Source organism: Aeromicrobium sp. Root472D3 (assembly GCF_001426485.1).
Classification (GTDB): domain Bacteria; phylum Actinomycetota; class Actinomycetes; order Propionibacteriales; family Nocardioidaceae; genus Aeromicrobium.
Genome location: NZ_LMET01000001.1, coordinates 2,308,729 through 2,363,522 on the forward strand (window position 1 = coordinate 2,308,729; position 54,794 = coordinate 2,363,522).

Here is a 54,794-nt window from a genome sequence, read left to right on the forward strand (position 1 = left end):
ACACGTCGACCCCGACCAGACCCCCCAACGCCACTCACGCTTCACCCGACAACACCCCCGCGCCGGCTGACACCCACGCCTTCGAGGGTTGCGCACCCCGATGCAAGACCTCACGCGCCTTCAGCGCCAGCGCATCGCGACCATCACGGTCGTGGCATCCCGAACGCAAGGGGCAGCCCAACGACGCGTTCCGTCGTGACTCCCGACAGCTTCGCCCCCTCGACCCGCACGCCCTCCAGCACGGTGCGCCCTTGATCGGTACCGGTGTTGACGTAGGTGAACGTCACCCGCACCCAGTCCTGCAAAGCTCAGGCGCTCGGCCCTGATCATGGCGAGGACGTATCTCGTTCGGCCCAGGCCGGCGAGAGGGTCACCACGTCGCCGATGATCGTGATGGCGGGGGACTCCGCACCGGCCGCCGCCGCGACCTCGGCGAGGGTCGAGAGCGTCGCGACGGTGATCCGCTGCGTCGGGGTGCAACCGCGCTCGACGATCGCGGCGGGGGTGTCGGGGGCGTGGCCACCGGCCACCAGCTCGGCGCACGTGTCGGCCAGGCGCTTGACACCCATCAGCATCACGAGGGTGTGCGACCCCGAGTGGGGGAGGTCGCCGACCTCCTCGTGGCCCGTCACGACGGTGAACCCTCGCGACACCCCGCGGTGCGTGACGGGGATGCCGGCCGCCGCCGCGACGGAGATCGCGCTCGTGACACCGGGCACGACCTCGACGGGGATGCCGGCGTCACGGCAGGCGATGAGCTCCTCGCCGCCGCGGCCGAAGACGTACGGGTCGCCGCCCTTCAGGCGCACGACGATCTTGCCCTGCCGGGCGCGGTCGACCAGGATCGCGTTGATCTCGTGCTGGGGGATCGGGTGGTGGTCGGGCATCTTGCCGACGTCGACGACCTCGACGTCGCTGTCGAGCTCGGCCAGCAGGGCGTGCGGGGCGAGCCGGTCGACCACGACGACGTCCGCCTCGGCCAGCAGGCGTCGTCCGCGCGTCGTCAGCAGACCGGGATCGCCGGGGCCGCCGCCGACCAGCGCGACGAAGCCGTCGGGGTGGTGCGTGCGGTGGCGCATCGGCAGCTCGCCGGCCTGGAGCGCCGCGGCGACCCCGTCACGCAGCGCCGACGCGCGACCGGCGTCCCCGCCGCCGCTGACCGCCACCATGACGTCGTCGACCTGCGCGACCGCCGGCGCCCACGCCGTCGCGTGCTCGGGGTCGCCGCCCTTCAGGCACCAGATCTGTGCCGACTCGGCGTCGGCGGCGACGAGGTCGTCGACGTGCGAGTCGGTCGCGGTCTGCACCAGCCACGCGCCGTGCAGGTCGCCCGGCGCGTAGGTGCGCCGGATCCACTCGACGTCGCCGCGGCCGATCGACGACGCGAGCGAGTCCGAGACCGCAGGGGAGACGACCGTGACCCGGGCGCCGGCATCGACGAGCGACAGCGTGCGGCGGGTCGCGACGTGCCCGCCGCCGACCACCACGACCTTGCGCCCGCCCACGCGGAGCGTCAGGGGGAGGCTGCCTCCACCCGTCATGCAGACGTGGTCGCGGCGTCGACCTCGGCCACGGTGTCGAGCAGCGCGTCGCCGACCATGCCGGCCGCCAGGGTGCCGCCGTCCTGGGCGTCGACGAGCAGGAACGCGCCGGTGCCGCGCGAGTGCAGGTACTCCTCGGCCGGGATCGCGGACGCCAGCCGCAGCGTCACGTGCCCGATGTCGTTCAGGCCGAGCGAGTCGGCCGGGAGGAGCTGCGCGTCGTCGAGGTCGAGCTTGCCGCCGATCGCCTTCACCATCGCCTGGACCGTCCGGGTGCCGTGCTTCAGCAGCACCTTCGTGCCCGGGACGAGCGTGTGGTCGGCGAGCCAGGCGATCGTGCCGTCGATGTCCTGCGTGACGGGCGGGACGCTGCGGGACGTCGCGATCAGGTCGCCGCGCGAGACGTCGATGTCGTCGGCCAGGCGGATCGTCACCGACTGCGGGGCGAACGCCTCGTCGAGCGAGCGTCCCGCGAAGTCGATGCCCGTGACGGTGCTGGTGCGGCCGCTCGGCTGCACCGTGACGGCGTCGCCGACCCGCACGAGACCCGACGTGATCTGACCTGCGTAGCCCCGGTAGTCGCGGAACTCGTCGCCGGCCGCCTGCTGCGGACGGATGACCAGCTGCACCGGGAACCGCAGCGGCTCGGACTGCGGGCTGCCGACGGGGGAGAGCTGCTCCAGGAACGTCAGGAGGCTCGGCCCGTCGTACCACGGCGTCCGCTCGGACCGCTCGACGACGTTGTCGCCGGCCAGTGCCGAGACCGGGATCGTCGCGACGTCGTACAGCCCCAGGCTGCGCGCCGACGCGAGGACCTCGTCCGAGACCCGCGTGTAGGTGTCCTCGTCGAAGTCGACGAGGTCGATCTTGTTGACGACCACGACGACGTGCGGCACCCGCAGCAACGACGCGACGGCCAGGTGCCGGCGGGTCTGCTCCTGGATGCCGTGGCGGACGTCGACCAGCAGCACCACGACGTCGGCGGTGCTCGCGCCCGTCACGGTGTTGCGGGTGTACTGCACGTGGCCGGGGCAGTCGGCCAGGATGAACGACCGCTCGGCGGTCGCGAAGTAGCGGTAGGCCACGTCGATCGTGATGCCCTGCTCGCGCTCCGAGCGCAGACCGTCGGTCAGCAGCGCCAGGTCGGCCGACTCCAGGCCGCGGTCGCGGCTGACCCGCTCGACGGCGTCGAACTGGTCGGCCAGCACCGACTTGGAGTCGTACAGGAGCCGGCCCACGAGGGTCGACTTGCCGTCGTCGACTGATCCGGCCGTGGCGAGACGAAGCAGCGTCCGCATCAGAAGTAGCCCTCTTTCTTGCGATCTTCCATGGCGGCCTCGGAGGCGCGATCGTCGGCTCGTGTCGCCCCCCGCTCGGTCAGGCGGGTGCCGGCGACCTCGGCGATGACGGCCTCGACGGTCGTCGCGTCGCTCTCGACGGCGCCCGTGCAGGACGCGTCGCCGACCGTGCGGTAGCGGACCTGGCGCTTCTCGACGGTCTCGCCGTCGCGCGGCTGCGACACGTCGCTGACGCTGATCAGCATGCCGTCGCGCTCGAACACCTCGCGCTGGTGGGCGTAGTACAGCTCGGGCAGGGCGATGTCCTCGGCGGCGATGTACTGCCAGACGTCGAGCTCGGTCCAGTTGCTGAGCGGGAAGACGCGGACGTGCTCGCCGGGCCGGTGGCGGCCGTTGTACAGGTTCCACAGCTCGGGACGCTGGTTGCGCGGGTCCCACTGGCCGAACTCGTCGCGCAGGCTGAAGACGCGCTCCTTGGCGCGGGCCTTCTCCTCGTCGCGGCGCCCACCGCCGAACACGGCGTCGAACTTGTGGTCGGTGATGCCGTCGAGCAGCGGCTGCGTCTGCAGCTGGTTGCGGGTGCCGTCACTGCGCTCGCGCAGGCGTCCGTCGTCGATGTAGTCCTGCACCGAGGCGACGACGAGCCGCAGGCCCAGGCGCTCGACCGTGGCGTCGCGGAACGCCAGCACCTCGGGGAAGTTGTGCCCCGTGTCGACGTGCATCACCGGGAACGGCACGGGGGCCGGCCAGAAGGCCTTCGTCGCGAGGTGCAGCATCACGACGGAGTCCTTGCCGCCCGAGAACAGCAGGACGGGACGCTCGAACTCCGCTGCGACCTCGCGGATGATGTGGATCGCCTCCGACTCCAGCCACTGCAGCTGGGTGAGACGTCGTTCGTCGGTCAGGGTCATCGGAGCCTTGTCGTGGGTCGTGAGGTCGGTGGCGGTCATCAGGTGTGCAGGCCGCACTCGGTCTTGTCGAGCCCGGCCCAGCGGCCGGCGCGCGGGTCCTCGCCGGGAGCGACGCGGCGCGTGCACGTCGCGCAGCCGATCGACGGGTAGCCGTCGTTGACCAGCGGGTTGACGATGACGCCGTTGTCGTCGGCGTAGGCCAGCAGCTCGTCGAACGTCCACGCCGCCAGGGGGTTGACCTTGACGAGGCCGTTCTTCTCGTCCCACGTGACGAACGGCGTGTCGGCGCGGGTGGGGCCCTCGTCGCGGCGGACTCCCGTGATCCACACCTCGTAGCCCTGCAGCGTCCGGTGCAGGGGCTCGACCTTGCGCATGTCGCAGCACAGGGCGGGATCGCGCTGGTAGAGCTTCTCGCCGAACTCGGCGTCCTGCTCGGCGACGGAGCGCAGGGGGGTGACGTCGACGATGGACAGCCTCATGGACGCCTCGACGGCGTCACGGGTGCCGATCGTCTCGGCGAAGTGGTAGCCGGTCTCGAGGAACAGCGTGTCGACCCACGGGAGGTGCTGCGCGACGACGTGGGGCAGCACCGCATCGGCCATCGAGCAGGCGACGGCGGTGCGGTAGCCGAACTCCTCGGCGACCCAGGCCAGGACCGTGTCGCCGTCGGCGTCGGCGAGCCGGGACTGCGCGGACTCGGCGATCGCCTTGAGCTCGGCGTTCGGGCGCCGCGGCGCCAGACGCTCCTCGCGCTCGGCCAGGTGCGTCGAGCGCTCCTGGTCGTGGGCGATCTGCTGCTGACGGCGCTCCGCGAGCGTCAGGACGGCCTCGGTCATGTCGTCACACCTCTCCGTGCCCGTGGAACCTCATGGGCATCGTTCGCCTCTCAGGATAGGTCGGCGGCACGCGACACCGCGGCGTGCCGGTCCGGCGTCCGGATGGCGGAACGCGAACACGTGACCGGCGTCACACCCGAGACGCGGGTGCCCTCCGGTCCTATGCTCGGACCATGGTCCGCTTCATCGACATCCACCCCGAGAACCCGCAGCAGCGTGCCGTCGACCAGGCGACCGCGATCATCGCCGACGGCGGTCTCATCGCCTACCCGACCGACTCGGGGTACGCGCTCGGCGCGCAGATCGGCAACAAGGACGCCCTCGACCGCATCCGCGCGATCCGTGCGCTCGACGCCAAGCACCACTTCACGCTCGTGTGCAAGGACTTCTCGCAGCTCGGGCAGTTCGTGCACGTCGACAACGCGATCTTCCGCGCCGTCAAGAACGCGACGCCCGGGCCGTACACGTTCATCCTGCCCGCGACCCGCGAGGTGCCGCGACGTCTGCTGCACGAGAAGAAGAAGACCGTCGGCGTGCGCATCCCCGAAAGCAAGGTCGTCGCGGCGCTGCTCGAGACGCTGGGCGAGCCGATCCTGTCGACGACCCTGATCATGCCCGGCAGCTCCGAGGCCATGACGACGGCGTGGGAGATCTCCGAGGAGCTCGACGGGCGCATCGAGGCCGTCATCGAGTCCGGCGAGGACGTCGTTCCCGAGCCGACGACCGTCATCGACTTCTCCGACGGCTCGGCCGAGGTGATCCGCGTCGGTGCGGGGGACCCTACGCCGTTCGAGTGACCCGGGCCGCCAGCGCCACGGGGATCGTCACGAGCGCGACCGCGGCACCGATCACCATCAGGCCGGTGGGGGAGACGGACCGCAGCGCGAGCGTGCTCAGCAGGGGGGCGGCGAAGCCCAGGTACGTCAGGCTGTAGAACACCGCGTTGAGCGACGCCAGGTCGTCGCGGTGGGCGACCTGCTCGATCGTCGTGAGGCCGCCCACCAGCACGAGCCCGTAGGCCGTGCCCAGCAGCAGTGCGGCGACGGGGAGCAGCAGCTCCTGCCCGGTGCGGGCGATCACGACGCCGACCGCGAGGCCCAGCGCAGCGGCGAGCAGGCCCGTCGCGATGATGCGTCGCGGGTCGCCGAGCCGCTTGCCGAAGGGCTGCACCAGCACGCCGGTCCACAGCGTGAGGCCGCACAGCGCGCCGGTCACGGCGATCGGGGCGACACCGATCTCGACGAACGTCGGGACCGTCGCGAAGCTCGTGGAGGCCGCTCCGAAGACCCAGGGGGCCGTGAACAGGATGCCGAGCAGGAACGGACGGCTCCGCAGCACGGACGCCACCTCGCGTCCCTGACGGGAGTGGTCGACGGGGCGTGCCGGGGGCTCGGGAGCGTGCCAGGCGATCGCCACGACGACGACCATCAGCACCAGGTGGGGGAGGTAGGGCAGCAGGGTCGGCACGGGCAGCCACTGCGCGACGACACCCGCGACCAGGGGGCCCGACCCGAACCCGGCCGACAGCGCCAGCGCGGCCCGCCGGGCACCCGTGCCGCCGGGGCGGTCGGCCGACAGCTCCTTGATCCAGGCCGAGCCCGGGGCGAAGGCGGCCCCCGACGCGACGCCGGCCATGAGGCGTCCGAGCAGCAGGACCGCGAGGCTGTGACCGCCGACGATCAGCACGATCGTCGCGGCGACCGACAGGACCAGCACGGGACGCATGACGCGCCGTCGCCCGATGCGGTCGGAGATCGGGCCGACGATCAGCAGCGCCGGGATCAGGCCGATCGCGTAGGCGCCGAACAGGCCCGTGACGGCCTCGCCCGAGAAGCCGTCCTCGTCGCGGTAGACCAGCAGCATCGCCGCGAACTGGTTGGCGCCCCAGCCCACCGCGAACATCGCCGCGGCGACGCGGAACCAAGGGGCGGGAGCGAGGCGCGACGACACCGGGACAGCGTAGGGGCCCCGCGTCACGCGGGGCGGCGCAGGTCGAGCCCGTACAGCGCCTTGTCGCCGTCGATGTCGGCGGCGACGACCTGCCAGCCGCGTCCCTCGTAGAGCCGCGGCGCGGCGCGGTCGCCGGGGACGGTGGCCAGCAGGGCCCGCTCGTGGGGCAGCCCCGCCACGAGCTCGTCGTGCAGCAGGCCCGCGACCCCCTGACCCCGGAACGCGGGGTCGACGACCATGTCGACGAGCTCGAAGTGGTCGCCGACCCACGTCTCGACGATGTCGGAGGGGACCGTCGTGGCGAGCCAGTCGCTCCAGAACTGCCCGCGCCGCCCCGTGAAGCCGTACCCGTAGCCCGACACCTGCCCGTCGGTCGTGGACAGCACGAGCTTGAAGCCGGCGCGGCCCGCGTGACGCGTGAGGGTGACGTCGGCGAAGTCGTCGGCGTCGAGACGGCTCTCGGGCAGGTCCGGGTCGCCGTAGGCCGCCAGGTAGACCGCGGCCATGGCATCGCGGGTCGCGCGGTCGATCGGCTGGTCCGGGTGGGTCTGCACGGTCGTCGTCATGACGAGGTCAACGCGCGGGTGCCCACGGATTCTTCCCGATCAGATGCGCCGGTGGTCGACCCGGGCCATCCGCGGACCACGCCGGTCGGTGCCGACCAAGGGGCTCAGGCCGACGAGCCGGACGACCCTGAAGCGGTGCCCCCGCCACGGCTCGAGCACCTCGGCGAGCTCGACGTCGTCGATGCGCCGCCCGAGCAGGGCCACCCCCACGTCCTTCGCGACGTGGTAGTCGCCGAACGGCACGGCGTCCGCGTCGCCGAGGGCGCGACTGCCGACCTCGGCCGCCGTCCACACGCCGATGCCGGGGATGCTGCGGAGCCCGCGGTGCACGGCGGCGTGGTCGTCGGGGTGGCGCTCGGCGAGCCGCTCGAGCTGCGGTCCGAGCCGGGCGGCCGCCTGGGCCGCGCGGGCCCGGCTGGGGTCGACGCCGGCGAGGTGCCACTCCCACGACGGGACGGCGGCCCACTGCTCGGCGGTGGGCGGCACCCGCAGGCCGTCTGGGGCGGGCCCCGGAGGAGCCTCGCCGAACCGGTGCAGCAGTCGCCGCTGCGCGGCGAAGGCGTCGATGCCGAGCACCTTCTGCTCGATGATGGCCGGGATGAGCGCCTCCATGACCCGTCCCGTGCGCGGCACGCGGAGCCCGGGGAACCGGCGCGCACCGTCGGCCAGGACGGGGTGCGACGGCACGAAGCCCGAGGGGTCGTCGGTCATGCCGACGAGGCGCTCGAGCCCGTCGAGCAGCTCGGTCCGTCCGGGGCCCCACGCCGTGGCCCTGACGCGACGCGGACCGAGCTGCTCGATCGCGTAGGTGACGGGACCCGTGGGCATGCGGCTGGTGCGCCAGATGCGCGAGCCGATGCGCCGGAACGTCGGATCGGCCGAACCGCGGCGCAGCAGCGCAAGCGTCAAGGCGACATTGACGTCCGTGTCGGACGACACCTCGCGGGTCGACTCGGGAGCACTCACCGGGACGGACGACCCCGCCGTCGCCATCGCCGCCACCGGGGCGGGGGAGCGGCAGCGGCCTCCGCGGCGCGGATCTCGGCCAGGCGCGCCTTCTGCTCGGCGACCCGGCGGGTGCGGCGCTCGTGCCAGGCGTCGACCTCGTCGTCGGCGTCGAGCAGCGGGGTGACGACCGGGGGACCGCCCTGCAGCTGGCGGCGTGCCTCGACCACGCGGGCGTTGAAGTCGGCGACGGCGGTGCGCACGCCGTCGGGGGTCGTGATGCGGTCGAGCGTCGTGGCGATCTCGGCGTGCTCCGTGCGCAGGGCCAGGGCAGGTGGCAGGACGCCCGTGATGCGCTCGCGCTCGATCAGCCGCTTGAGCCACCAGTCGGGGTCGTGGGGCCGATCGATGCCCGCGATCGGCTTGCCCGCGCCGGGCAGGTCGTCGAAGTCGCCGCGGCGGATGGCCTGCTGGATCTGCATGTCGACCCACTGGGCCTGGTGCTGCATGCGGTGCGCGCGGGCGGCGGCCTCGTCGGGGGCCTCTTCGTCGTCGTCGTGTCCCTGCTGCGCCGCGGCGGCCTCGGCCGCCAGCCGCTGCCGGTACTCGAACCTCTTGCGATCGCTGGCACTCATCGCGGCACCTCCTCGGCCGTCGCTCCAGTCTACGAAGCGCCCGGTGATGTGTCAGGGGAGAGCACTAGCGTTCGGAGCGTCACGGATGAGGGCCCGACGAAGGAGATCCCATGAGCAGCTGGTCAGATCGTCCGCACACCGCCCTGGTCGTCGACGTGCAGAACGACGTCGTCGCGCGGGCCCACGACCGCGACGGGGTGGTCGGCCGCATCGCGTCGCTGGTCGACCGGGCGCGCTCGAACGACGTGCCGGTCGTGTGGGTGCAGCACCACGACGACGACCTGGTGCAGGGGAGCGAGGCGTGGCGGTACGTGCCCGAGCTGACGCAGCGCGAGTCCGAGCCCGTCGTGCACAAGCAGTACGGCGGCTCCTTCGAGGGCACCGACCTCGAGCAGGTCCTGGCGGCCCGGCGGGTCGGCTCGCTGGTGGTCGCGGGTGCGCAGACCGACGCGTGCATCCGGTCCACGGTCCACGGCGCGTTCACCCGCGGCTACGACGTCACGCTGGTCGGCGACGCCCACACGACCGACGACCTCAGCGCCTGGGGAGCGCCCGGTCCGGCGGAGGTCGTCGCACACACCAACCTGTACTGGAGTCACCAGGGTGCACCCGGTCGCACCGCCGCCGTCGTCGACACGGCAGACGTCGACTTCGGCACCAGCGGGAAGTCGTCACAACCCGTCGCATAAACTCGGACCTCTCCTCAGGACGGGAACTCCATGTCATGTGACGGCTGCTCCCCGGCGTCGGCTCTCGACCTCGACGTCAGCATGGCCTTCCAGCCCATCTACGACGCGGTCGACGAGCGGGTGTGGGGCTACGAGGCGCTGGTCAGGGGAGTCGGTGGCGAAGGGGCCGCCGAGGTGCTGGCGCAGGTCCGACCCGACCAGCGGTACCGGTTCGACCAGGACTGCCGCGTGACGGCGATCGAGCTGGCGTCCCGTCTCTTCCCCGATCCGGAGCAGCTGAAGCTGTCGATCAACTTCATGCCCAACGCCGTGTACGAGCCGTCGGCGTGCCTGCGGGCGACGCTGCGGGCCGCCGACCGCCACGGCTTCCCGCTGACGTCGATCATGTTCGAGTTCACCGAGGACGAGCAGGTCGCCGACACCGAGCACCTGACCGGCATCATCGCGGAGTACCGCAAGCGGGGGTTCACCACGGCGATCGACGACTTCGGCGCGGGTCACGCGGGCCTGAGCCTGCTGGTGGACTTCCAGCCCGACCTGATCAAGATCGACATGCTGGTCATCCGCGGCGTCGACACCGATCCGGCGCGGCAGGCCGTCGTCGCCGGCGTCGTCCACATGGCCGATGCCCTCGGCATCACCGTGCTGGCCGAGGGCATCGAGACCGAGGCGGAGTACCTGACGCTCAGGGGAGCGGGCATCCGGCTGTTCCAGGGGTACTGGTTCGCGCGCCCGGCCTTCGAGGCCCTGCCCCCGCCCCAGAACCCCCGCTAGTTGACATAATGTGCATTATCGGACAAACGGGACGAGGCTGAGGAGCGGGTCTCAGGACTCGGTTCCGCGGCCCGTCTTCTCCTGCAGCCGGTCGATGTGCTCGGACGCCTCGGCCTTGGTGAGATCGGCCGTCAGCGTCTCGCCGGCGTCGCGCGCCAGGGTGTCGAGGTAGCTGCGCTGGGCGCCGGTCATCGGCTCGTCGCCGGTGACCCAGTCGTTCGGATCCTTCTCGGTCGTGTTGGCGGCGTCGGCCCCCAGCACCTCGCCCTCGGGCTGGTCGGTCGGCGCGGCGGTCGGCTGGTCGTCGGGCGTCGAATGCATGTTCGATTCAGTCATGGTTCGACTGTAGGTCGACCGGGCGGTCGGCGCACGTCCAGCGCTGCTCGGCGGATGACACTGGCGGGCGCTAGCGTCTGGCCATGAGCCAGCACGCCGCCGAGCCGACGACCGCCGATGACCGTTCCGCCTTCGACCGGTTCGTCGAGGCCGCCTACCAGCGCGTCAGCAGGGCGCCGTTCTTCGTCGTCTGCGCCGGCATCGTGGTCGCGTGGTTCGTCAGCGTGCCGCTGTGGCCCGACCTGAAGTCGTGGCAGGTCGCGATCCACACGGTCGCGTCGGTCATCTCGCTGCTGCTGCTGGTGCTGCTCGAGAACGCCAGCCGGCGGGCCGAGGAGGCCGCGCAGGAGAAGCTCAACGTCATCGCCGAGGCCCTCTCCGACCTGATGCTGTCGCGCGCTCAGGACGATCCCGGCCTCGACGACTCGGCCCGCAAGCTGCGCCGGGCGATCGGTCTGGAGGACCGGCACTAGTCCCCGACGCGGCGAGGCGTCACGAGCCACGCGGCGAGCGCGCCGGCCGCGGCGCCGAACAGGTGGCCCTCCCACGAGATGCCGGGCCGTCCCGGCAGCACGCCCCACAGGAGCCCGCCGTACACCAGGAACACCACCACGCCCAGCGCGATCTGACCGACGTGACGGCTGAAGACCCCCCTGACGACGAGGTACGACAGCCAGCCGAACACCAGACCGGACGCGCCGAGGTGCACCGTGCCGGGGTCCCCGACGAGCCACACCGCTGCTCCCCCGACGATCCACACGATCGCGGTGACCTGCGCCCACGTGCGCAGGCCCGACAGCCCGACCAGGAACCCGAGCACCAGCAGGGGCACGGTGTTGCCGAGCAGGTGCGCCCATCCCCCGTGCAGCAGAGGCCCGAGGGCGACGCCCTCCAGCCCGTCGACGCTGCGGGGCCTGACGCCGTTGCCGTCGAGGGTTCCCGGCACGACGACGTCGACCAGCTCGACGACGTAGAGCAGCGCCACGAACCCGACGGCGAGGGCGCCCGCCCGCGCCGGTCCCGACATCTCGCGCGGCTCGGCCTGCTGATCGGTCATGGGTCGATGGTAGGCAGGTGCGCCGCCCGCACCAGGGCCGCGAGGTGGTCCAGCTCCCGTCGCGCCTGCTCGGGGTCGTCGCCGTCGAGGAAGTAGTGGTCGCGACCCGGTACGACGCGGTGCTCGAACAGCAGGCCCTCCTGGGCGAGCCGCTGCGCGTAGGCGTCGCCCTCGGCCCTCAGCAGGTCGTGCTCGGCCGTGACGACGACGGTGGGAGGCAGACCCGCCACGGTGTCGGCGAGCAGGGGCGACGCGTACGGCTCGGCCCGCCGGGAGACGTCCTTGAAGTACGTCGCCCGCACGGTCGTCAACAGGCCCGGCCCGATCATGGGGTGCGGGATGGTCGCGTGCTTGTCGTGCACGTCGCCGGCGACCTCGAGCGACGGGACCGCGAGCAGCTGCAGGCGGGGCGACGCGGTGCCGAGGTCGCGGGCCTGCAGGCACGCGGACGCCGCGAGGCCTCCGCCTCCGCTGAAGCCGCCGACCGAGATGCTCTTCTCGTCCAGGTCCCACTCCCCTGCGTGCCCGGCGAGCCACGCGACGACGTCGTGGGCCTGCTCGTGCGCGACGGGGTACCGCACGCGCGGCGCCACCAGGTAGTCGACGTTGACGACCGCGACGCCGGCCTCGGCGACCAGGAAGCGGCAGTAGAAGTCGTCCATCCGCGGGAACCGCATCATGAACGCGCCGCCGTGGAAGTGGACGTGCACGGGCGGTGCCGTCACGCCGGGCGGCCGGTAGACCTCGACCCTGACCCGGCCGTGACGCGTCGGCACGGACCGTCTCGTCGGACGGGGCAGGTCCTGGCCCGCGAAGCGCAACGACCGTCCGTACCGGACCGTCAGGGGTGCGAGGAGTCCGGACATCAGGGCGTACGCGTCGTGGTTCAGGGCCATGCCACCAGTTCGGAGCCGACGGGCCGCCGGTTGGCCCGGTGCGGCGAGGGGTGCACGATGGGACGCATGCAGATCACCCGCTTCGGACATGCCGCCGTCCTCGTCGAGGTGGCCGGCGCCCGCATCCTGGTCGACCCGGGCACGTTCAGCGTCGACGAGACGTTCGCCCTGACGGGCCTCGACGCGATCGTCGTGACGCACCAGCACCCCGACCACCTCGACCAGGAGCGCCTGCCGCCCCTGCTCGCCGGCAACCCCGACGCCGTCCTCGTCTGCGACCCGGAGACCGCGGCGTCGGTCTCGGTCGGCGAGTGGATCCGGAACGCCGAGGGGCTCGAGACCGCGATCGGCGCGGCGTCGGTGCGCGGTGTCGGCGCGCAGCACGCCGTGATCCTCCCCACGCTCCCCCGCATCGCGAACGTCGGCGTGCTGGTCAGCGCCCCGGGCGAGCCGACCCTGTTCCACCCCGGTGACAGCTACGAGCACGCGCCGGACGGCGTCGACGTGCTGGCACTCCCCCTCGCCGCGCCGTGGGCCAAGACCAGCGAGACCGTCGACTTCGCCCAGCGCGTCGCCCCCGCGACCCTGTTCCCGGTGCACGACCGCACGATCTCCGATCTCGCCTACGGCACGTACTGGGGCCAGGTGTCGGGCCACGCGGGCGTCGACGACTGCCGCCTCGTGGACCAGACCGGGACGTTTGAGTTATCTCACAACTGAGATAACGTGGTCGGCATGAGCGTTCGTGACGACTACCTTTCCCGCATCGGAGCCCTCATCAGGGACGCCCGCCAGCACAGCGGCCTGACGCAGGCCGAGCTCGCCTCCGAGCTGCGCACCAGCCAGAGCGCGATCAACCGCATCGAGAAGGGCCAGCAGAACCTGACCCTCGACATGCTCGCCCGCATCGGCAGCGCGCTCGACTCCGAGCTCGTCAGCGTCGGCACGTCCGGCCCCAGCCACCTGCGCGTGGCCGGCGGCACCAAGCTGTCGGGCTCGATCGACGTCAAGTCGAGCAAGAACGCGGGGGTCGCCCTGCTGTGCGCCTCGCTGCTCAACGCCGGCACGACGGTGCTGCGCAAGGTCGCGCGCATCGAGGAGGTCAACCGTCTCCTCGAGGTGCTGACCTCGATCGGCGTCAAGGCCACGTGGCTCAACGACGAGAACGACCTCGAGCTCGTCGTGCCCGCGACGCTCGACCTGGCGGCGATGGACGCCGACGCGGCCCGCCGCACCCGCAGCATCATCATGTTCCTCGGCCCGTTGATGCACCGCTACGACGACTTCGAGCTGCCCTACGCCGGCGGCTGCGACCTCGGCACCCGCACCGTCGAGCCGCACATGACGGCCCTTCGGCCGTTCGGCCTCAAGGTCGTCGCGACCGAGGGCAGCTACCACGCGACCGCCGCCGAGGGCGTGGGCCCCGAGCGGCCCATCGTGCTGACCGAGCGCGGCGACACCGTCACCGAGAACGCGCTGCTCGCGGCGGCCCGGTACGACGGCGTCACGGTCATCCGCAACGCCAGCCCGAACTACATGGTGCAGGACCTGTGCTTCTTCCTCGTCAAGCTCGGCGTGGGCATCGAGGGCATCGGCACGACGACGCTGCGCGTCACGGGCAAGCCCGTCATCAACTGCGACGTCGAGTACGCCCCGAGCGAGGACCCGATCGAGGCCATGAGCCTGATCGCGGCGGCGATCGTCACGCGGTCGAGCATCACGGTGCGCCGCGTGCCGATCGAGTTCATGGAGATCGAGCTCGCGCTGCTCGAGGAGATGGGCTTCCAGTACGACCGCAGCGACGAGTACCCCGCCGAGAACGGCGAGACGCGGCTGGTCGACATCACGACGCACGAGTCGTCGCTGCACGCGCCGATCGACAAGATCCACCCCATGCCGTTCCCGGGCCTCAACATCGACAACCTGCCGTTCTTCGCGGTCATCGCCGCGACGGCCGAGGGCCAGACGATGCTGCACGACTGGGTCTACGAGAACCGCGCGATCTACCTGACCGAGCTCAACAAGCTCGGTGCGCAGGTCAAGCTGCTCGACCCGCACCGCGTCCTGATCGAGGGGCCGACGCACTGGAGCGGCACCGAGCTCGTGTGCCCGCCCGCACTGCGTCCCGCCGTGGTGATCCTGCTGGCGATGCTGGCCGCGAAGGGCACCTCGGTGCTGCGCAGCGTGTACGTCATCAACCGCGGCTACGAGGATCTCGCCGAGCGCCTCAACGCCCTCGGTGCGCAGATCGAGACCTTCCGCGACATCTGAGCCGGGCTGCACCCGCGAGGGCTTAGCGTGGGGGCGTGTCCGGCTACCTCGATCTGCCGCCCCTGGCCCTCGCCCACCGCGGCGGCTCGGGCGTCCCCGGCAACGTCGGCGTCGAGAACTCGCTCGCGGCGTTCTCGCACGCGCACGCGCTGGGCTTCCGGTACTTCGAGACAGACGTGCGGGCGTCGTCGGACGGGGTCGTGTACGCGATCCACGACGCGGCGCTCGACCGGCTGACCGGCAGCGCCGACACCGTCGCGGGCCTGACCGCCGAGGCGCTCGACCTGCTGCGGCTCGACGGTCGCGAGCCGTTCGNGCCACGTTCCCCGACGCCCGGCTCAACATCGACCTGAAGTCCGACGACGTCGTCGGACCGGCCGTCGACCTGCTGACCGGGCTGGGGGTCGTCGACCGGACCCTGCTGGCGTCGTTCTCGCACCGCCGGCTGCGCCGGGTCCGTCGGCTGCTGCCGGACGTCGCGACGTCCGCGTCGAGCCTCGAGGCCGCCCTCGTCAAGCTGCTGCCGACGGTCGTCCTGCGGCGCCTGCGCCTCGCACCGGTGTGCCTGCAGGTGCCCGCGCGTCGCGGTCGTCTGCGGGTCGTGACCGACGGATTCGTGCGCAAGTCCCACGCCCTCGGCCTGCAGGTGCACGTCTGGACGATCGACGAGCCCGACGAGATGCACGCGCTGCTCGACCTCGGCGTCGACGGGCTCGTGACCGACCGCACCGACGTCCTCAAGGACGTCCTCACCGCCCGAGGCGTCTGGAAGGACCCACGATGACCCCCTCCTCCCCCGCGCCCGCCCGCGCCGTCGCCGACGCCACCCGCCGTGGTCCGGTCATCGCGTGGAGCCTGTGGGACTGGGGGTCGGCCGCCTTCAACGCCGTCATCGTGACGTTCGTCTTCTCGGTGTACCTGACCGACGCCGTCGGCGAGGACCTCTCGGGCCCGGTGTCGGCCAGCTCGTGGCTGGGCTGGGCCGTCGGGGCCGCGAGCCTCGTGATCGCGGTGCTGGCGCCCGTCATGGGGCAGCGCTCGGACGCGTCGGGCCACCGCAAGCGGTCGCTCGCGCTGCTCACGACGTCGGTCGTCGTGGTCACGGCCCTGATGTTCCTGGTCGAGGACAGCCCCGACTTCCTGTGGCTCGGGCTCGTGCTGATCGCGGTCGGCACGGTGCTGTTCGAGCTCGCGCAGGTGCCGTACTTCGCGATGCTGCGCCAGGTCTCGACGCCCGCGACGGTCGGACGCGTGTCGGGCGTCGGCTGGGCGTTCGGCTACCTCGGCGGCATCGTGCTGCTCATCATCGTCTACGTCGGGCTGATCTCCGGCGACGGTGGCCTGCTCGGCGTCTCGACCGACAACGGGCTCAACATCCGCTGGGTCGCGGTCGTCGCGGCGGTGTGGTTCCTGGCGTTCTCGATCCCCGTCCTGCTGATGGTGCCCGAGCTGCCGCCCACTGCTCTTCTCCACGGGGAGAGCCCCGTGCCCGACGTCGGCTTCCGCGAGTCGTACCGCGTGCTGTTCGCCGAGATCCGCACGATGTGGCGCGAGGACCGCCACACCCTGCAGTTCCTGATCGCCAGCGCCCTGTTCCGCGACGGGCTCGCCGGCGTCTTCACGTTCGGGGCCGTCATCGCCGTGAGCGTCTACGGCTTCACCGACGACACCGTGATCCCGTTCGGCATCGCCGCCAACGTCGCGGCCGCGGCGGGCGCCCTCGTGGCCGGACGGCTCGACGACCGCCTCGGCCCGCGGCGCGTCATCGTGTTCTCGCTGGTCGCGATGCTGGTGGCCGGCGTGGTGCTGCTGTTCGTGCAGGGCATGGCGGGCTTCTGGGTCTTCGGGCTGGTGCTGTGCCTGTTCGTCGGCCCCGCGCAGTCGGCGTCGCGCACCTACCTCGTGCGCCTGACGCCCCCGGGCAAGGAGGGCCAGCACTTCGGCCTCTACGCCATGACGGGCCGCGCGGCGTCGTTCCTGGCGCCGACGCTGTTCGGGCTGTTCGCCTTCGTCTTCGGCGACGACCGCTGGGGCATCGTCGGCATCATGCTGGTGCTGCTCGTCGGCCTGCTGGCCCTGCTGAGGGTGCCCGCGCTGACCCGCGACCGGGCGGACGCCTGACCCGGCTCCGAAGAGATTCCCGTTCAGGGGAATCTCATGTGTGTCCCCTACGTTGATAGAGGTAAGGCACACGAAAGGGGACGCACATGGCTGAACGTGCACTGCGAGGAGCTCGACTCGGAACTCAGAGCTTCGAGGACGAGCGCGGGGTCGAGATGGCTCCCCGGCAGCAGGTCGAGTACGTCTGCGCCGACGGGCACACCTTCACGGTGGTCATGGCCGACGAGGCCGAGATCCCGTTCGAGTGGGAGGACCCGAAGACGGGCGCGATCGGACAGCTCGCCGACGGTGTCAAGCCCGAGGGCAAGGCCGAGAAGCCCGTCCGCACCCACTGGGACATGCTGCTCGAGCGTCGCTCGGTCGACGAGCTGGAAGAGATCCTGACGGAGCGGCTCGAGCTGCTCCGCGGCGGCGAGATCGGTCCGCCGCACCTGCACCGCCCGGCGAAGAAGTCGGCGGCGAAGAAGAAGACCGCCTAGGTCACGCACCAGGGCGCGACGCAAGGGACTCCGGCTCCGGCTGGGGTCCCTTTCGCAGTCGCCGGGGCACCAGCCGCGCGGCGCCCCACACCGTCACGCGCCACAGGGCCTCGCGGACGATCGCGCCGCTCATCTTGGACTCGCCCCGCTCGCGCTCGACGAACGTGATGGGCACCTCGACGACGTCCATGCCGGCGGCCGCGACCCGGCGGGTCATGTCGATCTGGAAGCAGTAGCCCTGCGAGGCGACCTGCTCGAGCGGCAGGCGCTCGAGCGTCTCGCGGCGGAACGCGCGGAAGCCGCCCGTCGCGTCCTTGACGTCGAGGCCGAGCAGCAGGCGCGCGTACAGCGTGCCCCCACGGGAGATGAGACGCCGGTGCCACGGCCAGTTGACGACGCCGCCGCCGGGGACCCACCGCGACCCCAGCACGAGATCGGCGCCCGTCGCGCTGGCGGCGAGGATCTGGGCGAGGTCCTCGGGACGGTGCGAGCCGTCGGCGTCCATCTCGAGCAGCGTGTCGTAGCCACGCTCGAGGCCCCAGGCGAAACCGGCCCGGTACGCCGAGCCGAGACCCTGTTTCGACACCCGGTGCAGCACGTGCACCCGCTCGTCGGCGGCTGCCAGCGCGTCGGCGATGTCGCCCGTGCCGTCGGGCGACCCGTCGTCGGCGACGAGGACGTGCAGCTGCGGCTGGGCCGAGAGGACGCGCTCCACGATCCAGGCGAGGTTGGCGGCCTCGTCGTACGTCGGGATGATGACGAGCGCTGTCATGGGGTTCCGTTCTGCTGGCGCGGGCGGGTGCCGAGGAACCATGCTCCCAGACCCGTCGCGACCAGCAACCACTCGAGGTAGCGGCCGATGACCAGCGCGGGCGTGCGCCCCGATGCGAGGGTGACCTCGGCGCTGATCGTGGCGGGCTCGTGCAGCGGCGCACGCTCGACGCTGCGCCCCGTCGGGTCGACGACGCCCGAGATGCCGTTGGTCGACGGGACGACGACCCAGCGGCCCGTCTCGATCGCCCGCAGGCGCGAGATGTCCCACTGCTGCTCGGGCTGCGACGTGCCGGTGAACGCGGCGTTGCTGGTCTGGACGACCATGAGCTGCGCTCCCCCGTCGACGGCGCGGCGCGTGACGCCGTCGTAGGCGATGTCGTAGCAGATCGTGTCGCCGATGCGGGTGTCGCCGATCGTCATGGCGCCCGGCTGGTCGCCGGCCAGCATGTCGCGGGGGATGTCGCGCGCGAGCCGGTTGACGACGAACCCGGCCTGCTTGCGGAACGGCACGTACTCACCGAACGGCACGGGCTTGAGCTTGTCGTAACGGTCTCCGGGCCCCTCGGCGGTCCACACGACGCCGGAGTTGCGCGCCGTCTCGACCGTCGGGCCGTCGAAGATGCCGCCGACGAGGATCGGCGCCTTCAGCAGCGCCGAGAGGTCCTCGATCTGCTGCCGCACGAGGGCGTCGTGGTACGGGTCGATGTCGGTGGCGTTCTCGGGCCACAGCACCATGTCGGGCTGCGGCACGTCGCCGGCGCGGATCTTCTCGACCAGCCGGGACGTCTCGGCGACGTGCAGGTCGAAGATCTCGCCGCGCGGCCACGTCAGGAAGACCCCTGGCACGTCGCCCTGCACGAGCGCGACCTGGCGGGTGCCGTCGGCGCCCGCGATGCCGGTGGGCAGCAGCGCCCCGACCCCCACGACCGCCACGACGCCGGCGGCGGCGCCGATGCGGGCCCGGCGGCCCGGCCCCGTCACCACGACCAGCACGAGCGCCGCCGCGACGAACAGCACGGCGCTGGTGCCGGGCATCGCCACGAGGCGCGCGTAGGAGGCGAACGGCGTGTCGATCGAGGTGTGGGCGAGCCGTCCCCACGGGAAGCCCGTGAAGGGGAACCGGCCCCGCGCCCACTCCCCCAGGACCCACACGCCCGCACCCCACAGCGGCCACGCCCGCAGGCGCGTCGCGGCGCGCAGCGCCAGCATGATCGGGATGAAGAACAGCGCCTGGGCGATGACGAGCGCGACGTACGCGCCCGCGCTGACGGCGTTCATCCACCAGATCAGCGGCGCCATGAAGCCCAGCCCGAACAGCAGGCCCGTGACGGCCACGGTGCGCTTGCGCGCGTGCGACAGACGACGCGCGAGCCAGATCAGGCCGGCCACGCCCGCGATCATCGCGAACGGCAGCCCGACGGGCTCGAAGTCGAGCGAGCACAGGGCCCCGAGGACGGCCGCGGCCGGCCAGGCGACCTTCCAGGTCACAGGGAGACGAGTCCGCGCGGGGTGTTGTTGAGCACCTCGAGGCCGTCGGCCGAGCACACGACGATGTCCTCGATGCGGGCCCCGAACCGTCCCTCGTGGTAGATGCCCGGCTCGATCGAGAAGGCCATGCCCTCCTCGAGCACCAGGTCGTTGCCCTCGATGATGTAGGGCTCCTCGTGCGTCTCCTGGCCGATCCCGTGACCCGTGCGGTGGATGAACAGGTCGCCGAACCCGGCGTCGGCGATGATCTGCCGGCCGATCGCGTCGACCGACTCGGCCGTGACACCCGGGCGCGCGTGGTCGAGCTGCGCGCGCTGGGCGGCCTCGAGCACCGCGTACGCCTCGGCGTACAGGGGGTCGACGGTGCCGCCGGCCAGGTAGTTGCGGGTCGAGTCCGAGCAGTAGCCCGACGGCATCGTGCCGCCGATGTCGACGACGACGGGGTCGCCGGCCTCGATGACCCGGTCGGACAGCTCGTGGTGCGGCGAGGCGCCGTTGGGGCCCGATCCGACGATCACGAAGTCGACGGTCTCGTGGCCCTCGTCGATGATCGCGCGCGCGATGTCGGCTCCGACCTCGCGCTCGGTGCGCCCGGGGCGCAGCCACTCGTGGACGCGTCCGTGCACGCGGTCGATCGCGAGCCCCGCCTGACGCAGCGCCTCGACCTCGTCGGCGTCCTTGCGGATGCGCAGCTGCTGCACGAGGGAGCCGGCCAGCACCTGGTCGGCCGTCGGGATGGCCTCGCCGAGCGCGAAGACGCGCGACGCCCACATGTGGTCGTCGAGGCCGATCGTCGTCGCGTCGCCGACCAGGCTCGCGACCAGCGCGAACGGGTCGTCGCGCTCGTCCCACGTGGCGATCTCGACGTCGACGCCCGATGCGACCGCGGCCTGGCGCTCGAGGGCCGGCACGACGAGCGTCGGCGGGCCGGCGGCGGGCAGGACCAGGCACGTCAGTCGCTCGAGCGGGAGCGCGACGTAGCCGGTGAGGTACCGCAGATCGGCCCCCGGGGTCACGAGCAGGGCGTCGATGCCCTGCGAAGCCGCCAGTTGCTGTGCCTTGCGCCATGTGCTCACGCCACGACGATACCCGTGGGATCATCGTCGGCGTTCGGCTGCACGCGACCCCCCGCGGCTGACAGGATGTCGTGACGTCCGACGAACAGGGAGCCACGACGTGCTGTACATGAACGGGTTGCTGAGCCTGATGGTCCTCGCGCTGTGGATCTTCTGCCTCATCGACGTCATCACGACCGACGAGGGCGCGTGCCGCAACCTGTCCAAGACCTTCTGGCTCGTGCTCGTGGTGTTCCTGCCGGCCGTCGGCTCGCTGGCCTGGCTGGTCGCCGGACGTCCGCAGGCTCCCGCCGACCTGCCGTACAAGGGCAACCGCGGATCGTCCGTCCCGGCCGTGCACGACCGTGAGCGACCCGTGCGCCACGTCGACCCCGATCCCGAGCGCGAGGCCGCGTACCAGCGCGCGCTGCGAGCCCGGGCCGAGGAGCAGCGGCAGGCCTATCGCGCGCGCCAGCAGCGGCGAGAGCTCGACGAGGGGTAGGCAGGCGCGACTCGCTGACCTACCGTGTGGGGACACATCGAGGATCGGGGGGTCCACCCATGCGCAGAGCGCTGTCCACCACCGCCGCCGTCGTCCTGACGAGCAGCCTTCTCGCCGCCGCACCCGCGGTGGCCGGTTCGTCACACGTCGACACCACGCGGCTGACCAAGGCCGTCACGGTCAACGGCCAGCTGAAGACGCTGCGTCAGCTGCAGGTCGTCGCCGACCGCAACGGCGGCAACCGTGCATCGGGGCTGCCGGGCTACGACGCATCGGCCGACTACGTCGCCGCGGAGCTCGAGAAGGCCGGGTACAAGGTCACCCGGCAGACGTTCACGTTCCCGTTCAGCCGCGACCTCGAGCCCGCCACGCTGACGCAGACGGCACCCGCGGCCCGGACGATCGAGACCGCGGCCTTCGACTACTCCGGTTCGGGCGACGTCACGGGCGCCGTCACCCCGATCGCCGTCGCGATCCCGCCGGGCGACGCCGGCAGCACGACGTCCGGGTGCTCCGCGGACGACTTCCCGGCCGCCGGGTCCGCGCCCGCCGTCGCGCTGGTGCAGCGCGGCACGTGCGACTTCGGCCTCAAGGCCGCGAACGCCGAGGCGGCCGGCTACGACGCCGTGATCATCTTCAACGAGGGCCAGGACGGACGGCAGGAGCTGCTGACCGGCACGCTCGGCGCGCCCGCGGGCATCCCCGTGGCCGGTGTGTCGTACGCCGACGGCAAGGCCCTGGCCGAGACGGCCGGCGCGACGGTCCGGGTCACCGCGAGGACCGAGGTCGACCTGCAGCGGCAGACCAGCAACATCATCGCCGACCTGCCGGGCCGCACGAAGAACCCTGACCAGGTCGTCGTGGTCGGAGCGCACCTCGACAGCGTCGCCGAGGGCCCCGGCATCAACGACAACGGCACGGGGACAGCCGGCACGCTCGAGATCGCCAAGCAGCTCGCCAAGACCGGTCTGGCCAAGAAGGCGCAGCGTCCGGTGCGCTTCGCGTTCTGGGGCGCCGAGGAGAAAGGGCTGCTGGGCGCGTACCACTACGTCGAGGCCCTCTCGGACGCCCAGCGCGCGAAGATCTACGCCAACCTGAACTTCGACATGATCGGCTCGCCCAACTTCGCGCGGTTCGTCTACGACGGCGACGGCTCGTCCGACGGCAACGCCGGACCGGCCGGATCGGCCGAGATCGAGAAGGTCTTCACCGACTACTTCGGTGCCAAGAGGCTCGCGACGGCGCCCACGGCGTTCGACGGCCGATCCGACTACGGGCCGTTCATCGAGGTCGGCATCCCCGCCGGCGGCCTGTTCAGCGGTGCGGAGGGCGTCAAGACCGCCGAGGAGGCGGCGCTGTTCGGCGGCACCGCCGGCGAGGCGTACGACTCCTGCTACCACCAGGCGTGCGACGACATCACCAACCTCAGCACGACGTCGATCGACCAGCTCGGCGACGCGGCGGCCCACGCCGTCGCGACGCTGGTGCTGTCGAAGAAGGGGCTGTACGGCGACCAGGCCCGTCGGACGTCGGCGGGCGCGGCGAAGAAGCTGTCGGCGCCCACCAGCACGGGCCACGCGCTGACGCGGTGACGCGGTGACGTCTAGGCTCGGGGCATGCCCACGTCCCGTGACCGCCTCCTCCTGCTCGACAGCGCGAGCCTGTACTTCCGAGCCTTCTTCGGCATCCCGAAGACGCTGACGGCGCCCGACGGCACCGCGGTCAACGCCCTGCGCGGCATCCTCGACTTCACGTCGAGCCTCACGACGCAGTACGAGCCCGGTGCCGTCGTGGCGTGCTGGGACGACGACTGGCGTCCGCAGTGGCGGGTCGACCTGATCGACACCTACAAGACGCAGCGCCTGGGCGACGACGGCGGCGAGGCCGACACGACCGACGGCCTCCTAGGGCCCCAGGTGCCGCTGATCTCCGAGGCGTTCGGGCTGCTCGGCATCCCCGTCGTCGGCGCCGCCGACCACGAGGCCGACGACGTCATCGGCACGCTCGCGGCACGGTGGGACGGACCCGTCGACGTCGTCACGGGCGACCGCGACCTCTTCCAGGTCGTCGACGACGACCGCGACGTCCGGGTGCTGTACGTCGCGAAGGGCGTGTCGAAGCACGACGTCGTCGACGAGGCCTGGCTCCGGGCGAGGTACTCGATCGGTGCGGCCGACTACGTCGACTTCGCGGTCATGCGCGGCGACCCGTCCGACGGCCTGCCCGGTGTGGCCGGGATCGGCGACAAGACGGCCGCGGTGCTGCTCGACCGGTTCGGCGACCTCGACGGGATCCTGACGGCAGCGGGCGACCCCTCGTCCTCCATCACGCCGAAGGTGCGACGGTCGCTGCTCGACTCGGTCGACTACATCCGCGCTGCACGCGAGGTCGTGGCGGTGCGCACCGACGTCTGCGACGTGCCCGACCTGTCGGCGACGCCCGACCGCGAGAAGTTCGAGGCCTTCGGCGAGACCTGGGGCCTCGGTGGCGTGACGGAGCGCGCCCTCGAGGCCGTCACGCGCTGATGCTGGTGTAGCTGACGACGCCGTGGCGCAGCAGGTCGAGCGACTCGCGGGCCGTGGAGCGCAGGGGCCCCGGCCCAGCCGCGTCGGCGATCTGCGCCACGACGTCGATGAGCTGCTTCATGGCCCGCACGAAGTCGCCGGCTGCGAGCTCCATCTCGCCGAGGACGTCGTCGAGGCTCGCGTCGTTGCACCACTGCCAGACCGCCTGCGCGAAGCCGAAGTCGGGCTGGTGCAGGAACTTGACCCGGTGCTCGCGCTCGAGCTGCTGCAGGTCGGCGCACAGCTGGGACATGGTCGCCGCCGTCTCGCGGACGGCCTGCGACGGGAAGCGCGGGGCGGGCAGCTCGTCGGAGCTGCGTGACTGGTAGGTCAGGCCGCTCACGACGGACGCCAGCTCGGCCGCGTCGAGGCCGTCCCACGCCTGCTGGCGCAGGCACTCGCTCACGAGCAGGTCGAGGTCGCTGTAGAGCCGCGTGAGCTTCTTGCCGTCGGCGGTGACCTCGTCGCCGTCGAGGTAGCCCAGCACGTCGAGCACCTCGCACACGCGGTCGAACTGGCGGGCCACGGTGTTGGTGCGCTGCTCGATGCGTCCGCGCTGGTTCTTCGTGTCGCGCTCGAGCTTGAGGTAGCGCTCGGCCCAGCGCGCGTGCTTCTCGCGGTCGGGGCACTGGTGGCACGGGTGGTCGCGCAGCTTCTCGCGGATCGCGCCGATGCGCGGGTCCTCGCGCGAGGAGTGGTCGCGCCGCTGCTTCTCCTGGCCCCACGCGACACCGTCGGCGCGGCTGCGCAGTGCTGCGGCGAGGTCGCGCCGCGCCTGCGGGTTGCGCGCGTTGAACGACTTGGGGATGCGCATCGTGGTCAGCGCGGTGACGGGAGCCGTGAAGTCGATCATCGCGAGCCGGCGCGCATGGCGGCTCGCGGTCAGCACCATGGGTCGCGGACCGTCGCCGTCGGTGGCCCGGCCCGGGTCGAGCACCACCGCGATGCCGGCGAACTTGCCGACCGGCACGTGGATGACGTCGCCCGGTCGCAGCCGCGTCAGCGACTCGGCGATCTCGGCGCGCTCGGCCTGGCGGCGGGCCTTGGACCCGGACGCCTCGATGTCGGTCAGCTCGCGCCGCAGCGACGCGTACTCCATGAAGTCGCCCCGGTCGCAGTGGATGTTGTCGCGGTAGCCGTCGAGGGCGTCGTCGGCCTTGCGGATCTGCCGTGCCAGCCCGACGACCGCGCGATCGGCCTGGAACTGGGCGAACGACTGCTCGAGGAGCTCGCGGGCCACGCCGCGCCCGACCTGGCCGACGAGGTTGACCGCCATGTTGTACGACGGGTGGAACGACGAGTTGAGCGGGTAGGTGCGCGTGCTGGCCAGGCCGGCGACCTGCTTGGGGTCGAGGCCGGGCTGCCACAGGACCACGCCGTGCCCCTCGACGTCGATGCCGCGGCGGCCCGCGCGCCCCGTCAGCTGCGTGTACTCCCCCGGCGTGATGTTGGCGTGCGTCTCGCCGTTCCACTTGGAGAGCTTCTCGATCACGACGGACCGCGCCGGCATGTTGATGCCCAGCGCGAGGGTCTCGGTCGCGAAGATGACCTTGACGAAGCCCGCGCTGAAGAGGTCCTCGACGCACTCCTTGAACGTCGGCAGCATGCCCGCGTGATGGGCCGCGATGCCGCGCGCGAGGCCGTCGCGGAACTCGTAGTAGCCCAGGACGTGCAGATCGGCCTCGGGCAGGTGCGCGCACGCCGCGTCGACGAACGCCGTGATCTCGGCCTGCTCCTCGGGGGTCGTCAGCGTGATGCGGGCGTCGAGGCACTGCTGCACCGCCGCGGCGCAGCCGGCCCGGCTGAAGACGAACGTGATGGCCGGCAGCAGGCCCTCGGCGTCGAGCCGCTCGACGACGTCGACCCGGCTGGGTGTCCGGTTGCGGCTGCGGGGTCGCTTGCCGCCCTTGGGGCGGTGGCCGCGCATCGACCGGGTGAGCTGCCAGTCCTCGCGGGCGAGCCGCTCGAGGGCCTTGTTGACCTCGACGCCCCGGTCGTCGGGGCTGGGCTCGAACAGCGGGAACATCTTCCGGCCCACCAGGACGTGCTGGTGCAGCGGGATCGGCCGGCGTTCCTCGACGATCGTCACGGTGTCGCCCCGCACCGCGGTGAGCCAGTCACCGAACTCCTCGGCGTTGGACACGGTCGCCGACAGCGCGATGACCGCCACCGACTCGGCGAGGTGGATGATGACCTCCTCCCACACGGCACCACGGGTGCGGTCGGCGAGGTAGTGCACCTCGTCCATCACGACGTAGCCGAGGGTGTCGAGCGTCCGCGAGCCCGCGTAGAGCATGTTGCGCAGCACCTCGGTCGTCATGACGACGATCGGCGCCTCGCCGTTGATCGTGTTGTCGCCCGTCAGCAGGCCCACGTTGTCGGCGCCGTAGCGCTCGACGAGGTCGGAGAACTTCTGGTTCGACAGGGCCTTGATGGGGGTCGTGTAGAAGCACTTGCGCCCCGTCTGCAGCGCCAGATGGACGGCGAACTCGCCGACGAGCGTCTTGCCCGAGCCGGTGGGCGCTGCGACGAGCACGCCGTGACCGTCCTCGACGACCTTGCACGCCTCGACCTGGAACCCGTCGAGCCCGAAGTCGTACAGGCCGCGGAACTCCGCGAGCCGCGGGTACTGCCTGCTCGTGCGGGACTGTGCGTACTTCTCCGCCGGGCTGCTCATGGCTCCAGCCTACGTGGGGGCGGGTGGGGCCAGGACGCGCAACGCGCCCGGCCGCACCGTGGCGGTCAGCGGCAGCGCGCCGAGCCGCTCGCCGTCGCCGTACGCCACGATGCCGGGCGACGAGAGCGTCACCTCGGTCACGAGGTGCCGCTCGAACTCGGGCAGGTCGACGTGCGTGCCGCGGTACAGCTGCGGGAAGACCCGCAGCAGCGTGGCCTTGCTGACGGGGTTGATGACCACGACGTCGAGCAGGCCGTCGTCGATCACGGCGCCCTCGCAGATGCGCAGTCCCCCGCCGAAGGACGGCCCGTTGCCGACCGCGACGAGCATGGCCTCGCGCTCGACCGGCGTGCCGTCGAGCGTCAGGGTGAACGGGAGCGGCTCGAAGGAGCGCAGCTCGGCGAGGATCGCCAGGTTGTAGCGCATGTTCCCCCGCGGCCACCGCATCGCGTTGGCCCGCTCGTTGACCTTGGAGTCGAAGCCGGACGCGATGACGGTCGCGACGTGGGAGTCGCCCGTGCGGGCCAGGTCGACGGTGCGGACGTGTCCTGCCAGCAGCACGTCGATCGCGGCGTCGACGTCGTGGGTGGGGATGCCGAGCGAGCGCGCGGTGTCGTTGCCGGTGCCGGCCGGGAGCAGCCCGAACAGCACCTCGCCGCCGGCGACGAGGTCGAGCGCGCCGTGCAGCGCGCCGTCGCCGCCGACCACGACGAGCGCGTCCGCACCGGTCGCCACGGCCTCGGCCGCGAGGCGCCGCGACGACGCACCGTCGGCGCCCTCGACCAGGTGCGCCGTGTGGCCGGCGGCGCGCAGGCGCACGGCCGCGCGCTCGGCGATCGACGCGGCGCGGTGGCGCCCCGAGGCCGGGTTCACCACGAGCGCGAGGTGCATCGTCAGTCGCGCAGGTCGGACGGGCCGTCGAGCTCGGAGGGTCCGCCGATCGGCGCGGCCTCGTCGTCGTCCACCTCGGTGCCGATGAGCCGGGCGCGCCTGCGGTCCGTCAGCTTCGCAATGAGCTCGGAGACCAGGTAGAGCACGACCATCGGCGCGGCCAGGAACAGCATCGTCAGGGGATCGGTCGTGGGCGTCGCGACCGCCGCGAAGACGAAGATGCCGATGATCGTCCAGGGGCGGGCGTTGGCGAGCTGCTTCGCGCTCACGGCGCCGATGCGGTTGAGCACGACCACGACCAGCGGGATCTCGGCCGCGACGCCGAACACCAGCAGCATCTTGACGATGAAGTCGAAGTACTCGGCTCCCGTGACGAGCGAGCCGAAGCCGTCGGGCACGAAGCCGATCAGCACCTCCATGGCCTTGGGCAGGACGACGTACGCCAGCGCCGCACCGCCGACGAACAGCGGTGCGCCGGTGCCGGCGAGCAGCAGCGCCCAGCGCTTCTCGTTGCGGTGCATCGCGGGCAGCACGAACGCCCACAGCTGCCACAGCCAGAAGGGGCTCGACGCCAGCAGGCCGAACACCAGCGAGATCTTGAGCTGGAACTGGAAGGCGCCGCCGATGCCCGTGATGACCAGCTCGGTGTCGATGCCCTCGGCCGTCAGCAACGGACGCATGTCCTCGTACGGCTGCGTGAGGAAGTTCAGGATCGGCTCGTAGAACACGAAGCCGAGGATCGTGCCGATCGCGATCGCGAGAACGGCCCTGGTCAGTCGCGTGCGCAGCTCACGCAGGTGGTCCATGAGCGGCATCGAGCCGCCCGGCGACGGGGTCGGCCCGCCGCGTGTCAGCGCCAAGCGTCAGGCCTGTTCGCGCTTCTCGTCCAGCTCGGCGGCCTCGACGGTCTGCAGCGACGCGGGCTTGACGGGCTTGGCCTCGTCGTCGTCGTCGTTCATGGCCTTGACCTCGGACTTGAAGATGCGCAGGGCCTTGCCCGATCCGCGGGCCAGCTCGGGGAGCTTCTTGCCCCCGAACAGCAGGAGGACGACTCCCAGGATGATCAGGATCTCGGTGGGACCGATCTGACGGAACATCATGACTCCTTATGGACGACGGCTTCATCGTACGCCTCGAGGGCCAGCCGGGCGTCGTCAACCACCCGCTCGCGCAGCGCGGCGGGCTCGATGACGGTGACCGACCCCGCGTTGCGCAGCACGAGGCGTCGCAGCCACGACCAGTCGGCGCCGTAGAGCTTGGCGCGCCAGACGCCGTCCTCGCCCTGCGACACCAGGTCCACCTGGTAGTACTCGGTCAGCCAGTGCGCCCGCGGGTGCAGGTCGACGACCGCGAACGGCGTCTGCTCGCCGACCGTGAAGAATCCCTCGGACAGGTCACGTGGTGTCGCGTCGTGCGGCTCGGCGTCGATCGCGAGCACGTCGGCCGCGACGATGCGGTCGAGCCGGAAGAAGCGCAGGTCCTCGGCCTTGAGGCACCACGCCTCGAGGTACAGCTTGCCCTGCTCGGTGAACAGGCGGCGCGGGTCGACGTCGCGATCGGTCTGCTCGTCGCGCGAGACCGTCGCGTACGTCAGGGCGAGCCGCTTGCCGCCCGTCAGCGCCTCGACGACCGCGCCGTGGATCGTGGGGTCGACGTCGTCGAGCACGACGTCGACCGATGTCGACGCGGTGTCGCCGACGGCGCTCTCGAGCTTGGCCAGCGCGCTGTCGATGACGGTCAGCTCGAGACCGCTGGCGGACGCGCGCAGCGTCCGCAGCGCGACGATCAGGGCAGCGCCCTCGCGGGTGCTGATGCGCAGCGGCCGGGTCATGAACTCGGCGTCGCGGATGTGCACGACGCCGTCGCGCTCGAGCGCCGTCAGGTCGAAGTCGATCAGCTCGCCGGCGTACTCCCCCGTGCCGGTGTACATCAGCAGCTTGAGGTCGTCGCGGATCGTCTTGGGGCTCACGCCGAACTCGGCGGCCACCTCGTTGACCGGCACCCCGTCGTTGCCCTGCAGGTACGGGACGAGCGCCAGCATGCGCACGACCTGCTGGCGCGACCGGCTCATGCGCCGACCTCGAGGGAGCCCGTGACGGCGGCCGTCAGGCGCTGCACGACGGCCGCGCGGACGTCGGGGGGCGAGACCACCACGACGTCGGGACCGTACGACGCGACCTCGGACGCCAGCTCCCAGCGCGACGAGTAGCGGATCTCGACCTCGTCGAGGTCGTCGCCCAGCGGGGTGACCTTCTCGGCGAGCCGGCGCAGGGACTGCCCGCGGTCGCGGCGGATGCGCAGCACGGCGGCCTCCTCGGGCTCGGGCGGGAACAGCTCGCGGGCGACGTCCTTCATGACGGTGCCCTCGGGGATCTCGTAGGAGCCGGGGGCGCCCTCGGTCGTGACCTCGCCGATGACGCGTGACAGGCGGAAGATCCGCGACTCGCCGCGGTCGAGGTCGAAGCCGCCGACGTACCAGCGGTCGTGCCACGAGATGATGCCCCACGGCTGCAGGTGCCTCAGCATCGGCTCGCGCCCGGGACGCGCGTACGCGAACGCGATCGGGACGCGCCGGGTGACGGCGTCCCACATCGCGTCGAACGACGGCTCGTCGGTCGACAGGCGGGGCTCGGCCATGCGCAGCACGCTCGTGTCGACGTCGACACCGATCGCCTTGAGCTTGACCAGGGCGGTGGTCGACTCGCTCGCCAGGCCCGCGTGCTCCCACACCTGCGTGGCCAGGCCGATCACGGCGGCCTCCTCGCGGGTCAGCTCGAGGTCGGGCAGCTCGGCCTCGTCACGACGGATGCGGTAGCCCGGCTCGTCGTTGAAGTACTTGTCGTTCTGCCCCATCTCGACCGTGATGCCGAGCTCGCGCAGCTCCTCCTTGTCGCGCTCGAACTTGCGGTCGAACGCCTGCGGCGTCGACTCGCGGTAGTCGGCGATGGACTCGCGGATCTGGTCCTTCGTCAGGTACTGGCGACTGACCAGCAACGCGAAGATGAGGTTCATCAACCTCTCGGTCTTGCGCTCGGCCATAGGAGGAGGATGTCAGGAAGCGTCGAGCAAGTCGACCGAGAACAGCAGCGTGTCGCCCTTCTTGATCGGGCTGCCCTCCGGCTCGGCGTCCGCGCCCTGGCCGACGTCCGCCGGGCACACGATGATGACGCGGCTGCCGAGCTTCTTGCCGACCAGCTCGTCCTGCCAGCACTTGTAGAGGCTCGTCAGCGGCTGCGTGAAGACCTCCTTGGAGTACGACTCGTCGAACGTCGTGCCTCCGGGGTAGATCTGGCCGAAGTACTGGACGCTGATCGTCTGGTCGGCGGTGACCTCGGCCCCGGTCCCCTGGATGACGGTGAACGAGCTCTCGACGGCGTCCTTCTTGGCGTCGGTCGTGCTCTTCTTGACGAACGCGGTCGGGATGTTCTTGTCGTCGACCTCGAGCTTGGGGTAGTTCTTGGGCGTCGAGCGGGCCTCGCCCACGACCGACGTCGGCACCTTCGAGACGATGTCGAACAGGAACACCAGGGTGTCGTCCTTCTTGACGTCGAGCTGGGCCTGCGCCTGGCCGAAACCGTCCTGCGGCGACATCGCGACCAGGACGCGGCTGCCGACGGTGCGGTCCTCGAGGCCCTTGATGAAGCCGGGCAGGATCTTGTCCTGCGTCAGGTTGACGGTGTAGGGGGTGCCGGTCTTGAACGAGCTGTCGAACTGCTTGCCGGTGCGCCCGTTGACCGCGACGTAGTTGACCTTGACCGAGTCGCCGGCCACGACCGTCTCGCCCGTGCCCTTCGTCAGGACCTTGGACTCGGTCTTGTCGACCGAGAAGTCCTTCGCGACGGTCACGTCGGGGCTGGCGCCCTTGGAGACCTTGACCTCGTCGAGGTTGCCGGACGAGGTGCCGGTGTCGCTGCTGCCACATCCGGACAGGAACAGGACGGCAGCGGCGGAGACGAGCAGGATGCGACGCACGTGTACGACCTTCGGGGTGGAGGGCACAGAACGCCGATCAGCGTATCGACACCGCCCAAGAGGTCGTGCTCACATGCCGTCGATGAGCCGCTGGACGCGCTCGTCCTGCGACCTGAACGGGTCCTTGCACAGCACGGTGCGCTGGGCCTGGTCGTTGAGCTTGAGGTGCACCCAGTCGACCGTGAAGTCACGGCGGCGCTCCTGCGCCCTCTTGATGAAGTCGCCGCGCAGACGGGCCCGGGTGGTCTGTGGCGGGATCGACTTGGCCGTGAAGACGTCGAGGTCGTTGGTGACCCGGGCGACGGCGCCCTTGTTCTCGAGCAGGTAGAAGATGCCGCGGTCGCGCCGGATGTCGTGGTACGCCAGGTCGAGCTGCGCGATGCGCGGATCGCTCCAGCTCAGGTCATTCCTGCTGCGGTAGCGGTCGAGCAGCTTGTACTTGATGACCCAGTCGATCTCGCGCTCGACGAGCGACAGGTCGTCGGACTCGACGGCCTTCAGCGTGCGCTCCCACAGGTCGAGCGCCCGTGTGATCGTGGGGGTGTGCAGCCCGTTCTTGTCGACGAACTCGGCGGCCTTGCCGAAGTACTCGGCCTGGATCTCCAGGGCCGACAGCTCGCGGCCGTTGGCCAGCTGCACCGTGCGACGTCCGGTCATGTCGTGCGAGATCTCGCGGATCGCCCGGATGGGGTTGTCGAGCGTCAGGTCGCGCATGGGCACGCCGGCCTCGATCATGCGCAGCACCAGGTCGGTCGTGGCGACCTTGAGCAGCGTCGTGGTCTCGCTCATGTTGGAGTCGCCCACGATGACGTGCAGGCGGCGGAACCGCTCGGCGTCGGCGTGGGGCTCGTCGCGGGTGTTGATGATTGGGCGGGAGCGCGTCGTGGCGCTCGAGACGCCCTCCCAGATGTGCTCGGCCCGCTGACTGACGCTGAAGACCGGGCCGCGCGGCGTCTGCTGGATCTTGCCCGCGCCGCAGATGATCTGGCGGGTCACGAGGAACGGGATCAGCACGTCGGCGAGCTTGCTGAACTCCCCCTGGCGGCTGACGAGGTAGTTCTCGTGGCACCCGTAGGAGTTGCCGGCCGAGTCGGTGTTGTTCTTGAACAGGTAGATGTCGCCCTCGACGCCGTCGTCGGCCAGCCGCTTCTGGGCGTCGATCATCAGGCCCTCGAGGATCCGCTCGCCGGCGCGGTCGTGCGTCACGAGGTCGACGAGGTCGTCGCACTCGGGCGTCGCGTACTCGGGGTGGCTGCCGACGTCGAGGTACAGCCGCGCCCCGTTGCGCAGGAACACGTTGCTGCTGCGGCCCCACGAGACGACGCGGCGGAACAGGTACCGGGCGACCTCGTCGGGCGACAGACGACGCTGACCCTTGAACGAGCAGGTGACGCCGTACTCGTTCTCGATGCCGAAGATCCGTCGGTCCATGCACGTCAGCCTAGTCGCGCACGGACAAACCCGCGGTGCGGCGCGCGAACGTCATCGGGTGAAGGCGCGCCGCGGCAGGGGCACCGGCCGGGGCACGCCCTACTGGCTGAGCGCGGCTGCCACGTCGGCGTCGCTCATCCGCTTGAACTTGCGGGGCTGCGGACGGGCGCGCGACAGCGTCGCGACCTCGAGGGCCGACGCCTCGACGGTGCGGGCGGGCTCGACGTCCTGGCCCAGGGCCGTGACCGCGACCCTGACGGCGGCCGCCAGGTCGAGACCCGGGGTGTAGTGCTCCCCGAGGTAGGCCTCGACCTGCTCGCTCTGGCCGCCCATCACGCCGAAGCCCCGCACGTCGGAGACCGAGCCGTCGTACATCAGGCGGTACACCTGGTCGTGCGAGGCGTCGTCGCCGAGCTCGCCGACGAAGATCTCGACCTCGTACGGCTTCTCGCCACCCGACGAGAAGATCGTGCCGAGCGTCTGCGCGTAGGCGTTGGCCAGGCCGCGCGCCGTGACGTCGCGCCGGTCGTACGCGTAGCCGCGCATGTCGGCCAGGCGCACGCCCGCGATGCGCAGGTTCTCGAACTCGTTGTACCGGCCGACGGCCGCGAAGCCGATGCGGTCGTAGATCTCGCTGATCTTGTGCAGCGCCCGCGACGGGTTCTCGGCGACGAACAGGATGCCGTCGGCGTAGTGGACGACCGCGACGCTGCGCCCCCGCGTGATGCCCTTGCGGGCGAAGTCGGCCCGGTCCTTCATCAGCTGCTCGGGCGAGACGTAGAACTGCTGGCTCATGCGTGACTCTCTCTCAGCTCAGGGGGGCCGACGGGCCGTCGGGACGCTCGAGGCGTCCGCCGATGACGTCGTCGGCGATCGCGCCGACCTCGTCGTCGGCGAGCCGGCGGTAGCCGTCGGCCGTCACGACCGACACGACCGGGAAGATGCGGCGGGTCAGGTCGGGCCCGCCGGTCGCGGAGTCGTCGTCGGCGGCGTCGTACAGCGCCTGGATCGCCGCGGTGACGCAGTCGCCCTCGGTGAGGCCCCGGCTGTAGAGCTTCTTGAGCGAGCCGCGCGCGAAGACCGATCCCGAGCCGACGGTGTGGAAGCCGCTGTGCTCCTCGTAGCGGCCGCCCGTGACGTCGTACGAGAAGATGCGTCCCTGCTGCGTCTCGAGGTCGAAGCTCGCGAACAGCGGGACGACCGCGAGGCCCTGCATCGCGAGGCCGAGGTTGCCGCGGATCAGTGCCGCGAGGCGGTTGGCCTTGCCGTCGGCCGACAGGACCGTGCCCTCGATCTTCTCGTAGTGCTCGAGCTCGACCTGGAACAGGCGCACCATCTCGATCGCGAGGCCCGCGCTGCCGGCGATGCCGATGCACGAGTACTCGTCGGCCGGGAAGACCTTCTCGATGTCGCGCTGGGCGATGACGTTGCCCATCGTGGCGCGGCGGTCGCCGGCCATGATGACGCCGCCGTCGAACGTCGCCGAGACGATCGTCGTCGCGTGCGGGGCCAGGTCGCCGTGCGCTCCCCCGGCGCGCGAGGCGGCACCGGGCATCAGCTCGGGCGCCGCCGTGGCGAGGTAGTCGGCGAAGGACGACGATCCGGTCAGGCGGGTGCCCTCCGGGAGCATCACTGCCCGCCCTTCTGCACGAAGCTGCGGACGAACTCCTCGGCGTTCTCCTCGAGGACGTCGTCGATCTCGTCGAGGATCGAGTCGACGTCGTCGTCGAGCTTGGCCTTGGCCTCGACGTCGACCTCGGTCGCGTCGGCCTGTGCCTCGTCGGCCTCGGCGGGCTTGCGGGTGCTCTTGTGCTGCTGCTCGGACATGACCCAACCCTAGCCCTTAGCGGCCAGTGATCGCGGTGAACAGCTGCTCGGCGGTCGTGCTGGTCTCGAACAGGGCGCCGACGTGCTCGGCGGTGCCGCGCAGCGGCTCCATCGTGGGGATGCGCTGCAGCGAGTCGCGCCCGGGCAGGTCGAAGATGACCGAGTCCCACGACGCCGCGGCGATGTCGGGGCTGAACCGGGCCAGGCACATGCCGCGGAAGTAGGCACGGGTGTCGCGCGGCGGGTCGGTCACGGCGGCCGCGACCTGCTCGTCGGTGAACAGCCGGTCCATCCGCCCCGTGCGCACGAGCTGGTGGTAGAGCCCCTTGTGCAGGCGGACGTCGTGGTACTGCAGGTCGACGAGGTGCAGCTTGGCGTGGTCCCAGCCGAGCGAGTCGCGCTCGCGGTACCGCTCCAGCAGTGCGAGCTTGGCGACCCAGTCGAGCTCGCGGACGCACTCCATCGGGTCGCGTGCCAGGCGCTCGAGCACGCTCTCCCACCGGGCGATGACGTCGTCGGTCTGCTCGTCGGACCCGTGCTGCGCGACGAAGGCCTTCGCGAGCCCCAGGTACTCCCCCTGCACCTCGAGCGCCGTCAGGCGCCGCCCGTCGGCCAGCTCGACGCGATGCGTCAGCGAGGGGTCGTGCGAGATGTCGTGGACGGCCCGCACCGGGGCGACCAGCGCCAGGCTGCGGGTCAGGAAGCCGGCCTCGATCATCGCCAGCACCAGCGACGTCGTGCCGTGCTTGAGGTAGATCGCGGTCTCGGAGCAGTTCGCGTCGCCGATGATGACGTGCAGGCGCCGGTACTTCTTGGGGTCGGCGTGCGGCTCGTCGCGGGTGTTGATGATCGGACGCTTGAGGGTCGTCTCGAGCCCCACCCCGACCTCGAAGTAGTCGGCCCGCTGGCTGATCTGGAAGGCGTGGACGCTGCCGTCCTGCTGCTGGCCGACCCGCCCGGCGCCCGTGAACACCTGACGGGTCGCGAAGAACGGCGTCAGGTGCTCGACGATCTGGTCGAACGGCACGTCGCGCCGCATGAGGTAGTTCTCGTGGGCGCCGTACGACGCGCCCTTGTTGTCGACGTTGTTCTTGTAGAGCACGATCGGCTGCGTGCCGGGGATCTGCGCCGCGAGCTCGGCGCCGAGGCGCATGACGTTCTCGCCGGCCTTCTCCCAGAGCACGACGTCGAGCGGGTTCGTGACCTCGGGGCTGGAGTACTCGGGGTGCGCGTGGTCGACGTAGAGGCGCGCGCCGTTGGTGAGGATGATGTTGGCCAGGCCCATGTCCTCGTCGGTCAGCTGGCTCGGGTCGGCCACCTCGCGGCTGAGGTCGAAGCCCCTCGCGTCGCGCAGGGGGCTCTCCTCCTCGAAGTCCCACCGGGCGCGCCGGGTCAGCCCGTGGGCCGCGGCGTAGGAGTTGACGACGTGGGTCGAGGCCACCATCGGATTGGCGTTGGGCTGTCCCTGCACGGCGATGCCGTACTCGACCTCGCTGCCCTGCACGCGGCGGACTGTCATGCGTCCGACCCTACGGCCCTGGTCCCGACGTGCCACAGCTCGTCGGTCTGCAGCAGCCAGAACACCGCGAACAGGCCGATCGCGGTGGCCTCCGCGAGGAGCAGCCACAGCGCGACGCCGAACCACTGCGAGGCCAGCAGCGCGCCGCCGAGGACGACCATCAGCACGAGGATCACGAGGTAGCGCCGGGCCGGGGCGCCGCGCCGGTGGCAGTCGCGGGCGTTGAGACCGACCACGCCGACGATGCACGCGAACAGGCCGATCGCGGCGACGGCGTGTGCGTGGGCGACGAAACCGTCGCGACGGGCGACGAACCACACGAGGCCGACGACGAGCAGCACCGTCGAGACCGCGATGCCGGCGAGGTTGCGCCGGGTCATGAGGTCGGCCCGGCGCAGGTCACCCTGGCGCAGGGCGACCGCGACCGTCACGGCCAGGCCGACCGCTCCGGCCACCAGCGCCGCGCCGACGTTGTTGGCGACCTGCTCGGGCACGAGCTGCATCGGGATCGGCGTCGCCGTGCAGGTCGCCGGGTCGGGCGTCGGCACGAGACCCACGACGACCGCCAGGCACCCGCCGACGTTGAGCACGACGTCCTCGGCGTCGCTGGAGCCCTTGATCACGATCATGCAGACGCCGAGCGCGACGAGGCTCGCGACGAAGACGCCCTGCGCCGGGGTGTGGACGTAGGCGCTGACCGACGCCTCGAAGCAGCCCGTGCCGGACGCGAGCCGCTCCCGCACCACCGAGGCCAGGAGCATCACGACGAGCACGACCATCGCGAGCCGCAGGTAGCGGTACGTCCTGACCGCGGAGCTCACGGCAGGAGCGGCTTGCCCAGGTGGACGCTGTCGTCGTACCCCGCGTAGAAGCCGAACGCGGGGACGGGCCCGTAGCCGGACGACGTGTAGAGCGCGATGGCCTCGGGCTGCGCCGTGCCGGTCTCGAGCACCAGCCGGGTGATCCCGGCGGACCGGGCCGTCCGCTCGAGCTCGGCCAGCACGGCACGGGCCAGGCCGCGGCGGGCGAACGCCGGACGGACGTACATCCGCTTGATCTCGCCGTCGGTCGCGCCCTCGGGCCCGCCGCGGCGCCACCCGCCCATCGCGGCCGGCTCGTCGCCGACGTACGCCATCACGAAGTGGCCGTCGGGTGCGTCGAACTGGTGGACGTCGATCGGCGAGACGTCGCCGTCACCGCCGTACCGGCGTCCGTACTCGGCCTGCACCTCGGCCGTCAGCAGCTGGGCGTCGTCCGAGCCGTACGAGACGACCCGCAGGTCGACGGTGTGCATCTACAGGGCCGCGCTCGTCACAGGTACTGCCCGGTGTTGGCGACGGTGTCGATCGAGCGGCCCGGCTCGTTGCCGCTCTTGCCCGAGATGAGGGTGCGGATGAACACGATGCGCTCGCCCTTCTTGCCCGAGATCCGCGCCCAGTCGTCGGGGTTGGTCGTGTTGGGGAGGTCCTCGTTCTCCTTGAACTCGTCGAGGCACGCCTGCAGCATGTGCTGGATGCGCAGACCGCGCTGCTGGTGCTCGAGGAGGTCCTTGATCGCCATCTTCTTGGCCCGGTCGACGATGTTCTGGATCATCGCGCCGGAGTTGAAGTCCTTGAAGTACAGGACCTCCTTGTCGCCGTTGGCGTACGTGACCTCGAGGAACTGGTTGTCCTCGGACTCGGTGTACATCCGCTCGACCGTGCGCTGGATCATGCCGCTGACGCACGCCTGCCGGTCGCCGTCCCACTCCCCCAGGTCGTCGGGGTGCAGCGGCAGGTTGGCCGTCAGGTACTTGCTGAAGATGTCGCGCGCCGACTCGGCGTCGGGGCGCTCGATCTTGATCTTGACGTCGAGGCGGCCGGGCCGCAGGATCGCGGGGTCGATCATGTCCTCGCGGTTGGAGGCACCGATGACCAGGACGTTCTCGAGCCCCTCGACGCCGTCGATCTCGCTCAGCAGCTGCGGGACGATGGTGTTCTCGACGTCGGACGACACGCCCGACCCGCGGGTGCGGAACAGCGAGTCCATCTCGTCGAAGAACACGATGACGGGGGTGCCCTCGCTGGCCTTCTCGCGGGCGCGCTGGAACACCAGGCGGATGTGCCGCTCGGTCTCGCCGACGTACTTGTTGAGCAGCTCGGGGCCCTTGATGTTGAGGAAGAACGAGCGCCCCTCCTCGCCGGTGCGCTCGGAGACCTTCTTGGCCAGCGATGCCGCGACGGCCTTGGCGATCATGGTCTTGCCGCAGCCGGGAGGGCCGTACAGCAGCACGCCCTTGGGCGGCTTGAGCTCGTGCTCGATGAAGATCTCGGGGTGCAGGTAGGGCAGCTCGACGGCGTCGCGGATCGACTCGATCTGCTGGCGCAGGCCGCCGATCGACTCGTAGTCGATGTCGGGGACCTCCTCGAGGACGAGCTCCTCGACCTCGGACTTCGGGACGCGCTCGTAGACGTAGCCCGACCGGCCGTCGAGCAGCAGGGAGTCGCCGGGGCGGATCTTGAGCCCGATCAGGGGCTCGGCCAGCCGGACGACGCGCTCCTCGTCGGCGTTGCCCATCACGAGGGCGCGCTCGCCGTCGGCCAGGATCTCCTTGAGCGAGACGACCTCGCCGGTCTGCTCGAACTCGAGCGCGAGGACGACGTTCATCGCCTCGTTGAGGATGACCTCCTGGCCGCGACGCAGGGTGTCCTTGTCGACCGCGGGGCTGACGTTGACGCGCAGCTTGCGTCCGCCGGTGAAGACGTCGACGGTGTCGTCGTCGTTGCGCTGCAGGAACGTTCCGAAGCCCGTCGGCGGCTGCGCCAGACGGTCGACCTCCTCCTTGAGCGTCACGATCTGGTCGCGCGCCTCGCGCAGCGTCGAGGTGAGCCGCTCGTTCTGGCTGCTCGTGGCCGAGAGCCTGGCCTCGAGCTCGTCGAGGCGCGCATCGCCCGACCGCTCGGTGCCGAGCCGGCGCCGCAGGTGCTCCACCTCCGCGCGCAAGTAGGCGATCTCCTGGTCCGATCCGCTGGTCTGACCACTCATGCCCGTGGGCTCGTTGCCGCTCATCAGCCACCTCCTGCTCGTAGCCACGACCCTACCCGACCGATCGTCAGGAGGCCTCGTGCCCGAACGGGCGTGGACCCGTGTAGTCGGGACCGTACGCACCGGGGGCCGGACGGCGCGACGTGCCCATCGAGTGGTGGCCGGGCGCCATGCGCCGCGCCGTGACGAGGAACGCGGTGTGCCCGTTCATCGAGTGCTGGGGGCGCACCGCCAGGCCCTCGAGGTGCCACTCGCGCTCGAGGGTCTCCCACGCGCGCGGCTCCGTGAAGCCGCCGTGCTCGCGGACCGTCTCGACGAAGCGCGACAGCTGCGTCGTGGTCGCGACGTAGGCGCACACGATGCCGCCGGGCGTCAGCCGCTCGGCGGCCAGCGGGATGCAGCTCCACGGATCGACCATGTCGAGGATCAGGCGGTCGATCTCGGTCTCGGTGACACACGAGCGGACGTCGCCGACCGTCAGCGTCCAGCCGGGCAGGTCGGTGCCGGACACCTCGTGGACGTTGCGCAGGACGTTGTCGGCGAACTCCTCGCGCACCTCGTACGAGCCGAGCGTGCCGGTCGGGCCGATCGCGCGCAGCAGGTACGACGTCAGCGCGCCCGACCCGGCGCCGGCCTCGACGACCCGCGCCCCGGGGTAGACGTCGGCCTGCACGATGATCTGCGCGGCGTCCTTGGGGTAGATGATCGCGGCGCCGCGCGGCATCGACACGACGTACTCGAACAGCAGGGGCCGGAACACCTGGTACGGGTGGTCCATCGAGGAGTGGATGACGATCCCCTCGGGCTGGCCCAGCATGTCGTCGTGACGCAGCTGGCCCTTCTTGGTCGAGAACTCCTTGCCGGGCACGAGCTGCACGTTGTGGCGGCGCCCCTTGGGATCGGTCAGGCGGACCCACTCGCCCTCGACGAGGGGTCCACTGCGGGTGTAGGAGGTCATCGGCGGCTCGCTCGGTAGGTCTCGTCGACGGCGCGGGACGTGAGCACGCCGAACGTGAAGCCGTCGGGCTCCACGAGGGCGTACGCCTCCGCCGGGTGCGCCGCCATGGCCCGGAGGAGGTCGGCGCCACGCAGGTCGGCCGACAGGGTCGGCGCTCCCGGTGGCGGGACGGCGCCGGCGAACCCGATCTCACGGGCCACCAGCAGGTCGATGCGGGCCGCGCGCCCCGCGGTGCGCAGGGCCTCGGTCGCGCCCTCCCAGAGGAACCACGCGACGAGCAGGGCGATCAGCAGGTTGATGACGGTGTCGCGGGAGTCGCCGCGGAACAGCAGGGAGACCGCCACGACGACGACCGCCGTGCCGCGCCCGATCCACGCCGCGATGCGCACGCCGGTCTCCTCGCGGCCCGTGACCTGCCAGACGATCGCGCGGAACACGCGACCACCGTCGAGCGGCAGGCCGGGGAGCATGTTGAAGCCGGCCACGAGCAGGTTGACCCACGCGATCGACCACACGACGTCGGACGTCGTGCCGTAGCCCATCGCGTCGACCGCCGCGAAGGCGCCGAGGGCGATCGCGAGCGACGCCAGCGGGCCGACGATCGAGGTCACGAGCTCCTGGACGGGGGTGCGGCTCTCGCCCTCGATGACGGTCTCGCCGCCCAGCAGGTGCAGGGTCACCGAGTCGACGCGCATCCGGTACGCCCGGGCGGCGAGCACGTGAGCGATCTCGTGCACCAGCACCGAGACGTACAGCGACACGACGAACACGGTCGCCAGCAGGTAGGGGCTGGCGTCGGAGCGGTCCTCCCACCGGGGGGCGAACAGGAGCACGAGCGCGACGCCCATCAGCAGCAGCGACGGCTTGATCAGGACGTCGACCCCGACGACCCGACCGATCCGCCACGTGCCGGGGCGCTGGGAGCTGCTCACCGCGCCAACCTATCGGGTCGCCCCGGACGCGGATGCGGGGCAGACTGGCCGGCATGAGCGAGATGCCGTCCGAGGACCCCCGGGTCGCCAAGGACCCCGACGACGACCACAAGCACAAGACGACCGATCCGAACCTCGACAGCGCACCGGACGACCCGGACGCGCCGGCGCCGTTCACCGGTCCGTACTCCTGACGGAGGCTGTCCGCCGCCGCAACTAGAGTCGTCGCATGACCGACTCGACCGAAGCCCCGACGTACCGCCGGTCGCTGTCCCCCAGTCGCGCGGGCGACTTCCAGAACTGTCCGCTGCTCTACCGGTTCCGGACGATCGACCGCCTGCCCGAGCCCGCGAGCCCCGCCATGGTGCGGGGCACCCTCGTCCATGCCGTGCTGGAGGACCTGTTCGCCGAGCCGGCGCCCGTCCGCACCCTCGAGCGGGCCGTCGACCTGCTGCCGAGCGAGTGGGAGCAGCTGCGCCAGTCCGATCCCCGCACGGCCGAGCTGTTCACCGCCGAGCAGGCCGCCGAGGAGACCGCGTGGCTCGCCTCGGCGATCGACCTGCTGACGACGTACTTCACGATGGAGGACCCGCGCTACCTCGAGCCCGCCGCCCGCGAGCAGCGCGTCTCGTACGAGCCGGAGCCGGGGCTGTCGTTCGGCGGCATCGTCGACCGCATCGACGTGGCCCCCGACGGACGCATCCGGGTGGTGGACTACAAGTCGGGGGCGTCCCCGAACCCGGCCTTCGAGGGCAAGGCCATCTTCCAGATGCGCTTCTACGCGCTCGTCATCTGGCGCACCCGCGGGGTCGTCCCGTCCCTGCTGCAGCTCATGTACTTCGGCGACGGCCAGTTCCTGCGGTACGAGCCCACCGAGTCCGACCTCGTGCACACCGAGGCCAAGCTGCTGGCGCTGTGGTCGGCGATCGAGCGGGCGATCGAGCTGCGTGACTTCCCGCCGCGCAAGAGCGGCCTGTGCCGCTTCTGCGCGCACCAGGCCCTGTGCCCCGCGTGGGGCGGAACGCCGCCCGAGCTGCCCCTGCTGCAGATAGCCTCGCCGTCATGACCACCGCGATCCCCGACCTGCTGGCAGCCGTCCCCGCCCTCGACGACCCGCAGGAGCCGTTCGTCTTCGCGGTCGAGGGCGAGCAGATCGTCGGCCGGTGGGACATCGTCAAGGCGACGACGCTGTATCCCGCGGCGCTCGAGGTCGAGCACGTCGACGAGGACTACCGGATCGTCGTCGAGCTCGACGCCGGGACGGGCACCTACGACGTCACCGAGCACCGCACGTCGACGACCGGCTCGGCCGACGTCGACGGCGACACCCTGAGGCTCGGTGGCGAGAAGCGGTTCTTCCGGGGCACGAGCACGAGCAAGCAGTTCAACTTCTCGTTCGGCGGCGTCACCAAGAAGGACGACGAGCCGCTGACCGTGGCACCGCTGGTCTACGCCTTCGAGACCAGCCGCATCAAGGAGCCGCTGCTGGGCTTCCTCGCGCAGCACGGGTGGAAGCGCAGGAAGGGCTTCCTCGGAGGCCTCTTCGACCGCTGAGGTCAGTCCCCCTCGCTCCGCTCACGGTCGTCGCAGAGCTCCTCCCTGGGGGACGGGGTCAGGCGAAGAGGGCGTCCAGGTCGGCGGGGCGGAGGCCGGCGAGGGTCGGGACGAGCACGCGACGCTCCTGCTCCGGCACCTCGACGAAGTGCGGGACGACCAGCACGTGGCAGCCCGCGGCGTTGGCCGAGGCCGCGCCGGTGCGGGAGTCCTCGATGGCCAGGCACTGCGACGCGTCGACGCCGAGCCGCTCGGCGGCGAGCAGGTAGGGATCGGGGTGCGGCTTGGGCCGCGACACGGCGTCGCCGGTCACGACGGCCCCGAACGGCAGGACAGCGGCGATCGGCTCGGCGATCGCGGTGTACGACATCGTGACGAGCGCCTGGGGCACCCCGAGGTCGTCGAGGGCCGCGATGAGCTCACGGGCCCCGGGCCGCCACTCGACGTGCTCGCGCAACGATCCCGCCAGCGAGGCGACCAGGTGGTCCACGATCTGCTCGGCGGTCATCGCGAGCTCGAGGCGCTCGCGGATGTACTCCCCCGACGCCATCAGGGAGTTGCCGACGAGCTGCAGGGCGTCCTCGTCGGTCCAGACCTTGCCGTGCGCGGCGGCGAGCCGGTGCTCGGCGGCCATCCACAGGGGTTCGGTGTCGACGATCGTGCCGTCGAGGTCCCAGAGCACGGCGGCATACGACGTCACGCCCAGAACCGTAGTCGACCGTAACGCGCCAGTCGTCACCGCGTTGTCCATGCCGTGGCCGAGGTCCCACGGCGGCTGGTGCCCCGTGAGAGAATGGTCGTACCAGTTCGGGAACCCACGAAAGCCCAGGCGAGCCCGCCGCCGGCCGGCGTTCCCCAGCACTCCTTACCGATTCGTCCCTCGAGGAATGCTTGTGCCTGACACCACCCTCCGTCCCGACGCCACCGCCGAGCTGACCGAGCTGCTGCGCAGCCGCATCATGGTGCTCGACGGCGCGATGGGAACCGCGATCCAGCGCGACCGGCCCGACGAGGCCGGCTACCGCGGCGAGCGGTTCAAGGACTGGCCGTCGGACGTCCAGGGCAACAACGACCTCCTGACGCTGACGCAGCCCGAGATCATCGCCGGCATCCACCGCGAGTACCTCGAGGCCGGCGCCGACATGATCGAGACCAACACGTTCAACGCGACGACGATCTCGTTGAGCGACTACGGCATGGAGGAGCTCGCGTACGAGCTGAACTTCGAGTCCGCCCGGCTGGCCCGTCGCGAGTGCGACGCGGTCGCCGAGGCCACGGGCCGTCCGCGCTACGTCGCCGGCACGCTCGGCCCCACCAGCCGCACCGCGTCGATCTCGCCCGACGTCAACGACCCCGGCGCGCGCAACGTCACGTACGACGAGCTCGTCGAGGCGTACCGCGAGGCGACCAGGGGCCTGCTCGAGGGCGGCTCCGACGTCATCTTCATCGAGACGATCTTCGACACGCTGAACGCCAAGGCCGCGATCTTCGCGGTCGAGTCGGTGTTCGAGGACCTCGGCCAGCGCTGGCCCATCGTCATCTCGGGCACCATCACGGACGCCTCGGGTCGCACCCTGTCGGGCCAGGTCACCGAGGCGTTCTGGCACTCGGTGCGGCACGCCAAGCCGCTGCTGGTCGGCCTGAACTGCGCCCTGGGCGCCAAGGAGATGCGCCCCTACATCGCCGAGATGGCGCGCGTCGCCGACACGTTCGTGTCGTGCTACCCCAACGCGGGCCTGCCCAACGCCTTCGGCGAGTACGACGAGGAGCCCGACCAGACGTCCGCGATCGTCAGCGAGTTCGCCGAGGCCGGCTTCGTCAACATGGTCGGTGGCTGCTGCGGCACGACGCCGGCGCACATCGCCTCGATCGCGCGCGACGTCGAGGGCCGGGCGCCCCGCGACGTCCCCGAGGCGTCGCCCGCCCTGCGGCTGTCGGGTCTCGAGCCCGTCACGGTCGTCGACGACACGCTGTTCGTCAACGTCGGCGAGCGCACCAACATCACGGGGTCGGCGCGCTTCCGCAACCTCATTAAGGCCGGCGACTACACGACGGCCCTGGCGGTCGCCCGCCAGCAGGTCGAGGCCGGCGCCCAGGTCATCGACGTCAACATGGACGAGGGCATGATCGACGGCGTCGAGGCGATGGAGCGCTTCATGAAGCTCGTCGCCACCGAGCCCGACATCTGCCGCGTGCCGACCATGATCGACTCCTCCAAGTGGGAGGTCATCGAGGCCGGTCTCAAGTGCGTCCAGGGCAAGGCGATCGTCAACTCGATCTCGATGAAGGAGGGCGAGGAGAAGTTCGTCCGCGAGGCCGAGCTGTGCCGCAAGTACGGGGCCGCCGTCGTCGTGATGGCCTTCGACGAGGACGGCCAGGCCGACAACCTCGAGCGTCGACAGCAGATCTGCGAGCGGGCGTACCGCATCCTGGTCGACCAGGTCGGCTTCCCGGCCGAGGACATCATCTTCGACCCCAACGTCTTCGCGGTCGCGACGGGCATCGAGGAGCACGCCAACTACGGCGTCGACTTCATCGAGGCGACCCGCTGGATCAAGCAGAACCTGCCCGGTGCGCTCGTCTCGGGCGGTGTCTCGAACGTCTCGTTCTCGTTCCGCGGCAACAACCCCGTGCGCGAGGCGATCCACGCCGTGTTCCTGTACCACGCGATCAACGCGGGCATGGACATGGGAATCGTCAACGCCGGAGCCCTCGAGGTCTACGACGAGGTGCCCGAGCTGCTGCGCGAGCGCATCGAGGACGTCATCCTCAACCGTCGTCCCGACAGCACCGAGCGCCTGCTCGAGATCGCCAACGACTTCGCCGGCGACGGCTCGGTCAAGGAGGTCGCGACCGAGGAGTGGCGCTCGCTGCCGGTCGGCGCGCGCATCACCCACGCGCTCGTCAAGGGCATCGACGAGTTCGCCGAGTCCGACACCGAGGAGCTGCGGGCCGAGATCAGCGCCCGCGGCGGACGTCCGATCGAGGTCATCGAGGGGCCCCTCATGGCGGGCATGAACGTCGTGGGCGACCTGTTCGGCGAGGGCAAGATGTTCCTGCCGCAGGTCGTGAAGTCGGCGCGCGTCATGAAGCGTGCCGTCGCGTACCTGATCCCGTTCATCGAGGCCGAGAAGCAGCCCGGCGACGTCGAGCGCAGCATCGGCAAGGTCGTCATGGCGACGGTCAAGGGCGACGTGCACGACATCGGCAAGAACATCGTCGGCGTCGTCCTGCAGTGCAACAACTACGACGTCGTCGACCTGGGCGTCATGGTGCCCGCGCAGAAGATCCTCGATGCCGCCAAGGAGGAGGGCGCCGACGTCATCGGCCTGTCGGGCCTCATCACGCCCTCGCTCGACGAGATGGTCAACTTCGCCGCCGAGATGGAGCGCCAGGGCTTCGACATCCCGCTGATGATCGGCGGGGCGACGACGTCGCGCGCGCACACCGCCGTCAAGGTCGCGCAGAAGTACCACGGTCCCGTCATCTGGGTGAAGGACGCCTCGCGGTCGGTGCCGGTCGTGGCGGCCCTGCTGTCGGACGAGCAGCGCCCGAAGCTGCTGGCCGACACGAACGCCGAGTACGAGACGCTGCGCGAGCGGCACGCGGCCCGCCAGGACACGCGTTCGCTGCTGTCGATCGCCGCGGCCCGCGCGAAGGCCACGCCGATCGACTGGAGCGACTACCAGCCGCCGCGTCCGCGGATGCTCGCGCAGCAGGCGCGCGACGTGTGCACGGGCCCGGGGTGCGACCACCGCCACGGTGCGGCGTCGCAGTTCGTCAAGACGTTCACGGACTACTCGCTCGAGGAGCTGCGCGACTACATCGACTGGCAGCCGTTCTTCAACGCCTGGGAGATGAAGGGTCGCTTCCCCGACATCCTGAACAACCCCGCGACGGGCGAGACCGCCCGCAAGCTGTACGACGACGCGCAGGCCATGCTCGACCGGCTGGTCGAGGAGAAGTGGATCCGCGCGAACGGCGTGTTCGGCCTGTTCCCCGCGAGCCAGGTGCCCGGCGACGACATCGAGCTCTACACCGACGAGTCGCGCTCGACGGTCCTGACGACCCTGCACCAGCTGCGCCAGCAGGGCGAGGGACGTGAGGGGTCTGCCCGCAAGTCGCTCGCCGACTTCGTGGCGCCCAAGGAGACGGGGCTGCGCGACTACGTCGGCGCCTTCGCGGTCACCGCGGGGGTGCACATCGGCGAGAAGATCGCCGAGTTCAAGAAGGACCTCGACGACTACAACGCGATCCTGCTGGAGTCGCTGGCCGACCGCCTGGCCGAGGCGTTCGCCGAGCGCATGCACGAGCGGGTCCGCAAGGAGTTCTGGGCGTACGTGCCGAACGAGTCGCTCAGCAACGCCGACCTGATCGGCGAGAAGTACGCCGGCATCCGTCCGGCCCCCGGCTACCCGGCGTGCCCCGAGCACACCGAGAAGCAGACGATCTGGGAGCTGCTCGACGTCGAGGCCAACACCGGCATCGAGCTGACCGAGAGCATGGCGATGTGGCCCGGCGCATCGGTCAGCGGCCTGTACTTCTCGCACCCCGACTCGCAGTACTTCGTGCTGGGGCGGGTCGGACGCGACCAGGTCGAGGACTACGCGCAGCGCAAGGGGTGGACCCTCGACGAGGCCGAGAAGTGGCTGTCGCCCAACCTGGGCTACCGCACCGAGAACGAATAGCCTGTCGCCACTAGACTCGTCGTGTGAAGAGGCCCCGAAGACCCCGTACCGGTGAGCGCTGATGGATCAGCAGACGCTCCTCAACTTCGGCCTGGTGCTGGTGTTCGTCCTGGTGGGCGGCGTGTTCGCCGCCACCGAGATGGCACTGGTGTCGCTGCGTCCGAGCCAGCTCGACCGGCTCGAGCAGCAGGGCGGTCGCGGTGCCAAGGTGGCCTCGCTCGCCCGCGACCCCAACCGGTTCCTGGCGGCCGTGCAGATCGGCGTCACGGTCGCCGGGTTCCTGTCGGCCGCTTACGGCGCCTCGACCCTGGCGCCCGACGTCGCTCCCGTGTTCACGGGGCTCGGCATGCCCGAGGGCGCTGCCGACAACGTCGCGCTGGTGGTCATGACGCTCGTGATCGCGTACCTGTCGCTCGTGCTGGGCGAGCTCGTCCCGAAACGCTTCGCGCTGCAGAAGTCGGCCGGGCTGGCGACGGCCGTCGCTCCCCCGCTGTCGCGCTTCGCGACGCTGATGCGCCCCGTGATCTGGTTCCTGTCGCTGTCGACCAACGCGGTCGTCCGCCTGCTGGGCGGTGACCCGAACGCGACGAACGAGGAGATGAGCGAGGACGAGCTGCGCGACCTGGTCGGCGGGCACGAGGGATTCGACATCGACGAGCGCCGCATCGTGCAGGACGTGTTCTCGGCGACCCAGCGCACCGTCAAGGAGGTCATGCAGCCCCGGCACAGCGTCGACTTCCTCTCGGCCTCGACCCGTCTCGCCGAGGCCGCGTCGACCGTGCGCGACATGCCGCACTCGCGCTACCCCGTCACGGGCACGTCGGTCGACGACGTGCTGGGGTTCGTGCACGTGCGCGACCTGCTGCAGGCCGACGTCGACCCCACCGCGACGGTCGGCTCGCTGGCCCGTGACATCCCCGTCCTGCCGGGCACCAACCGCATCCTGCCCGCGATGGCGCAGATGCGTCACGACGGCGTCCACATCGCTCTGGTGATCGACGAGTACGGCGGCACCGACGGCATCGTGACGCTCGAGGACCTCGTCGAGGAGCTCGTCGGCGAGATCCGCGACGAGTACGACCTGCCCGGCGAGACCGAGGAGGCCCACGACGTGCGCCGCGACGGCCTGTTCGACGGCGGCCTCAACATCGAGGACTTCTCCGAGGTGACCGGGATCGAGCTGACCGACGGCTCCTACGAGACCGTCGCGGGCTTCATCATCGACCAGCTCGGCCGCATGCCCGAGGTGGGCGACACGATCGAGGTCGGTGACGCGACGCTGTCGGTCGCCGAGCTCGACGGACGCCGCATCTCGCAGGTCATGGTCGAGCGTCAGGACGTCCCCGAGGCCGGGGATAGGCTGGACGCGTGACCTCGACTCCCGACATCCGTCCCCTGCGCGACCCGTGGATGGTGGCCGCGTTCGAGGGGTGGAACGACGCCGCCGACGCGGCCTCCGGCACGGTCGACCACCTGATCGAGGAGTGGGACGCCGAGCTGCTGATCGAGCTCGACCCCGAGGAGTTCTACGACTTCCAGGTGCACCGGCCGCAGGTCCACACGACCGACGAGGGCGAGCGCCGGATCACGTGGCCGGCTCCGCAGATCTACCACGCGCGACCGCCACGCCTCGACCGCGACGTGCTGCTGCTGCGCGCGCCCGAGCCGAACTTCCGCTGGAAGGCGTTCTGCTCGACCGTGATCGGCGTGGCCAAGCTGGCCGGCGTCACCGAGCTCGTCACGCTCGGCGCGCTGCTGGCCGACTCGCCGCACACGCGACCCGTGCCCGTCAGCGGGTCGACGTCCGACTCGGCGCTGATGGAGCGCATGTCGCTGATGCCGTCGACCTACAACGGGCCCGTGGGCATCACGTCGGTGCTCAACGAGATAGCGTCGGACGAGGGCATCGCCTCGGCCTCGCTGTGGGCCGCGGTGCCGCACTACCTCGCCGAGCCGCCGTGCCCCAAGGCGACGCTGGCGCTGCTGGGCGCCCTCGAGGACGCCGTCGGCATGCCCCTGCCGCAGGGCGTGCTGGCCGAGATGGCCGAGGCCTGGCAGCGGGGTGCCGAGGAGCTGACCTCGCAGGACGACGAGATCGCCGAGTACGTCGAGGCGCTCGAGAACGAGCGCGACACCAGCGAGCTGCCCGAGGCGAGCGGCGACGCGATCGCCAAGGAGTTCGAGCGCTACCTGCGCCGCCGCAACGTCGACGGCGAGTAGTCGCTCCTGAGATTGAACACGTTCACAACTTGCGCGACGGGTGAACGGTGGGACTCTCGAACCATGACCACTTCATCAGAGAACCAGACGCCGCCCACCGTCCAGCCCGTCACCAACTGGGCCGATCTCGGCCAGGAGATGTGGAGCTACCTGACCGGGAAGGGCGCCGCGGTGAACTACGAGTTCATCGACATGGCCGTCGAGGTGCCGCGCGACACCGGCGCCGAGGCACCGCGCGCGACGTGGAAGCTCAACGGCACGCTGCGCATCACCACGAGCGACGACGAGCTCGCGGGCGCCGACGAGCACCGGTCCTGACGATGACCGCCGTGCTGCACCTCGAGGCCGACCTGACGTTCGACATCGAGGTGCCGGGCGAGGGCGGCCGACCCGGCGGGAGCCTGCACGGCACCGTCACGGCGTCGGGCAACCACGTCGTGATCACGAGCGATGACATCATGTCGGTCGCGGGGCAGCCCTCGCGAGACGCCGTGCGCGGTGTGGCCGCCGAGCTCGCCCGGCTCGGCCTCGCGGTCGAGGTCGTCGGGCCCGACGGGTCGATCGTGACGCTGGGAGCCGTCTCGGCCCCCGCCCTGCAGCGGCTGGTCACCCGCTCGCGCCACATGCGGCTGGGCAGCTGGTCACGCGTGCTGCGCGCCGTCGTGGCACGCCGGCCGTCCGCACCGGGTGCCGTGGACCTGACGAGCAGCGGTCTGCCGCCCGGCACGCCGTGGCCGCCGGTCCCCCTGCGCCCGATGCCGCGGGTCGTCACGACGACGCACGACCCCGTCGGTGGCCGGGGTCACCCCCGGCTCTACCTGTCCGACACGTCGGTACCGGGTGCCGAGCGCCGGGTCGGGGTCTTCGAGCTGCCGCTGGACGGGGTCGTGATCGGCAGCGCCGAGGGCTCGGGGCTGCGCCTCGAGGGCGTCGACGACGTCCAGGCCGAGATCGTGCGCACCGCCGACGACGAGTACGAGCTTGTCGCCCGCAGCGCGCGGGTGCTCAGCACCGTCGGAGGCCTGCAGCTGCCACGGCAGACCCTGCGCACGGGATCGCGCATCCAGCTCGGACCGTGGCGTCTGTCGTACGTCCGCGACGAGTTCGCCGACCACGGACGCCCCTACGGCGGCCGGATCGGCGGCGAGCTGGGACGTCAGCGCACGCAGCCCAAGCCGGACAACCGGAACCGCCCGGGCTTCTAGAGCAGGACGCCGAGCAGGGCGTCGATCGCGCTGCGCGCGGTGCGGCCCGCCTGCGGGTCCTCGCCGGCGTCGTCGGACGCCCACGCGTCGACCGCAGCCAGGGCGGTCGGCGCGTCGAGGTCGTCGGCCAGGGCGGCACGGATGCGAGCGACCAGCGCGTCGCCGGACGGCGCCACGGTGCGCGCGACGGCGGAGCGCCACCGCGCCAAGCGCGCCTCGGCACGGTCGATCTCGTCGGCGAACCACTCCCAGTCGGAGCGGTAGTGGTGCGCCAGGAGCGCCAGGCGGACGGCCATGGGGTCGTGGCCCGCGGCGCGCAGCCTCGAGACCAGCACGAGGTTGCCCTTGGACTTGGACATCTTCTCGCCCTCGTAGCCGACCATGCCGGCGTGCACGTAGGCGCCCGCGAAGGGCTCGTGCGTCGCGACCGTGGCCTCGGAGGCCGACATCTCGTGGTGCGGGAAGACCAGGTCGGAGCCGCCGCCCTGGACGTCGAACGCCGTGCCGAGGTGGTGCAGCGCGATCGCGGCGCACTCGATGTGCCAGCCGGGACGACCGCGACCCAGCGCGGTGTCCCACGCCGGCTCGCCGGGACGCTCGGCCTGCCACAGCAGGCAGTCGAGCGGGTGCTTCTTGCCCGGACGGTCGGGGTCTCCCCCGCGCTCGGGGAAGATGCGCAGCATGGTCTGCTCGTCGAAGCCCGAGACCAGTCCGAAGCCGGGGTCGGCGTGCACGTCGAAGTAGAGGTCGTCGTCGACGGCGTAGACCGCGCCCGCCTCGCGCAGACGACCGACGAGGTCGACGACGAGGTCGATCGACTCGACGGCGCCGACGTAGTGGGCCGGCGGGATGACCCGCAGGGCCGTCATGTCCTCGCGGAACAGCTGGGTCTCGCGCTCGGCGAGCTCGACCCAGTCGACGCCCGTCGCGGTGGCGCGCTCGAGCAGCGGGTCGTCGACGTCGGTGACGTTCTGCGTGTACGTGACGTCGAGCCCGCGGTCGCGCCAGACGCGCTGCATCAGGTCGAACGTGAGGTAGGTGGCCGCGTGGCCCATGTGCGTCGCGTCGTACGGCGTGATGCCGCAGACGTACAGGCGCGCCGTGTCGGCGGGGTCGACGGCGCGGGCGGCGCCCGACGACGTGTCGTGGACCGACAGCGCCGGCCCCTCCCCCAGCCCGAGATCACTGAGCGACGGGACCTCAGGACTCGACCAGCTGCGCATGCCACGAGCCTAGCGGTGGACAATGACGACGTGATCATCGACTGCGCCGTCTACACCGATGGGGTCCGCGAGACCACCGGCCACGACTCGGAGTCGCTCGACGCGGCCCTGGGGCGTCTCGGTGAGGACGACTTCCTGTGGATCGGCATCGGCAACCCGACCGCCGACGAGATGCACCGCGTCGCCGACTCGCTGGGGCTGCACCCCCTGGCCGTCGAGGACGCGCTCGAGGCGCACCAGCGCCCGAAGGTCGAGCGGTACGCCGACCACACGTTCATCTCGATCCGCACGGTGTCGTACAGCGACGACGACATCACGACGCACGAGGTCAACATCTTCCTCGGCGCCAACTACTTGCTGACGGTGCGCCACGGCGGGCCGACGCTCACGAACGCCCGCCGCGCCGCCGAGAAGATGATCGAGCCGCTGTCGCACGGCCCGACCGCGGCGCTGTACGCCGTCCTCGACAGCATCGTCGACCACTACGAGGACGTCGCCGCCGAGCTCGAGACCGACGTGCAGGAGGTCGAGACGTCGGTGTTCTCGGCGCAGCGCTCGAACGACTCGACCCGCATCTACCGCCTCAAGCGCGAGACGCTCGAGTTCAGACGGGCCGTGCTGCCCCTGCGCGAGCCGCTGCACCGCTTCGCGCTCGGCGACGCCTCGGAGGACGCGCGGCCGTACTTCCGCGATATCGCCGACCACCTGAGCCGGGCGGCCGAGGCGATCGACTCGATCGACCACCTGCTCGACAACGCGCTGCAGGCGCACCTGGCGCAGCTGAGCGTCCAGCAGAACGAGGACATGCGCAAGCTGACCGCCGGCGCCACGATCTTCGCCGTGCCGACCGCGATCGCCGGCATCTACGGCATGAACTTCGAGCACATGCCCGAGCTGTCGTGGACGTTCGGCTACCCGCTGTGCCTGGCCGTCATCGCCGGGCTGTGCGGCTACATCTACCTGCGGTTCAAGCGGTCGGGCTGGCTGTAGCCCGGGCCACCTACCGGCGGGCGAACAAGCCCTTCTTGGGGACGCGCTTGCGGGCGATGCCCCACTGGAACCTGGGCACCTCCTCGACGTCGTAGCCGAGGTGGTCGGCGATGTGCTCGAACGTCATGCGCACGCCCTGGGCGGCCTTCTCGTCGTCGGAGTACGCCTCGTACGTCCTGGCCCCCTCGGGGGTGCGGGCCTGCGGCGAGCCGGCGATCGACCAGTCGAGGTCGTCGAGCAGGATGATGCCGCCGGGCTTCATCATCATGTCGACGAGCAGGAAGCCGAAGCCCGTGACGTCCCACGTGTGGCCGCCGTCGAGGTAGCAGAAGTCGAACTGCGGCCGGGGGCTCTGCTCGACCATCTTGCCGAGCTCCCACGTGAACGAGCGGTGGGCGAAGATCGGCGTGACCCGGTGGGCCAGGTCGACGGTCTGCAGCACCTCGGTGATCTCGGGCTCGTGACCGCGGGCGCTGTTGCGGTCCATCGTCGTCAGGTGGCCGCGGCCGAGGTCCTCGAGCACCGCCCCCATGTAGGCGCTGCTCTTGCCCTTGTAGAAGCCCAGCTCGAGCAGCTCGCTGAGGTCCTCGCGGACGATCAGGTCGCGCAGGTACTTGGCGCGGGCGAGGTTCATGTACTTCAGATCGCCCCAGGTCTCGGTCACACGGTCGAAGGAGGACATGACCGACACCCTACGGGGGCGGGGCCCCGCTCAGCCCACCGTGGTGCCGGCGGCGATGACGCCCGTGCCGACCAGCACCAGCACGAGGGCGCCCAGCCCGACGCGGTAGACGACGAACGGCGTGTACGAGTGCGTGCTGACGTACTTCAGCAGCCAGTGGATGACGGCCAGGCCCACGACGAACGACACGACGGTGCCGACGATCGTGGGGCCGGTGCCGTACGTGTTGTCGCCGCCGATGTCCTTGAGCTTGAAGACGCCGGCCCCCACGACCGCGGGGATCGCCAGCAGGAACGCGTAGCGCGTCGCGGCGGCCCGCTCGTAGCCCAGCAGCAGGCCCATGCTGATCGTCGCGCCCGACCGTGACACGCCGGGCACGAGCGCCCCGGCCTGCGCCAGGCCCAGCAGGATCGCGTGCTTCATCGTCAGGTCGTCGATGGGGCTGGTCTTGCGGCCGACCCGCTCGGCGATGCCGAGCACGATGCCCAGCACGATCAGCGTCGTGCCGATGACCCACAGGTTGCGGAACTCGCGGTCGATCGCGTCCTGCAGCAGCAGCCCGAGCACCACGATCGGCACCGAGCCGATGATGACGAACCACCCCATGCGCCACTCGGGGGCCTGCCGCGCCTCGCGCGAGACCACGCCGCGCACCCACCCGCTGCCGATCGTCCAGATGTCGCGCCAGAAGTACAGCAGCACCGCGAGCTCGGTGCCGATCTGGATGACCGCGGTGTAGGCGGCGCCGGGATCGTCCCAGCCGAAGAACTTGGGGAAGATCGCCAGGTGGGCGCTGCTCGAGATCGGGAGGAACTCGGTCAGGCCCTGCAGCACGCCCAGCACGACGGCACGGAAGAAGTCCACCGAGCGAGCCTACCGCCACGCCTTCACGCCGCCGACTATCTTTGCGGCATGCAGCGTCGTCGCGTCGGTCACTCCGGGCTCGAGGTGTCCCGGATCGGTCTGGGCACCATGACGTGGGGGGCGACGGTCGACTCGTACGAGGCCGGCGACCAGCTCACGACCTTCCTCGACGCCGGCGGCACGCTGGTCGACACCGCCCCGATCTACGGCGACGGCGCGTGCGAGGAGCTGCTGGGCTCCCTGGTGGCCAAGGCCGGCGTGCGCGACGACATCGTGCTCGCGGGCAAGGCCGGCTTCGCCCGTCGCGGCGGCCAGGTCGTCAAGGACGGCTCGCGCCGCACCCTGCTCGACCAGCTCGACGCGTCGCTGCGCCAGCTGCAGACCGATCACCTCGACCTGTGGCAGATCCACACGCCCGACCTCGAGGTGCCGCTGGAGGAGACGCTCGG

At 71.1% G+C, this 54,794-nt stretch carries 58 protein-coding genes (1 of these 58 running past the window's edge); 23 read left to right on the forward strand and 35 right to left on the reverse strand.

Going from position 1 to position 54,794, the window contains the following annotated elements; genetic code table 11:
* Positions 1 to 326: 326 nt before the first annotated feature.
* From cobA to ASD10_RS11395, 4 genes are read right to left on the reverse strand one after another with little or no spacing between them, the layout of a single operon-like run.
* Positions 327 to 1,541: a uroporphyrinogen-III C-methyltransferase gene (gene cobA / locus ASD10_RS11380; RefSeq protein WP_056608386.1), complete on the reverse strand. Its 1,215-nt coding sequence runs from the start codon at positions 1,539 to 1,541 to the stop codon at positions 327 to 329.
* Entirely contained in the window at positions 1,538 to 2,839 is a 1,302-nt protein-coding gene (locus ASD10_RS11385) for a sulfate adenylyltransferase subunit 1 (RefSeq protein WP_056608389.1), read from the reverse strand. The genes cobA and ASD10_RS11385 overlap by 4 nt, the downstream gene beginning before the upstream one ends.
* The gene (cysD, locus tag ASD10_RS11390; RefSeq protein WP_235501820.1) at positions 2,839 to 3,750 is read right to left on the reverse strand and encodes a sulfate adenylyltransferase subunit CysD; all 912 of its coding nucleotides are present in this window, start codon (positions 3,748 to 3,750) and stop codon (positions 2,839 to 2,841) included. Before cysD ends, ASD10_RS11385 begins: the two co-directional genes overlap by 1 nt.
* A 38-nt stretch (positions 3,751 to 3,788) precedes the next feature.
* Positions 3,789 to 4,586, reverse strand: a complete 798-nt coding sequence (locus ASD10_RS11395; protein ID WP_082556158.1) for a phosphoadenylyl-sulfate reductase — start codon at positions 4,584 to 4,586, stop codon at positions 3,789 to 3,791.
* Positions 4,587 to 4,759: 173 nt separating this feature from the next.
* Between ASD10_RS11395 and ASD10_RS11400 the strand changes: the two genes are divergently transcribed.
* The gene (locus ASD10_RS11400; RefSeq protein WP_056608395.1) at positions 4,760 to 5,383 is read left to right on the forward strand and encodes an L-threonylcarbamoyladenylate synthase; all 624 of its coding nucleotides are present in this window, start codon (positions 4,760 to 4,762) and stop codon (positions 5,381 to 5,383) included.
* On the opposite strand, the gene ASD10_RS11405 is transcribed toward ASD10_RS11400, so the two are convergent.
* From ASD10_RS11405 to ASD10_RS11420, 4 genes are read right to left on the reverse strand one after another with little or no spacing between them, the layout of a single operon-like run.
* Positions 5,367 to 6,536: an MFS transporter gene (locus ASD10_RS11405; protein WP_157432553.1), complete on the reverse strand. Its 1,170-nt coding sequence runs from the start codon at positions 6,534 to 6,536 to the stop codon at positions 5,367 to 5,369. The genes ASD10_RS11400 and ASD10_RS11405 overlap by 17 nt on opposite strands.
* 23 nt (positions 6,537 to 6,559) lie before the next feature.
* Positions 6,560 to 7,102 carry a GNAT family N-acetyltransferase gene (locus ASD10_RS11410; RefSeq protein ID WP_056608400.1) on the reverse strand — a complete coding sequence of 181 codons (543 nt, stop codon included), beginning with the start codon at positions 7,100 to 7,102 and terminating at the stop codon, positions 6,560 to 6,562.
* Between the two features lie 39 nt (positions 7,103 to 7,141).
* A complete protein-coding gene (locus tag ASD10_RS11415; RefSeq protein ID WP_197983499.1) occupies positions 7,142 to 8,011 on the reverse strand; it encodes a DNA-3-methyladenine glycosylase in 870 nt (289 codons plus the stop codon).
* Positions 8,012 to 8,064: 53 nt separating this feature from the next.
* A complete protein-coding gene (locus ASD10_RS11420; protein ID WP_056608402.1) occupies positions 8,065 to 8,682 on the reverse strand; it encodes a DUF1992 domain-containing protein in 618 nt (205 codons plus the stop codon).
* A 110-nt stretch (positions 8,683 to 8,792) separates the two neighbouring features.
* Here ASD10_RS11420 and ASD10_RS11425 point away from each other — a divergent pair, with 110 nt between their 5' ends.
* Both ASD10_RS11425 and ASD10_RS11430 read left to right on the forward strand, forming a co-directional pair.
* Positions 8,793 to 9,371: an isochorismatase family protein gene (locus tag ASD10_RS11425; RefSeq protein ID WP_056608405.1), complete on the forward strand. Its 579-nt coding sequence runs from the start codon at positions 8,793 to 8,795 to the stop codon at positions 9,369 to 9,371.
* 30 nt (positions 9,372 to 9,401) lie between these two features.
* Positions 9,402 to 10,145 carry an EAL domain-containing protein gene (locus ASD10_RS11430; RefSeq protein ID WP_056608407.1) on the forward strand — a complete coding sequence of 248 codons (744 nt, stop codon included), beginning with the start codon at positions 9,402 to 9,404 and terminating at the stop codon, positions 10,143 to 10,145.
* 51 nt (positions 10,146 to 10,196) lie between these two features.
* On the opposite strand, the gene ASD10_RS11435 is transcribed toward ASD10_RS11430, so the two are convergent.
* Entirely contained in the window at positions 10,197 to 10,481 is a 285-nt protein-coding gene (locus ASD10_RS11435; protein WP_082556159.1) for a DUF3072 domain-containing protein, read from the reverse strand.
* Positions 10,482 to 10,564: 83 nt separating this feature from the next.
* On the opposite strand from ASD10_RS11435, the gene ASD10_RS11440 reads away from it, so the two are divergent.
* Positions 10,565 to 10,954, forward strand: a complete 390-nt coding sequence (locus ASD10_RS11440) for a low affinity iron permease family protein (RefSeq protein WP_056608412.1) — start codon at positions 10,565 to 10,567, stop codon at positions 10,952 to 10,954.
* Here ASD10_RS11440 and ASD10_RS11445 read toward each other — a convergent pair.
* Together ASD10_RS11445 and ASD10_RS11450 are read right to left on the reverse strand one after the other, a co-directional pair.
* On the reverse strand, positions 10,951 to 11,538 hold the full coding sequence (locus tag ASD10_RS11445; protein ID WP_056608415.1) for a rhomboid family intramembrane serine protease: 588 nt from the start codon (positions 11,536 to 11,538) through the stop codon (positions 10,951 to 10,953). The two genes, ASD10_RS11440 and ASD10_RS11445, sit on opposite strands and share 4 nt — an antisense overlap.
* Positions 11,535 to 12,434 (reverse strand): alpha/beta hydrolase fold domain-containing protein, encoded by a 900-nt coding sequence (locus ASD10_RS11450; RefSeq protein WP_162248850.1) that lies wholly within the window; start codon positions 12,432 to 12,434, stop codon positions 11,535 to 11,537. The genes ASD10_RS11445 and ASD10_RS11450 overlap by 4 nt, the downstream gene beginning before the upstream one ends.
* 66 nt (positions 12,435 to 12,500) lie before the next feature.
* Between ASD10_RS11450 and ASD10_RS11455 the strand changes: the two genes are divergently transcribed.
* The 6 genes from ASD10_RS11455 (at position 12,501) to ASD10_RS11480 (ending at position 17,305) form a co-directional block, all read left to right on the forward strand.
* The gene (locus ASD10_RS11455; protein WP_056608418.1) at positions 12,501 to 13,154 is read left to right on the forward strand and encodes an MBL fold metallo-hydrolase; all 654 of its coding nucleotides are present in this window, start codon (positions 12,501 to 12,503) and stop codon (positions 13,152 to 13,154) included.
* 15 nt (positions 13,155 to 13,169) lie between these two features.
* Complete coding sequence (locus ASD10_RS11460) at positions 13,170 to 14,705, forward strand: UDP-N-acetylglucosamine 1-carboxyvinyltransferase (protein WP_056608421.1); 1,536 nt, start codon at positions 13,170 to 13,172, stop codon at positions 14,703 to 14,705.
* 35 nt (positions 14,706 to 14,740) lie between these two features.
* On the forward strand, positions 14,741 to 15,020 hold a 280-nt coding region (locus ASD10_RS19350), incomplete at its 3' end, for a glycerophosphodiester phosphodiesterase family protein (protein WP_304439554.1).
* Between the two features lie 151 nt (positions 15,021 to 15,171).
* Positions 15,172 to 15,489: a glycerophosphodiester phosphodiesterase family protein gene (locus ASD10_RS19355; protein ID WP_235501952.1), complete on the forward strand. Its 318-nt coding sequence runs from the start codon at positions 15,172 to 15,174 to the stop codon at positions 15,487 to 15,489.
* On the forward strand, positions 15,486 to 16,826 hold the full coding sequence (locus tag ASD10_RS11475; protein WP_056608429.1) for an MFS transporter: 1,341 nt from the start codon (positions 15,486 to 15,488) through the stop codon (positions 16,824 to 16,826). The genes ASD10_RS19355 and ASD10_RS11475 overlap by 4 nt, the downstream gene beginning before the upstream one ends.
* 86 nt (positions 16,827 to 16,912) lie before the next feature.
* Positions 16,913 to 17,305, forward strand: a complete 393-nt coding sequence (locus ASD10_RS11480) for an RNA polymerase-binding protein RbpA (protein ID WP_056608432.1) — start codon at positions 16,913 to 16,915, stop codon at positions 17,303 to 17,305.
* Between the two features lies 1 nt (position 17,306).
* Here ASD10_RS11480 and ASD10_RS11485 read toward each other — a convergent pair whose 3' ends face one another.
* Genes ASD10_RS11485 through ASD10_RS11495 form a run of 3 tightly spaced genes read right to left on the reverse strand, consistent with a single transcriptional unit; the run spans position 17,307 to position 20,643 of the window.
* Complete coding sequence (locus tag ASD10_RS11485; protein ID WP_200938239.1) at positions 17,307 to 18,077, reverse strand: polyprenol monophosphomannose synthase; 771 nt, start codon at positions 18,075 to 18,077, stop codon at positions 17,307 to 17,309.
* Positions 18,074 to 19,567, reverse strand: coding sequence for an apolipoprotein N-acyltransferase (lnt, locus tag ASD10_RS11490; RefSeq protein WP_056608438.1), 1,494 nt, complete (start codon positions 19,565 to 19,567; stop codon positions 18,074 to 18,076). Before lnt ends, ASD10_RS11485 begins: the two co-directional genes overlap by 4 nt.
* Complete coding sequence (locus ASD10_RS11495; RefSeq protein ID WP_056608441.1) at positions 19,564 to 20,643, reverse strand: Xaa-Pro peptidase family protein; 1,080 nt, start codon at positions 20,641 to 20,643, stop codon at positions 19,564 to 19,566. Before ASD10_RS11495 ends, lnt begins: the two co-directional genes overlap by 4 nt.
* 109 nt (positions 20,644 to 20,752) lie before the next feature.
* Here ASD10_RS11495 and ASD10_RS11500 point away from each other — a divergent pair, with 109 nt between their 5' ends.
* The 3 genes from ASD10_RS11500 to ASD10_RS11510 are packed head-to-tail and all read left to right on the forward strand — an operon-like array spanning position 20,753 to position 23,649.
* A complete protein-coding gene (locus ASD10_RS11500) occupies positions 20,753 to 21,124 on the forward strand; it encodes a PLD nuclease N-terminal domain-containing protein (protein ID WP_200938241.1) in 372 nt (123 codons plus the stop codon).
* Between the two features lie 59 nt (positions 21,125 to 21,183).
* Positions 21,184 to 22,716 (forward strand): M20/M25/M40 family metallo-hydrolase, encoded by a 1,533-nt coding sequence (locus ASD10_RS11505; protein WP_056608447.1) that lies wholly within the window; start codon positions 21,184 to 21,186, stop codon positions 22,714 to 22,716.
* A gap of 24 nt (positions 22,717 to 22,740) precedes the next feature.
* Positions 22,741 to 23,649: a 5'-3' exonuclease H3TH domain-containing protein gene (locus tag ASD10_RS11510; protein ID WP_056608451.1), complete on the forward strand. Its 909-nt coding sequence runs from the start codon at positions 22,741 to 22,743 to the stop codon at positions 23,647 to 23,649.
* Here the strand turns inward: ASD10_RS11510 and ASD10_RS11515 are convergent.
* The 17 genes from ASD10_RS11515 to ASD10_RS11595 form a co-directional block, all read right to left on the reverse strand.
* Complete coding sequence (locus tag ASD10_RS11515; protein WP_056608455.1) at positions 23,639 to 26,365, reverse strand: RNA helicase; 2,727 nt, start codon at positions 26,363 to 26,365, stop codon at positions 23,639 to 23,641. The genes ASD10_RS11510 and ASD10_RS11515 overlap by 11 nt on opposite strands.
* A 9-nt stretch (positions 26,366 to 26,374) precedes the next feature.
* A complete protein-coding gene (locus tag ASD10_RS11520; protein WP_200938247.1) occupies positions 26,375 to 27,256 on the reverse strand; it encodes a diacylglycerol kinase family protein in 882 nt (293 codons plus the stop codon).
* Positions 27,257 to 27,258: 2 nt separating this feature from the next.
* On the reverse strand, positions 27,259 to 28,116 hold the full coding sequence (tatC, locus tag ASD10_RS11525; protein WP_235501827.1) for a twin-arginine translocase subunit TatC: 858 nt from the start codon (positions 28,114 to 28,116) through the stop codon (positions 27,259 to 27,261).
* Between the two features lie 3 nt (positions 28,117 to 28,119).
* Positions 28,120 to 28,353, reverse strand: coding sequence for a Sec-independent protein translocase subunit TatA (gene tatA, locus ASD10_RS11530; protein WP_082556160.1), 234 nt, complete (start codon positions 28,351 to 28,353; stop codon positions 28,120 to 28,122).
* Positions 28,353 to 29,327, reverse strand: a complete 975-nt coding sequence (locus ASD10_RS11535; RefSeq protein WP_056608460.1) for a YafY family protein — start codon at positions 29,325 to 29,327, stop codon at positions 28,353 to 28,355. The genes tatA and ASD10_RS11535 overlap by 1 nt, the downstream gene beginning before the upstream one ends.
* Complete coding sequence (locus ASD10_RS11540; RefSeq protein WP_056608463.1) at positions 29,324 to 30,295, reverse strand: YafY family protein; 972 nt, start codon at positions 30,293 to 30,295, stop codon at positions 29,324 to 29,326. The genes ASD10_RS11535 and ASD10_RS11540 overlap by 4 nt, the downstream gene beginning before the upstream one ends.
* Before the next feature lie 12 nt (positions 30,296 to 30,307).
* Entirely contained in the window at positions 30,308 to 31,228 is a 921-nt protein-coding gene (locus ASD10_RS11545; RefSeq protein WP_056608466.1) for an FKBP-type peptidyl-prolyl cis-trans isomerase, read from the reverse strand.
* Between the two features lie 69 nt (positions 31,229 to 31,297).
* A complete protein-coding gene (gene pafA / locus ASD10_RS11550; RefSeq protein WP_056608469.1) occupies positions 31,298 to 32,659 on the reverse strand; it encodes a Pup--protein ligase in 1,362 nt (453 codons plus the stop codon).
* A 99-nt stretch (positions 32,660 to 32,758) separates the two neighbouring features.
* Complete coding sequence (gene prcA / locus ASD10_RS11555; protein ID WP_056608472.1) at positions 32,759 to 33,454, reverse strand: proteasome subunit alpha; 696 nt, start codon at positions 33,452 to 33,454, stop codon at positions 32,759 to 32,761.
* 13 nt (positions 33,455 to 33,467) lie between these two features.
* Positions 33,468 to 34,289, reverse strand: coding sequence for a proteasome subunit beta (prcB, locus tag ASD10_RS11560; protein WP_056610187.1), 822 nt, complete (start codon positions 34,287 to 34,289; stop codon positions 33,468 to 33,470).
* Positions 34,289 to 34,486, reverse strand: a complete 198-nt coding sequence (locus tag ASD10_RS11565; RefSeq protein WP_056608474.1) for a ubiquitin-like protein Pup — start codon at positions 34,484 to 34,486, stop codon at positions 34,289 to 34,291. Before ASD10_RS11565 ends, prcB begins: the two co-directional genes overlap by 1 nt.
* Before the next feature lie 16 nt (positions 34,487 to 34,502).
* Positions 34,503 to 36,005, reverse strand: coding sequence for a depupylase/deamidase Dop (gene dop / locus ASD10_RS11570; RefSeq protein ID WP_056608477.1), 1,503 nt, complete (start codon positions 36,003 to 36,005; stop codon positions 34,503 to 34,505).
* Positions 36,002 to 36,826, reverse strand: coding sequence for a hypothetical protein (locus tag ASD10_RS11575; protein ID WP_056608480.1), 825 nt, complete (start codon positions 36,824 to 36,826; stop codon positions 36,002 to 36,004). The genes dop and ASD10_RS11575 overlap by 4 nt, the downstream gene beginning before the upstream one ends.
* Entirely contained in the window at positions 36,823 to 37,299 is a 477-nt protein-coding gene (locus tag ASD10_RS11580; protein WP_056608483.1) for a GNAT family N-acetyltransferase, read from the reverse strand. Before ASD10_RS11580 ends, ASD10_RS11575 begins: the two co-directional genes overlap by 4 nt.
* Positions 37,300 to 37,316: 17 nt before the next feature.
* Positions 37,317 to 39,029 (reverse strand): proteasome ATPase, encoded by a 1,713-nt coding sequence (gene arc, locus ASD10_RS11585; RefSeq protein WP_157432653.1) that lies wholly within the window; start codon positions 39,027 to 39,029, stop codon positions 37,317 to 37,319.
* Positions 39,030 to 39,096: 67 nt separating this feature from the next.
* On the reverse strand, positions 39,097 to 39,987 hold the full coding sequence (locus ASD10_RS11590; protein WP_056608489.1) for a tRNA (adenine-N1)-methyltransferase: 891 nt from the start codon (positions 39,985 to 39,987) through the stop codon (positions 39,097 to 39,099).
* A complete protein-coding gene (locus ASD10_RS11595; RefSeq protein WP_056608492.1) occupies positions 39,984 to 40,919 on the reverse strand; it encodes a site-2 protease family protein in 936 nt (311 codons plus the stop codon). The genes ASD10_RS11590 and ASD10_RS11595 overlap by 4 nt, the downstream gene beginning before the upstream one ends.
* Positions 40,920 to 40,972: 53 nt before the next feature.
* On the opposite strand from ASD10_RS11595, the gene ASD10_RS18820 reads away from it, so the two are divergent.
* From ASD10_RS18820 to ASD10_RS11605, 3 genes are read left to right on the forward strand one after another with little or no spacing between them, the layout of a single operon-like run.
* A complete protein-coding gene (locus ASD10_RS18820) occupies positions 40,973 to 41,113 on the forward strand; it encodes a hypothetical protein (protein WP_157432557.1) in 141 nt (46 codons plus the stop codon).
* A 35-nt stretch (positions 41,114 to 41,148) separates the two neighbouring features.
* The gene (locus tag ASD10_RS11600) at positions 41,149 to 41,985 is read left to right on the forward strand and encodes a PD-(D/E)XK nuclease family protein (RefSeq protein WP_056608494.1); all 837 of its coding nucleotides are present in this window, start codon (positions 41,149 to 41,151) and stop codon (positions 41,983 to 41,985) included.
* Complete coding sequence (locus ASD10_RS11605; protein ID WP_056608497.1) at positions 41,982 to 42,473, forward strand: hypothetical protein; 492 nt, start codon at positions 41,982 to 41,984, stop codon at positions 42,471 to 42,473. Before ASD10_RS11600 ends, ASD10_RS11605 begins: the two co-directional genes overlap by 4 nt.
* Before the next feature lie 58 nt (positions 42,474 to 42,531).
* On the opposite strand, the gene ASD10_RS11610 is transcribed toward ASD10_RS11605, so the two are convergent.
* Positions 42,532 to 43,173, reverse strand: a complete 642-nt coding sequence (locus ASD10_RS11610; RefSeq protein ID WP_056608501.1) for an HAD family phosphatase — start codon at positions 43,171 to 43,173, stop codon at positions 42,532 to 42,534.
* A 259-nt stretch (positions 43,174 to 43,432) separates the two neighbouring features.
* On the opposite strand from ASD10_RS11610, the gene metH reads away from it, so the two are divergent.
* The 5 genes from metH to ASD10_RS11635 all read left to right on the forward strand — a co-directional run bounded on the left by metH (position 43,433) and on the right by ASD10_RS11635 (position 50,586).
* The gene (gene metH / locus ASD10_RS11615; RefSeq protein ID WP_235501959.1) at positions 43,433 to 47,161 is read left to right on the forward strand and encodes a methionine synthase; all 3,729 of its coding nucleotides are present in this window, start codon (positions 43,433 to 43,435) and stop codon (positions 47,159 to 47,161) included.
* Between the two features lie 61 nt (positions 47,162 to 47,222).
* The gene (locus tag ASD10_RS11620) at positions 47,223 to 48,533 is read left to right on the forward strand and encodes a hemolysin family protein (RefSeq protein WP_056608506.1); all 1,311 of its coding nucleotides are present in this window, start codon (positions 47,223 to 47,225) and stop codon (positions 48,531 to 48,533) included.
* Positions 48,530 to 49,381: a PAC2 family protein gene (locus ASD10_RS11625; RefSeq protein ID WP_235501829.1), complete on the forward strand. Its 852-nt coding sequence runs from the start codon at positions 48,530 to 48,532 to the stop codon at positions 49,379 to 49,381. Before ASD10_RS11620 ends, ASD10_RS11625 begins: the two co-directional genes overlap by 4 nt.
* Positions 49,382 to 49,444: 63 nt before the next feature.
* Entirely contained in the window at positions 49,445 to 49,699 is a 255-nt protein-coding gene (locus ASD10_RS11630; RefSeq protein WP_056608509.1) for a hypothetical protein, read from the forward strand.
* 11 nt (positions 49,700 to 49,710) lie between these two features.
* Complete coding sequence (locus tag ASD10_RS11635; RefSeq protein ID WP_157432558.1) at positions 49,711 to 50,586, forward strand: FHA domain-containing protein; 876 nt, start codon at positions 49,711 to 49,713, stop codon at positions 50,584 to 50,586.
* Here ASD10_RS11635 and mshC read toward each other — a convergent pair.
* Positions 50,583 to 51,809 (reverse strand): cysteine--1-D-myo-inosityl 2-amino-2-deoxy-alpha-D-glucopyranoside ligase, encoded by a 1,227-nt coding sequence (gene mshC, locus ASD10_RS11640; protein WP_056608514.1) that lies wholly within the window; start codon positions 51,807 to 51,809, stop codon positions 50,583 to 50,585. The two genes, ASD10_RS11635 and mshC, sit on opposite strands and share 4 nt — an antisense overlap.
* A gap of 30 nt (positions 51,810 to 51,839) precedes the next feature.
* Between mshC and corA the strand changes: the two genes are divergently transcribed.
* Positions 51,840 to 52,799, forward strand: coding sequence for a magnesium/cobalt transporter CorA (gene corA, locus ASD10_RS11645; RefSeq protein ID WP_056610194.1), 960 nt, complete (start codon positions 51,840 to 51,842; stop codon positions 52,797 to 52,799).
* Positions 52,800 to 52,809: 10 nt separating this feature from the next.
* Here corA and ASD10_RS11650 read toward each other — a convergent pair whose 3' ends face one another.
* Both ASD10_RS11650 and ASD10_RS11655 read right to left on the reverse strand, forming a co-directional pair.
* Positions 52,810 to 53,481, reverse strand: coding sequence for a class I SAM-dependent methyltransferase (locus ASD10_RS11650; protein ID WP_157432559.1), 672 nt, complete (start codon positions 53,479 to 53,481; stop codon positions 52,810 to 52,812).
* A gap of 30 nt (positions 53,482 to 53,511) precedes the next feature.
* On the reverse strand, positions 53,512 to 54,345 hold the full coding sequence (locus ASD10_RS11655; protein ID WP_056608520.1) for an undecaprenyl-diphosphate phosphatase: 834 nt from the start codon (positions 54,343 to 54,345) through the stop codon (positions 53,512 to 53,514).
* 48 nt (positions 54,346 to 54,393) lie between these two features.
* On the opposite strand from ASD10_RS11655, the gene ASD10_RS11660 reads away from it, so the two are divergent.
* A protein-coding gene (locus ASD10_RS11660; protein ID WP_056608523.1) for an aldo/keto reductase crosses the window boundary here: on the forward strand, positions 54,394 to 54,794 show its 5' portion. The gene runs 553 nt beyond the window's last position; the window shows 401 of its 954 coding nt (coding positions 1-401); the start codon lies at positions 54,394 to 54,396; its stop codon lies off the right edge, out of view.

Bases quoted from the DNA above. Each gene is read 5' to 3' on its own strand.
- cobA (WP_056608386.1), bottom strand. From the start codon at position 1,541: ATGACGGGTGGAGGCAGCCTCCCCCTGACGCTCCGCGTGGGCGGGCGC.
- ASD10_RS11385 (WP_056608389.1), bottom strand. From the start codon at position 2,839: ATGCGGACGCTGCTTCGTCTCGCCACGGCCGGATCAGTCGACGACGGC.
- cysD (WP_235501820.1), bottom strand. From the start codon at position 3,750: ATGACCCTGACCGACGAACGACGTCTCACCCAGCTGCAGTGGCTGGAG.
- ASD10_RS11395 (WP_082556158.1), bottom strand. From the start codon at position 4,586: ATGACCGAGGCCGTCCTGACGCTCGCGGAGCGCCGTCAGCAGCAGATC.
- ASD10_RS11400 (WP_056608395.1), top strand. From the start codon at position 4,760: ATGGTCCGCTTCATCGACATCCACCCCGAGAACCCGCAGCAGCGTGCC.
- ASD10_RS11410 (WP_056608400.1), bottom strand. From the start codon at position 7,102: ATGACGACGACCGTGCAGACCCACCCGGACCAGCCGATCGACCGCGCG.
- ASD10_RS11420 (WP_056608402.1), bottom strand. From the start codon at position 8,682: ATGAGTGCCAGCGATCGCAAGAGGTTCGAGTACCGGCAGCGGCTGGCG.
- ASD10_RS11425 (WP_056608405.1), top strand. From the start codon at position 8,793: ATGAGCAGCTGGTCAGATCGTCCGCACACCGCCCTGGTCGTCGACGTG.
- ASD10_RS11430 (WP_056608407.1), top strand. From the start codon at position 9,402: ATGTCATGTGACGGCTGCTCCCCGGCGTCGGCTCTCGACCTCGACGTC.
- ASD10_RS11435 (WP_082556159.1), bottom strand. From the start codon at position 10,481: ATGACTGAATCGAACATGCATTCGACGCCCGACGACCAGCCGACCGCC.
- ASD10_RS11440 (WP_056608412.1), top strand. From the start codon at position 10,565: ATGAGCCAGCACGCCGCCGAGCCGACGACCGCCGATGACCGTTCCGCC.
- ASD10_RS11445 (WP_056608415.1), bottom strand. From the start codon at position 11,538: ATGACCGATCAGCAGGCCGAGCCGCGCGAGATGTCGGGACCGGCGCGG.
- ASD10_RS11450 (WP_162248850.1), bottom strand. From the start codon at position 12,434: ATGGCCCTGAACCACGACGCGTACGCCCTGATGTCCGGACTCCTCGCA.
- ASD10_RS11455 (WP_056608418.1), top strand. From the start codon at position 12,501: ATGCAGATCACCCGCTTCGGACATGCCGCCGTCCTCGTCGAGGTGGCC.
- ASD10_RS11460 (WP_056608421.1), top strand. From the start codon at position 13,170: ATGAGCGTTCGTGACGACTACCTTTCCCGCATCGGAGCCCTCATCAGG.
- ASD10_RS11475 (WP_056608429.1), top strand. From the start codon at position 15,486: ATGACCCCCTCCTCCCCCGCGCCCGCCCGCGCCGTCGCCGACGCCACC.
- ASD10_RS11480 (WP_056608432.1), top strand. From the start codon at position 16,913: ATGGCTGAACGTGCACTGCGAGGAGCTCGACTCGGAACTCAGAGCTTC.
- ASD10_RS11485 (WP_200938239.1), bottom strand. From the start codon at position 18,077: ATGACAGCGCTCGTCATCATCCCGACGTACGACGAGGCCGCCAACCTC.
- ASD10_RS11500 (WP_200938241.1), top strand. From the start codon at position 20,753: ATGAACGGGTTGCTGAGCCTGATGGTCCTCGCGCTGTGGATCTTCTGC.
- ASD10_RS11505 (WP_056608447.1), top strand. From the start codon at position 21,184: ATGCGCAGAGCGCTGTCCACCACCGCCGCCGTCGTCCTGACGAGCAGC.
- ASD10_RS11510 (WP_056608451.1), top strand. From the start codon at position 22,741: ATGCCCACGTCCCGTGACCGCCTCCTCCTGCTCGACAGCGCGAGCCTG.
- ASD10_RS11515 (WP_056608455.1), bottom strand. From the start codon at position 26,365: ATGAGCAGCCCGGCGGAGAAGTACGCACAGTCCCGCACGAGCAGGCAG.
- ASD10_RS11520 (WP_200938247.1), bottom strand. From the start codon at position 27,256: ATGCACCTCGCGCTCGTGGTGAACCCGGCCTCGGGGCGCCACCGCGCC.
- tatA (WP_082556160.1), bottom strand. From the start codon at position 28,353: ATGTTCCGTCAGATCGGTCCCACCGAGATCCTGATCATCCTGGGAGTC.
- ASD10_RS11535 (WP_056608460.1), bottom strand. From the start codon at position 29,327: ATGAGCCGGTCGCGCCAGCAGGTCGTGCGCATGCTGGCGCTCGTCCCG.
- ASD10_RS11540 (WP_056608463.1), bottom strand. From the start codon at position 30,295: ATGGCCGAGCGCAAGACCGAGAGGTTGATGAACCTCATCTTCGCGTTG.
- pafA (WP_056608469.1), bottom strand. From the start codon at position 32,659: ATGGACCGACGGATCTTCGGCATCGAGAACGAGTACGGCGTCACCTGC.
- prcA (WP_056608472.1), bottom strand. From the start codon at position 33,454: ATGAGCCAGCAGTTCTACGTCTCGCCCGAGCAGCTGATGAAGGACCGG.
- prcB (WP_056610187.1), bottom strand. From the start codon at position 34,289: ATGCTCCCGGAGGGCACCCGCCTGACCGGATCGTCGTCCTTCGCCGAC.
- ASD10_RS11565 (WP_056608474.1), bottom strand. From the start codon at position 34,486: ATGTCCGAGCAGCAGCACAAGAGCACCCGCAAGCCCGCCGAGGCCGAC.
- dop (WP_056608477.1), bottom strand. From the start codon at position 36,005: ATGACAGTCCGCCGCGTGCAGGGCAGCGAGGTCGAGTACGGCATCGCC.
- ASD10_RS11580 (WP_056608483.1), bottom strand. From the start codon at position 37,299: ATGCACACCGTCGACCTGCGGGTCGTCTCGTACGGCTCGGACGACGCC.
- arc (WP_157432653.1), bottom strand. From the start codon at position 39,029: ATGAGTGGTCAGACCAGCGGATCGGACCAGGAGATCGCCTACTTGCGC.
- ASD10_RS11590 (WP_056608489.1), bottom strand. From the start codon at position 39,987: ATGACCTCCTACACCCGCAGTGGACCCCTCGTCGAGGGCGAGTGGGTC.
- ASD10_RS18820 (WP_157432557.1), top strand. From the start codon at position 40,973: ATGAGCGAGATGCCGTCCGAGGACCCCCGGGTCGCCAAGGACCCCGAC.
- ASD10_RS11600 (WP_056608494.1), top strand. From the start codon at position 41,149: ATGACCGACTCGACCGAAGCCCCGACGTACCGCCGGTCGCTGTCCCCC.
- ASD10_RS11605 (WP_056608497.1), top strand. From the start codon at position 41,982: ATGACCACCGCGATCCCCGACCTGCTGGCAGCCGTCCCCGCCCTCGAC.
- metH (WP_235501959.1), top strand. From the start codon at position 43,433: ATGGTGCTCGACGGCGCGATGGGAACCGCGATCCAGCGCGACCGGCCC.
- ASD10_RS11620 (WP_056608506.1), top strand. From the start codon at position 47,223: ATGGATCAGCAGACGCTCCTCAACTTCGGCCTGGTGCTGGTGTTCGTC.
- ASD10_RS11630 (WP_056608509.1), top strand. From the start codon at position 49,445: ATGACCACTTCATCAGAGAACCAGACGCCGCCCACCGTCCAGCCCGTC.
- mshC (WP_056608514.1), bottom strand. From the start codon at position 51,809: ATGCGCAGCTGGTCGAGTCCTGAGGTCCCGTCGCTCAGTGATCTCGGG.
- ASD10_RS11650 (WP_157432559.1), bottom strand. From the start codon at position 53,481: ATGTCCTCCTTCGACCGTGTGACCGAGACCTGGGGCGATCTGAAGTAC.